At 71.5% G+C, this 43,409-nt stretch carries 43 protein-coding genes; 18 read left to right on the forward strand and 25 right to left on the reverse strand.

Annotated features, from left to right (window positions below; genetic code table 11):
• Both VGO20_RS28045 and VGO20_RS28050 read right to left on the reverse strand, forming a co-directional pair.
• A partial coding sequence (locus VGO20_RS28045) for a transporter substrate-binding protein (RefSeq protein WP_327505721.1) occupies positions 1-639 on the reverse strand: 639 nt, incomplete at its 3' end.
• 136 nt (positions 640-775) lie between these two features.
• Positions 776-2,482 (reverse strand): methyl-accepting chemotaxis protein, encoded by a 1,707-nt coding sequence (locus VGO20_RS28050; protein ID WP_327505722.1) that lies wholly within the window; start codon positions 2,480-2,482, stop codon positions 776-778.
• Between the two features lie 466 nt (positions 2,483-2,948).
• Here VGO20_RS28050 and VGO20_RS28055 point away from each other — a divergent pair, with 466 nt between their 5' ends.
• Entirely contained in the window at positions 2,949-3,566 is a 618-nt protein-coding gene (locus tag VGO20_RS28055) for a DUF4142 domain-containing protein (protein WP_327505723.1), read from the forward strand.
• A 22-nt stretch (positions 3,567-3,588) separates the two neighbouring features.
• Here the strand turns inward: VGO20_RS28055 and VGO20_RS28060 are convergent, their stop codons facing one another.
• The 4 genes from VGO20_RS28060 to VGO20_RS28075 are packed head-to-tail and all read right to left on the reverse strand — an operon-like array spanning position 3,589 to position 7,359.
• Positions 3,589-4,389, reverse strand: a complete 801-nt coding sequence (locus VGO20_RS28060; RefSeq protein WP_327505724.1) for an IclR family transcriptional regulator — start codon at positions 4,387-4,389, stop codon at positions 3,589-3,591.
• 32 nt (positions 4,390-4,421) lie between these two features.
• Positions 4,422-5,744, reverse strand: coding sequence for a TRAP transporter large permease (locus VGO20_RS28065; RefSeq protein WP_327505725.1), 1,323 nt, complete (start codon positions 5,742-5,744; stop codon positions 4,422-4,424).
• A gap of 24 nt (positions 5,745-5,768) precedes the next feature.
• On the reverse strand, positions 5,769-6,305 hold the full coding sequence (locus VGO20_RS28070) for a TRAP transporter small permease (protein ID WP_327505726.1): 537 nt from the start codon (positions 6,303-6,305) through the stop codon (positions 5,769-5,771).
• 10 nt (positions 6,306-6,315) lie between these two features.
• Positions 6,316-7,359: a TRAP transporter substrate-binding protein gene (locus VGO20_RS28075; RefSeq protein WP_327505727.1), complete on the reverse strand. Its 1,044-nt coding sequence runs from the start codon at positions 7,357-7,359 to the stop codon at positions 6,316-6,318.
• A 174-nt stretch (positions 7,360-7,533) separates the two neighbouring features.
• Between VGO20_RS28075 and VGO20_RS28080 the strand changes: the two genes are divergently transcribed.
• The 4 genes from VGO20_RS28080 (at position 7,534) to VGO20_RS28095 (ending at position 11,074) form a co-directional block, all read left to right on the forward strand.
• Positions 7,534-9,330: a thiamine pyrophosphate-requiring protein gene (locus tag VGO20_RS28080; protein WP_327505728.1), complete on the forward strand. Its 1,797-nt coding sequence runs from the start codon at positions 7,534-7,536 to the stop codon at positions 9,328-9,330.
• 266 nt (positions 9,331-9,596) lie between these two features.
• Entirely contained in the window at positions 9,597-10,001 is a 405-nt protein-coding gene (locus VGO20_RS28085; protein ID WP_327505729.1) for a type II toxin-antitoxin system RelE/ParE family toxin, read from the forward strand.
• Positions 9,961-10,296 (forward strand): helix-turn-helix domain-containing protein, encoded by a 336-nt coding sequence (locus tag VGO20_RS28090; protein WP_327505730.1) that lies wholly within the window; start codon positions 9,961-9,963, stop codon positions 10,294-10,296. The genes VGO20_RS28085 and VGO20_RS28090 overlap by 41 nt, the downstream gene beginning before the upstream one ends.
• A gap of 145 nt (positions 10,297-10,441) precedes the next feature.
• On the forward strand, positions 10,442-11,074 hold the full coding sequence (locus tag VGO20_RS28095) for a LysE family translocator (protein WP_327505731.1): 633 nt from the start codon (positions 10,442-10,444) through the stop codon (positions 11,072-11,074).
• Between the two features lie 30 nt (positions 11,075-11,104).
• Here VGO20_RS28095 and gshB read toward each other — a convergent pair whose 3' ends face one another.
• The 4 genes from gshB to rsmI all read right to left on the reverse strand — a co-directional run bounded on the left by gshB (position 11,105) and on the right by rsmI (position 14,511).
• Positions 11,105-12,073 carry a glutathione synthase gene (gshB, locus tag VGO20_RS28100; protein WP_327505732.1) on the reverse strand — a complete coding sequence of 323 codons (969 nt, stop codon included), beginning with the start codon at positions 12,071-12,073 and terminating at the stop codon, positions 11,105-11,107.
• Positions 12,074-12,118: 45 nt separating this feature from the next.
• The gene (locus VGO20_RS28105; protein WP_327505733.1) at positions 12,119-12,928 is read right to left on the reverse strand and encodes a SirB1 family protein; all 810 of its coding nucleotides are present in this window, start codon (positions 12,926-12,928) and stop codon (positions 12,119-12,121) included.
• Between the two features lie 159 nt (positions 12,929-13,087).
• On the reverse strand, positions 13,088-13,498 hold the full coding sequence (locus tag VGO20_RS28110) for a YraN family protein (protein WP_327505734.1): 411 nt from the start codon (positions 13,496-13,498) through the stop codon (positions 13,088-13,090).
• Positions 13,495-14,511, reverse strand: a complete 1,017-nt coding sequence (rsmI, locus tag VGO20_RS28115) for a 16S rRNA (cytidine(1402)-2'-O)-methyltransferase (protein WP_414639922.1) — start codon at positions 14,509-14,511, stop codon at positions 13,495-13,497. The genes VGO20_RS28110 and rsmI overlap by 4 nt, the downstream gene beginning before the upstream one ends.
• Here rsmI and VGO20_RS28120 point away from each other — a divergent pair.
• Together VGO20_RS28120 and VGO20_RS28125 are read left to right on the forward strand one after the other, a co-directional pair.
• On the forward strand, positions 14,436-15,602 hold the full coding sequence (locus VGO20_RS28120; RefSeq protein WP_327505765.1) for a penicillin-binding protein activator: 1,167 nt from the start codon (positions 14,436-14,438) through the stop codon (positions 15,600-15,602). The genes rsmI and VGO20_RS28120 overlap by 76 nt on opposite strands.
• Positions 15,603-16,273: 671 nt before the next feature.
• Complete coding sequence (locus tag VGO20_RS28125) at positions 16,274-17,524, forward strand: IS110 family RNA-guided transposase (RefSeq protein ID WP_327505736.1); 1,251 nt, start codon at positions 16,274-16,276, stop codon at positions 17,522-17,524.
• A 201-nt stretch (positions 17,525-17,725) separates the two neighbouring features.
• On the opposite strand, the gene VGO20_RS28130 is transcribed toward VGO20_RS28125, so the two are convergent.
• The 8 genes from VGO20_RS28130 to VGO20_RS28165 all read right to left on the reverse strand — a co-directional run bounded on the left by VGO20_RS28130 (position 17,726) and on the right by VGO20_RS28165 (position 26,044).
• Positions 17,726-19,033 carry an IS4 family transposase gene (locus VGO20_RS28130; protein WP_327505737.1) on the reverse strand — a complete coding sequence of 436 codons (1,308 nt, stop codon included), beginning with the start codon at positions 19,031-19,033 and terminating at the stop codon, positions 17,726-17,728.
• Positions 19,034-19,239: 206 nt separating this feature from the next.
• Positions 19,240-19,818, reverse strand: coding sequence for a dihydrofolate reductase family protein (locus tag VGO20_RS28135; RefSeq protein WP_327505738.1), 579 nt, complete (start codon positions 19,816-19,818; stop codon positions 19,240-19,242).
• A gap of 115 nt (positions 19,819-19,933) precedes the next feature.
• Entirely contained in the window at positions 19,934-20,479 is a 546-nt protein-coding gene (locus VGO20_RS28140; protein ID WP_327505739.1) for a MarR family winged helix-turn-helix transcriptional regulator, read from the reverse strand.
• 113 nt (positions 20,480-20,592) lie between these two features.
• Entirely contained in the window at positions 20,593-21,750 is a 1,158-nt protein-coding gene (locus VGO20_RS28145; RefSeq protein ID WP_327505740.1) for a homogentisate 1,2-dioxygenase, read from the reverse strand.
• Between the two features lie 36 nt (positions 21,751-21,786).
• Positions 21,787-22,989 carry an alpha-hydroxy acid oxidase gene (locus VGO20_RS28150; RefSeq protein WP_327505741.1) on the reverse strand — a complete coding sequence of 401 codons (1,203 nt, stop codon included), beginning with the start codon at positions 22,987-22,989 and terminating at the stop codon, positions 21,787-21,789.
• Entirely contained in the window at positions 22,986-23,975 is a 990-nt protein-coding gene (locus tag VGO20_RS28155) for a fumarylacetoacetate hydrolase family protein (RefSeq protein ID WP_327505743.1), read from the reverse strand. The genes VGO20_RS28150 and VGO20_RS28155 overlap by 4 nt, the downstream gene beginning before the upstream one ends.
• Positions 23,972-25,069 (reverse strand): 4-hydroxyphenylpyruvate dioxygenase, encoded by a 1,098-nt coding sequence (hppD, locus tag VGO20_RS28160; protein WP_327505744.1) that lies wholly within the window; start codon positions 25,067-25,069, stop codon positions 23,972-23,974. Before hppD ends, VGO20_RS28155 begins: the two co-directional genes overlap by 4 nt.
• Before the next feature lie 102 nt (positions 25,070-25,171).
• Positions 25,172-26,044, reverse strand: coding sequence for a M14 family metallopeptidase (locus VGO20_RS28165; protein WP_327505746.1), 873 nt, complete (start codon positions 26,042-26,044; stop codon positions 25,172-25,174).
• Between the two features lie 128 nt (positions 26,045-26,172).
• Between VGO20_RS28165 and VGO20_RS28170 the strand changes: the two genes are divergently transcribed.
• The 3 genes from VGO20_RS28170 (at position 26,173) to VGO20_RS28180 (ending at position 29,149) form a co-directional block, all read left to right on the forward strand.
• Positions 26,173-27,201, forward strand: a complete 1,029-nt coding sequence (locus VGO20_RS28170; RefSeq protein WP_327505747.1) for a TRAP transporter substrate-binding protein — start codon at positions 26,173-26,175, stop codon at positions 27,199-27,201.
• A 95-nt stretch (positions 27,202-27,296) separates the two neighbouring features.
• Positions 27,297-27,860, forward strand: a complete 564-nt coding sequence (locus VGO20_RS28175; protein WP_327505748.1) for a TRAP transporter small permease — start codon at positions 27,297-27,299, stop codon at positions 27,858-27,860.
• The gene (locus VGO20_RS28180) at positions 27,857-29,149 is read left to right on the forward strand and encodes a TRAP transporter large permease (protein ID WP_327505749.1); all 1,293 of its coding nucleotides are present in this window, start codon (positions 27,857-27,859) and stop codon (positions 29,147-29,149) included. Before VGO20_RS28175 ends, VGO20_RS28180 begins: the two co-directional genes overlap by 4 nt.
• A 168-nt stretch (positions 29,150-29,317) precedes the next feature.
• Here the strand turns inward: VGO20_RS28180 and VGO20_RS28185 are convergent, their stop codons facing one another.
• From VGO20_RS28185 to mutY, 3 genes are read right to left on the reverse strand one after another with little or no spacing between them, the layout of a single operon-like run.
• A complete protein-coding gene (locus VGO20_RS28185; protein ID WP_327505750.1) occupies positions 29,318-29,866 on the reverse strand; it encodes a hypothetical protein in 549 nt (182 codons plus the stop codon).
• A complete protein-coding gene (locus VGO20_RS28190) occupies positions 29,863-30,654 on the reverse strand; it encodes a DUF1194 domain-containing protein (protein ID WP_327505751.1) in 792 nt (263 codons plus the stop codon). Before VGO20_RS28190 ends, VGO20_RS28185 begins: the two co-directional genes overlap by 4 nt.
• 13 nt (positions 30,655-30,667) lie before the next feature.
• Positions 30,668-31,744, reverse strand: a complete 1,077-nt coding sequence (mutY, locus tag VGO20_RS28195; protein WP_327505752.1) for an A/G-specific adenine glycosylase — start codon at positions 31,742-31,744, stop codon at positions 30,668-30,670.
• 77 nt (positions 31,745-31,821) lie between these two features.
• Between mutY and VGO20_RS28200 the strand changes: the two genes are divergently transcribed.
• The 3 genes from VGO20_RS28200 (at position 31,822) to VGO20_RS28210 (ending at position 36,651) form a co-directional block, all read left to right on the forward strand.
• A complete protein-coding gene (locus tag VGO20_RS28200; protein WP_327505753.1) occupies positions 31,822-32,286 on the forward strand; it encodes a DUF721 domain-containing protein in 465 nt (154 codons plus the stop codon).
• A 67-nt stretch (positions 32,287-32,353) separates the two neighbouring features.
• Positions 32,354-33,172, forward strand: a complete 819-nt coding sequence (locus VGO20_RS28205) for a DsbA family protein (RefSeq protein ID WP_327505754.1) — start codon at positions 32,354-32,356, stop codon at positions 33,170-33,172.
• A gap of 17 nt (positions 33,173-33,189) precedes the next feature.
• Positions 33,190-36,651 carry a chromosome segregation SMC family protein gene (locus VGO20_RS28210; RefSeq protein WP_327505756.1) on the forward strand — a complete coding sequence of 1,154 codons (3,462 nt, stop codon included), beginning with the start codon at positions 33,190-33,192 and terminating at the stop codon, positions 36,649-36,651.
• 17 nt (positions 36,652-36,668) lie between these two features.
• Here VGO20_RS28210 and VGO20_RS28215 read toward each other — a convergent pair whose 3' ends face one another.
• The 3 genes from VGO20_RS28215 to VGO20_RS28225 form a co-directional block, all read right to left on the reverse strand.
• Positions 36,669-36,848, reverse strand: a complete 180-nt coding sequence (locus VGO20_RS28215; protein ID WP_327505757.1) for a hypothetical protein — start codon at positions 36,846-36,848, stop codon at positions 36,669-36,671.
• Positions 36,849-37,119: 271 nt separating this feature from the next.
• Positions 37,120-38,634 (reverse strand): sensor histidine kinase, encoded by a 1,515-nt coding sequence (locus VGO20_RS28220; RefSeq protein WP_327505758.1) that lies wholly within the window; start codon positions 38,632-38,634, stop codon positions 37,120-37,122.
• Positions 38,635-38,637: 3 nt separating this feature from the next.
• On the reverse strand, positions 38,638-39,315 hold the full coding sequence (locus VGO20_RS28225) for a response regulator transcription factor (protein ID WP_327505759.1): 678 nt from the start codon (positions 39,313-39,315) through the stop codon (positions 38,638-38,640).
• Positions 39,316-39,557: 242 nt separating this feature from the next.
• Between VGO20_RS28225 and VGO20_RS28230 the strand changes: the two genes are divergently transcribed.
• From VGO20_RS28230 to VGO20_RS28250, 5 genes are all read left to right on the forward strand, one after another.
• Positions 39,558-39,998, forward strand: a complete 441-nt coding sequence (locus tag VGO20_RS28230; RefSeq protein ID WP_327505760.1) for a hypothetical protein — start codon at positions 39,558-39,560, stop codon at positions 39,996-39,998.
• Positions 39,999-40,088: 90 nt separating this feature from the next.
• The gene (locus VGO20_RS28235) at positions 40,089-40,520 is read left to right on the forward strand and encodes a CBS domain-containing protein (RefSeq protein WP_327505761.1); all 432 of its coding nucleotides are present in this window, start codon (positions 40,089-40,091) and stop codon (positions 40,518-40,520) included.
• A 5-nt stretch (positions 40,521-40,525) separates the two neighbouring features.
• The gene (locus VGO20_RS28240; RefSeq protein WP_327505762.1) at positions 40,526-40,999 is read left to right on the forward strand and encodes a universal stress protein; all 474 of its coding nucleotides are present in this window, start codon (positions 40,526-40,528) and stop codon (positions 40,997-40,999) included.
• A 153-nt stretch (positions 41,000-41,152) separates the two neighbouring features.
• On the forward strand, positions 41,153-42,433 hold the full coding sequence (locus VGO20_RS28245; RefSeq protein WP_327505763.1) for an OmpP1/FadL family transporter: 1,281 nt from the start codon (positions 41,153-41,155) through the stop codon (positions 42,431-42,433).
• A 94-nt stretch (positions 42,434-42,527) separates the two neighbouring features.
• Positions 42,528-43,223 carry a glutathione S-transferase N-terminal domain-containing protein gene (locus VGO20_RS28250; protein WP_327505764.1) on the forward strand — a complete coding sequence of 232 codons (696 nt, stop codon included), beginning with the start codon at positions 42,528-42,530 and terminating at the stop codon, positions 43,221-43,223.
• 41 nt (positions 43,224-43,264) lie between these two features.
• Here the strand turns inward: VGO20_RS28250 and VGO20_RS28255 are convergent.
• Positions 43,265-43,409: response regulator transcription factor (locus VGO20_RS28255; protein WP_327505766.1), on the reverse strand; the 145-nt coding region annotated here is incomplete at its 5' end.

Consider the following 43,409-nt stretch of genomic DNA (forward strand, 5'->3'; position numbering starts at 1 on the left):
GCCGAGCGGCACGTATTCCTCGCCGACCACCTCGCCGCCGAGCTGGTCGAGCAGGATCTTGCAGACGTTGTTCTCCTCCTTCGGGTAGATGTAGTTCGAGCCGATCAGGTAGAACTTCTTGCCGAAGTTCTTGACCAGCCAGGGGATGAAGTCCTTCTGCTGCTGGTTCGGCACGGCGCCCGTGTACATCACGTTCTTCGAGCACTCGCGCCCCTCGTAGAGGGTCGGGTACCAGTAGAGGTTCTGGCGCTTCTCGAAGATCGGCAGGACGGCCTTGCGCGAGGCCGAGGTGTAGGAGCCGAATACGCTGACGCACTTGTCGGCGAGGACGAGCTTGTTGGCCTTCTCCGAGAAGGTGGCGGGGTCGGAGGCCGGGTCCTCGACGACGGCCGTGATCTTCATGCCGTTGACGCCGCCGGCCGCGTTGATCTCGTCGATCGCCATCAAGGTGGCGTCGTGCATCGACTTCTCGACGACCGCGGTGGTGCCGGTCAGCGAGAACAGCACGCCGACCTTGATCTCGCCGCCCGCCGCCCAGGCGAGGCCGGCGTCCTTGATCCAGATGTGGGGGAAACCGGCCGAACCGGCCGCCCCCGCGATGGCGGTCGATTTCAGGAAGCTGCGCCGCGTTATCTTCATGCTCGTTCTCCTGGAGTGTCGACTGTCGTTCTTCGGGCGCGCGCGCTCGTCGACGAGAGGCGCGCCTCGCCGGGGCCGCGGAGGTCCGGGGACCCCCGCGGTGTCGGGAAGAAGGCCGGCGTAGCCGGGGTCGGGGTCAGGCCGCCCGGACCTCGCTGAGGAAGTCCTCGACCGCCTGGTGCAGAGCGCCGGCCTGCCGGGCGAGGTCGTTGGAGGCAAGCTCCACGCTGCTTGACGCGGCGCCGGTGGCGTTGCCGGCCTCCCGGATGTCGGCGATGCTCGCCGACACGGCCGAAGTCCCGGCGGCGGCCTGCTGGGCGCTGCGGCTGATCTCGGTCGTCGCGGCGCTCTGCTGCTCGACCGAGACGGCCATGTCGGCGGAGGACTGGTCGATGTCGCCGATCTGCTGGACGATCGAGCTCATCGACTGGACCGTCCGGTTGGACGCTGCCTTGACCGAGCCGATCTGGCCGCCGATCTGCTCGGTCATGCCGCGGGTCTGGCTGGCCAGGTTCTTCACCTCGCTGGCTACGACGGCAAAGCCCTTCCCGGCCTCGCCGGCGCGCGCCGCCTCGATGGTGGCGTTCAGCGCCAGCAGGTTGGTCTGCTCCGCCACCGTGTTGATGGCCGCGACGATCTGGTCCACCTGCTCGATCGTCTGCAGCAGCACCGAGAACTCGCGCTGGGCCTCGTCCATGCCCTCGGACGCCTTGCGCGACCGGCTCGCCGACTGCGTCAGCCGGTGCGACAATTCGTGGATGGCCGAGGACATCTCCTCCGAGGCGGCGGCGACCGTGCCGACGCTGGCGTTCGCCTGCTCCGAGGCCGCGACCACGGCGGCGGACAGGGCGTTGACCCGCTCCACCGTGGACGACAGGTTGGCAGCCGTCACCTTGAGGTTGTCGGCAGACCGGCTCACCTCCTTGACGACCGAGCCGACGCGATGCTCGAAGCGCTCGGCCAAGTCCAGGATCGCCCGGCGCCGGTCCGCCTGGGCGCGCGCCTCCATCTCCTTCGCTTCCTGCTCGATTCCGCGGGCCTTGATCAGGTTGTCCTTGAACGTCTGCGCGGCCTGGGCGATCTCGCCGATCTCGTCCTTGCGCGCAGTGCCGACGACCTCCGTCTCCAGGTCGCCGTCCGCGAGGCGGCGCAGGCAGGCGGTGATCGACCGGATCGGCTTCACCACCCCGAAGCGGGTGATCAGCCAGCCGAGCAACCCGCCGAGCAGGATCGACGCCGCGGCGGCGACGACGATGAGCGTCTCGCGCCCGGCGGCGAGCGACGAGGCGTCGTCGACGATCGCGAAGCCCTCCTGCGAGACGTGCTCCTCGAAGGCGAGGATGGCCTTCACCACCGCTTCGGCCGTGGACCGGCTGCTGGCGATGGCGGCCAGCATCGCGTACTGGGCCTGGCGGAGCTGCCCCTCCTCGCGGTAGGTCTGGGCGTCCTGCAGCGACTGCTTCAGATCGGCCTCGTAGGTTCCGAACGCGGCCGCGATCGCGGAGACCATCTCCGCCTCCTCGGCATGCGCGTGGCCGGCTTCCGCGACCACGGCTTCGATCCGCTCCCGGGCCACGGCGTTCCGGGCCTCGATCTGCTTCTTGATCTCGTCGAACTCGTCGGGATCGAGGCCGATGCGGGAGTATTCGAGGGTCAGGTCCAGGAAGCTGCGGCTCAACTCGCCGCCGGTCCGCACCGAGCGGACAACCGTACCGACCTCGGACGTCGCCGTGCTGAGGGCCTGGATGCTCGACGCCGCGATCACGGCAATGACGATGCAGCTAACGGAGAGCAGGCAGATGACCGCCTGCATCTTGGCCGACAGCGAGAAGTTCTTCATCATGACCAGTCCTCTTGTTCCGATGTCGTCCACCGGACTACTGCCGGTATGCCCATGACTTGCCGGAGCCGCTCGCCCCCGCAAATCCTTGCAAGACTCCGCCGTCGCGCCCAGCCGATTGCCAGGTCGCCAGTATCCGTCTCGACATCGAGACCATTCTGTATGCATGGGCGCCTGAGTATTGGCGCCATATCGGAGTATGTACGCGAGTCCTTATCGGCTAGTTAACGTCGAAAATAAACTTAGTTTAAGCCTGAAGGTTTTCGTAATTGCCTTACTGGGCAGGGCGGAATTCTTTCGGCTGCCGGCACTGTCCATGTCTCTGCTTCGGGTCACCGAATGTCGCCGCTCCGGTCATTGTCTTTCACCGGCCCTTTCATCCGGTGCTTCACCGGAGGATCGGCCGCGTACCAAACCCCCGCAGGCGCTGTTTGAACGTCACCTCACGCAGTGGTCAGGGAGATCCAAGATGCGCTTCATACGTTCGGGCACGGTCGCCGCCGCCCTCATCTCGCTCGCGGCCTGCTCCACGGGCCCGGAACCGGAACTCGCGCCCGTGGCGGGCACCACCGGCGCCACCGGCGCCCAGGCCGCGGCAGGCACGGGGGCGTCGGGCGTAGGGACAGCCCCCACCTCGGCCCTCACCGTGGCCGACCAGGCGTTCCTGACCCAGGCGGCCTATGGCGGCCTGGCGGAGGTCGCGCTCGGCCAGCTCGCCATGCAGCGCGCCGCCAGCCCCGACGTCCGCGCCTTCGGCCAGCGCATGGTCGAGGAGCATTCGAGGGCCAATGCCGAGCTGGTGGTGCTTGCCGAGGCCAAGGGGATGACGCCGCCGACGGCGCCCGACGAGGGCCGGCAGGCGGTGGTGGCGGCGCTGGCGGCGCTGGAGGGGGCCGAGTTCGACCGGCAGTACCTGCAGCAGCAGCTCGCCGAGCACCAGCTCGCCGTCGCCCTCTACGACGCGGAGGCGAGCGGCGGCACCGACCCCGACGTCCGCACCTTCGCGTCCCGGTGGACGCCGGCGCTGCGGGACCATGCCGGGCACATCGTCACCTTGATGGCGCCCGCAGTCGGCATGGTCCGCTGACCGGAGGCGGGGAGCCGGATCATCAGTCCGGCTCTCCGCCGTGCAGGTCCCCGGGCGGGCCCCCCGGCGGACCATACAGCGCCCGCTCCGTCTCCGCGGCGGCCCGGCGCAGGCGCTCCACCGCGTCGAGGAGGAACGCGTCGGTCATGCGCATGGCCGGCCCGAAGGTCGACAGGCCGGCGATCATGCGGTCGCCGCGCGTCGTCACCGGGACGGCCACCGCCCGGATGTCCTCCTCGCGCTCGCCGCGGTTGACGGCGTAGCCGCGCTCCCGGATCTCCTGCAGCTCGCGGGCCAGCTCCTCGCGCGAGACGAGGGTGTGGGAGGTGATCCTCCGGCGCTCGACGACGTCGAGGTAGCGCGCGAGCCGGTCCGGGGACAGCCGCGACAGCCACAGCTTGCCGTGCGCGGTGCAATAGGCCTCGAACCGGCTGCCGATCCGGATGTCCACGAAGACCGGCCGGCTGGAGACGGCCCTGGCGATGCACACGACCTGGTCGGTCTCGAACACCGTCGCCATGGTGCCTTCGTCGAGGTCGCGCGTCAGCGCGTCCAGGATCGGCTGCACGGCCTTGGCGAGGCTGGCCTCCTGCGAGGCGCGGTCGCCGAGGTCGACGAGGGCGAAGCCGAGGCGGTAGCTCCCCTTCGTGACCGCCACCAGGGCGCCGACGCTCTCGAGCGTGCGCAGGAACCGGTGCGCGGTGACCGCGTTCAGCCCCAGCTCGGCCGAGACCAGCGCGGCGTTTATCTCCGTCCGCCCGGGGGAGAACAGGTTGAGGATGCCGAAGGCCTTAACGATCGAGCCGTTGAGCTGTGTCGCCACGCCCGCTCCCAGGACTGGTGGAGGCTTCCGTTCTAGCCGAGAAGCCGAGGCAGGAACAACACGATGCCCGGGAAGACCACCAGCAGCGCGACGCGGATAATCTCCACCAGGAAGAAGGGCAGCACGCCCTTGAACGTCTCGCTCATGGGGACGTCGCGGGCGAGCGCGTTGATGACGAAGACGTTCATCCCGACCGGCGGCGTGATCAGGCCCAGCTCGACCACGATCAGGGCCAGGATGCCGAACCAGATCTTCGTCTCCTCCGGGCCGAGGCCGAAATCGAGCGCCGCGATCACCGGCCAGAAGAACGGCACGACCAGGAGGATCATCGACAGGCTGTCCATCAGGCAGCCCAGCAGGATCAGCGCCGCCAGCAGGATGACCAGGATCATCATCGGCGACAGGCCGCTGGTCGCCATCATCTCCGCCGCGGCCTGCGGGACGCCGCCGCGCGACATGAAGATCTTCAGCAGCTCCGCGCCCAGGAGGATCAGGTAGATCATCCCGGTGGTCCGGGCCGTCTCCAGCAGCGCCACGCGCAGGTCGCCGAAGCCGAGCGCCCGGCGCGCCAGCCCGTAGACGAGGACGAGGAAGACGCCGATCGCGGCGGCCGGGGTCGGGTTGAAGAAGCCGAAATAGATGCCGCCGATCACCAGCCCGAAGATGGCCAGCACGGGCAGGAGGCCCAGGGTCGCGCCGACCAGCTCGCGGCGAGGGACGCGCTCGCCCGCGGGGCCGGCGCCCGGGACCAGCCGCACGTAGACCGCGATCGTCAGCAGGAAGAACAGCACCGCCAGCAGGCCGGGGATGAAGGCGGCGGTGAACATCGTGACGATGTTCGCCTCCACGATCACCGCATAGACCACGAGCACGACCGAGGGCGGGATCAGGATGCCCAGCACGCCGCCGGCGGCGAGCGTGCCGGTCGCGAGCTGCGGCGAGTAGCGGTAGCGCCGGAGCTGGGGAAGGGCCACCTGCCCCATCGTCGAGGCCGTCGCGAGCGAGGAGCCGCACACCGAGCCGAAGCCGGCGCAGGCCGCGATCGCTGCCATCGCGACGCCGCCGCGCATCCGGCCGAGCCAGGCGTTCGCCCCGCGGAACAGGTCGTGGGACAGCCCGACGCGGGTCGCGATGTTGCCCATCAGGACGAACATCGGGACGACGCTGAGGTCGTAGTTGGAGAACTGGCCGTAGGCCAGGGTCTTGAGCTGCGACATCAGGATCGCGCTGCCGGAGAGGACGACGATCCCGACCGCGCCGACGATGATCATCGCGTAGGCGACCGGCACCCGGAGGGCGATCAGGCCGATCAGGGCCGCGAGGCCGGCAAGCCCGACGGATAGCTCGTTTTCCATGATGGACGGACCGCCGAAGGAGGATCAGTCGACGCCGGGCGCATCGGGCGGAGGGGCCGCGCGCAGGCTCTCGCCGAGGGTTATCAGGGAGGCGACGACGAGGAGGAAGAGCGAGACCAGGATCGGGACGAAGGCCTGCCAGATCGGGAACTGGTAGATCGTCGTGACCTCCTCGTACCGGCGGTAGTCCTGCATCCCCAGATACATCCGCCACGTCAGGAAGGCGGAGAAGCCGAGGGCGATCGCCGCGGCGGCGAGGCCGAGGACGCGCTTGAGCCGCGGCCCGGCGCCGGCCGTGAAGATGTCGGCCGTCACGTTCGCCCCGGTGACCTGGCAGTAGGGCAGGAACGAGAAGACCGCGACCGCCACGCCGACCTCGACGATCTCGAAGTCGCCCGGCAGCGGGCCGCCGCCCAGCACGTCGCCGGCCAGGCTCCAGGCCGTCAGCAGGACGATCGCGAGCAGGAGCAGGCCGCCGGCCAGCGCCCATCCCTCGATGACCCGCCGCGCGACCGCGGCCACGGCCGCGAGGCGGGAGGACGGGCGGCCGGCGGCCTCCATGCGGAGCCCCTCAGTTCGTGTGCCGGGCGACCGCGGCGCGCGCCGCCTCGACCAGCGCCTTGCCGTCGATGCCCTTGGCCGAGACCTCCTCGATCCAGCGCTGCACGACCGGCTCCAGCGCCTCGCGGAAGGCCGCCGTCTCCTCCTCGCTCAGCACGACATGCGTGTTGCCGGCCTTCTGGGCGATCTCGATGCCGGCGTCGTCGCTCTTGCGCCAGATCCGGCCGACCTCGGCGAGCCACTCCTCACCGGAATTGTCGAGGAAGATCCGCTGGATGTCCTCCGGCAGGCCGTTCCAGCGGTCGAGGTTCATCGAGACCTGGAACGTGGTCGTGCCGAAGCGCGCCTTGTCGTGCCCCTCGATCTGGTACTGGGTCAGGTCCTGCAGCTTGAGCGCCGGGATGATCTCCCACGGGATCAGGGCGCCGTCGACGACCTTCTTCGAGAGCGCTTGCGGCAGGTCGGGGACCGGCATGCCGGCCGGGCTCGCCCCCAGCGCCTCGATCACCCAGGCGCCGGTCCGGGTCGGGATGCGCATCTTCAGGCCGCGCATGTCGTCGGGCGAGCGCACCTCCGCGTCGACGGTGTGGATCGCCTGCCCGGCATGCACGTGGTTGAACAGCACCTTGATGCCGTCGAACTCCTCCGCCAGGTGCTCCTCGAAGAGGTCGTTGATGGCGAGGTTGGTCGCCGCGGGGTCGTTGGTGTGGATGAACGGCAGCTCGAACACCTCCGTGCGCGGGAAGAGGCCGGCCGTGTAGCCGTTGACCGTCCAGACGATGTCCACCACGCCGTCGCGGACCTGGCGGATCAGCTCCGGCGGCTTGCCGCCCAGCGACATGGCCGGGAAGATCTCGATGTCGATCCGGCCGCCGGACGCCTGCTCGATCCGCTGCGCCCACGGCTCCAGCATCTCGGTGTGGGCCGGCGCCTGCGGCCCCAGGAAGTGGTGCAGCTTGAACTTGTATTCCTGGGCCTGCGCCGTTCCGGCGGCGCCCAGCGCCAGGATCGCGCCGGCGACCGTCCCGGCGAGCAGCTTCGTCCCGTTCCGCATCGTTTCCCCTCCCCTTGCCTGGAATTCTTGGCCGGCCCGACGGATCGGACCCGTGCGGTTGTCGTCGCCCGCATGACCGATACCGTCGCGGACATCTCCGGGCAGGTCAAGATTGACAACTCCACCCGCGGCCGTCAAGATTTCTGACATCATAATTTCAAATATAGCAATGATATGACCCCACGCACCGACGATGCCGATCCCGCCGCTTCCGCCGGGGCCGAGAACCGGGCCGGGAACGGGGCCGGGGAAACCTCGGCGGCCTCCACGATCACGGCGGGCGGGGCGCTGCTCGCGCGTCTCAAGGCGGTCGGGGTCGACTACATCTTCGCCAACTCCGGCACCGACTTCCCGCCGATCATCGAGGGGCTGGCGGAGGCGGCGGCCAGGAACGTCGAGCTGCCCCAGGCGCTGGTGATGCCGCACGAATCGGCCGCCATGGGCATGGCGCACGGCTATTATCTCGCCACCGGGCGCGCCCAGGCGGTGATGGCCCACACCAATGTCGGGCTCGCCAACTGCGCGATCGGCGCGATCAACGCCGCGACCGAGCAGATCCCGGTCCTGCTGTTCTCGGGCCGGACGCCCGTGCTGGAGCAGGGACGCAAGGGTGCCCGCACGGTGCCGATCGGCTGGGGCCAGGAGATGCGCGACCAGAGCGCGCTGGTGCGCGAGGCGTGCAAATGGGACTACGAGCTGCGCTTCCCCGAGCAGGTGCCCGACGTCGTCGACCGCGCGCATGCGATCGCCAACTCGACGCCGCGCGGGCCGGTCTATGTCAGCCTGCCGCGCGAGACGCTGTGCGAGCCGTGCCCGTCGGAGGGCCTGTCGCGGCCGGCGAGCATGGCGCCGGCGCGGGCCAGGGCCGATGCCGGCGCGGTCGAGGCCGCGGCCGACCTGCTCGCCGCGGCCGAGCGGCCGGTCATCGTCGCGCAGCGGGGCTGCGGCAGCGAGGCGGCGTTCGCCGCCCTGTCGGCACTGGCGCGGGACTGGGCGATCCCCGTGCTCCAGTACTGGGCGGTGCAGCTCGCGATCCCGACCGACCACCCGATGGCGGCCGGCGCCGACCCGTCGCCGTGGATCGAGGAGGCGGACGTCATCCTGGCGATCGACTGCATCGCCCCGTGGTCGCCGGACGTCCACCGGCCGGCCGAGGGGTGCAGGATCGTCCATCTCGGCGAGGACCCGCTCTCCGGCCGCTTTCCCGTGCGCAACTTCCGTTCCGACCTGTCGCTGATGGGAGAGGTGGCGGACGGCATCCTGGCGATCGCGGCGGCGATGGGCCGGCGCCGGGAACAGGCGGGGCACCAAGCGGGCGGGCGGATCGAGCGGCGGCGGCGGACGGCCGGGCCCGCCATCGCGAAGGCGCGCGCCGCCGTTCTGGCCCGGGCCGAGGCCGGCGGCGGCCTGCCGATGACCAAGGACCATGCCAGCCTGTGCCTGTCGCGGGCGATCGGCGACCGGCGGGCGACGGTGCTGTCGGAGCTGGGTTGCCCGCTGTCGCCGCTGAGCCTGCGCGAGCCAGGGAGCTGGTACCAGGAGCCGCATTCCGGCGGCCTCGGCTGGTCGTTCCCGGCGGCGCTCGGCATGTCGCTCGCCGACCGCGGGCGGCTGGTCGTCGCGACCATGGGCGACGGGTCCTACATCTTTTCCAACCCCGCCGCGTGCCACCAGATCGCCGAGGCGCTGGCGCTGCCGGTCCTGGTCCTGGTGCTGAACAACGGCGAATGGGGGGCGGTCCGGCAGTCGGTCCTGGGCATCTATCCCGACGGCTACGCGTCGCGGACCAACACGATGCCGCTGACCTCGCTGGCGCCGACCCCGGACTTCACCAAGATCGCACAGGCCAGCCGCGCCTGGACGGCGCTGGTGTCCGACGGCGCGGAGCTTCCCGGCGTCCTCGCCGCCGCGATCGGGCACGTCGAGACCCGGCGCACGCAGGCGCTGGTCGAGATCCGGGTGCGGCCGTGACGGCTGAGCCCACGGTAAGGACAACTCCGTCCCGTGGACACGCCGACCGGGGACAGTTGCTGCAGCCGGCCCCCGCGGCCGGGCCCGTGACCTGAACATCCCGAGCGACCTTCCTCGACGGCCGAGTTCTATTGCATTACATTCCGCCTGCCCTGACGGCTCTTGCCAGGCGCGGTGATGCTTCGAATGCCGGGATCGGGGAGAATCGCCATACCCGGTGGTGGCTTGAAGCATCACACCAGGCGTTATATAAACAGGAATATCGGTTGCGAGTATTCAAGAACGCTTGGTTCCAGCGGTTCGCCCGCAAGGAAAGAATCGCCGATGGGGTGCTGTGCGAAGCCGTAGCCCGGGCTAACAAGGGCTTGATCGACGCCGACCTCGGTGGCGGTCTTATCAAGCAACGGGTCGCCCGGCCGGGCTCCGGCAAGTCGGGCGGCTACAGGACATTGGTCTTTTTCCGGGTCGAGAGGCGGGCGATCTTCGCGTTCGGGTTCGCGAAGAGCGACACGGACAATATCGGCGACGATGACGAAGCCATCCTGAAGAAGGCCGCGAAGGTGGCGCTGGGAGTACCGGAGGCCGATCTCGACCGTCTCGTTGCCGCCGGAACATTCGTCGAGGTGAGATGTGAGGACCAGGAAGGAGCCGGCCAAGACCTACCGCAGTGAAGTCGCGGCGGCCGTCCACGAGATGGTCGAGGGATTTCACAGCGCCGGACTGGCCGACAAGCAGACGATGCGGGAGTTCGACGCGGCATGCCTGTCGCCGGCACCCGCCATGACCCCCGAAGAGATCAGGGCGATCCGCGAGCGCGAGCGCGTCTCCCAGCCGGTCTTCGCGCGTTACCTGAACGTGTCCAAGAACCTCGTCTCGGACTGGGAACGCGGCGTCAAGCGACCGGGCGGACCGGCGTTGCGCCTGCTCGCGATCGTCCGCAGGAACGGCCTGCGGGCCATCGCGTGAAGATTGCGGGCGTAGAGCCGGCGGCCGGGGCGATCAGGCCTGTCCCGCGGGTGTTTCGGCAGACACCCTCTCGACGCGCGGTTGCAATCGCGCTACAGTCCGTCCGCCCCGCCGTCCCGGCACGGGCGCTACGGAGGGCCCCGGGATGCCGGAGTTGTCGACGATCCTCGTTTTCGCCGCGGCGTGCCTCGCGCTGACCGCGACGCCGGGCCCGGACATGATGCTCGTGGCGTCCCGCGGCGTCAGCCAGGGCCGGTCGGCGGGCTTCATGACCCTGGCCGGCATCCAGGCCGGAACCTATTGCCACGCCGCCGCCGCGGCCTTCGGCCTGTCGCAGCTCTTCTTGGCCGTTCCGATGGCTTACGACCTCGTCCGGTGGGCGGGGGCGGCGTACCTGCTGTTCCTCGCCTGGAAGGCGTTGCGGCCGGGCGGAACGGGTCTCGCGGTCACCGGGGACCTCGCGCGCCGCTCCCTGCGGCGGGCCTTCGGAGAAGGGCTCGCGACGAACCTGCTGAACCCGAAGATGGCCCTCTTCGTCCTGGCGCTGTTTCCGCAGTTCGTCGATCCGTCCGGCGGGCCGGTCGCGATGCAGGTCCTGGTGCTGGCGACGATCCTGAACGCCATCGGCCTGGTCGTGAACGGCGCCGTCATCGTCCTGGCGAGCCACATGCGGGCCAGGATCCTGCAGGCGGCGTGGTTCGAGCGGGCGTCGCGCCTCCTGCTCGGCACCGTGTTCGCCGGCCTCGCGCTGCGCCTCGCGCTCGACGACCGGCGATAGACGGGCCTCAGGCCGGAACCGCCTTGCCGGTCAAGCCCGGGGGTGCAGGCCGCGCAACGCGTCGTGGCGCTGCTCGATCGCGTCCCACAGGGTCTCCTCCAGGCGGACGCCGTCGAGGCGGTTGATCTCCTGGATGCCGGTCGGGCTGGTGACGTTGATCTCGGTCAGATAGTCGCCGATGACGTCGATGCCGACGAAGACCAGCCCCTTCTCGCGCAGGATCGGGCCGATCGCGGCGCAGATGTCGCGCTCGCGCGTCGTCAGGCCCGTGCGCCGGGCGCTGCCGCCGGCATGGAAGTTGGCGCGCGCCTCGCCTTCCTGGGGCAGGCGGCTGACCGCGCCCACCGGCTCGCCCTCGATCAGGATGATGCGCTTGTCGCCCTGGCGGATCTCCGGCAGGTATTTCTGCACGATCACCGGCTCGCGGTAGATCTGGGTGAACATCTCCAGCAGCGAGCCCAGGTTCTCGTCGTCGGGCTTCAGGTGGAACACGCCGGCGCCGCCGTTGCCGAACAGCGGCTTCACGATGATGTCCTTGTGCTCGGCCCGGAAGGCCAGGATCTCCTGGCGGTCGGTCGTGATCAGGGTCGGGGGCATCAGCTCCGGGAAATGGGCGACGAACAGCTTCTCCGGGGCGTTGCGGACCTCGGCGGGGTCGTTGACGATCAGCACGCGGGGCTGCAGGTGCTCCAGCAGGTGGGTCGCGGTGATGTAGGACATGTCGAAGGGCGGGTCCTGGCGCATCAGCACCACGTCCATCGTCGCGAGGTCCACGGTCTGGGTGCCGCCGAAGGCGTGGTGGTTGCCGTATTCGCGCCGGACGGTGAGCGGCCGGACCCGCGCCAGCAGCCGGTTGTGGCGGAAGATCAGGTCGCGCGGCTGGTAGTGGAAGAGCGCATGGCCGCGGCGCTGGGCCTCCAGCGCCATCACGAAGCTGCTGTCGGCGTCGATGTTGACGGATTCCATCGGGTCCATCTGGATGGCGACGGCGAGGCTCATCGCGATTCTCCTGGGTGCGGGCCTGGTGCGGGCAGTTGACGGTGGTCAGTTGAGGCGGTTGCGGAGCTGCTGGAGCAGCAGTGCGGTCTGGTGGCGGAGCTGGTCGTTCCGGCTCAGGTCCATGAAGGTCTCCAGCGCCTCGACGGCGCCGCCGAGATTGCCGAGATGGGCCTGGAGCAGCCCCGCCTCGCGCCACAGCGCCGGCTCCTGGGGGGCGAACATCAGCATGCCCTCGACCACCTCGACCGCCTTGTCGATCCGGTCGCCGCGCAGGAAGCGGAGCTTCAGGTTGTTCTGGAGGCGCAGCAATATGTCCCGGTTGGTCACGGGGCGGTAGTATTCCGGCGACAGCTCGGCCTCGGCCCCGGCCGCGACCTTCAGCAGGTCGCGCAGCTCGACGACCGAGCGGGACCGGCCCTCGTTGAAGGGGTCGAGGATCGCGCGCTCGCCGAACGCCTCCAGCCGGATCAGGAAATGGCCCGGGAAGTTGAGGCCGACCACGCTCCAGTCCTGGGCGCGCGCGCACTCGATGAACAGGATGCCGAGCGCCACCGGCAGCCCGCGCTTGCGCTCGATGACGCGCGACAGGTCGGCGTTCTGGATGTCGTCGTAGGTCAGCTGGTCGCCGTGATAGCCGTGCCGCTCCACGATCACCTCGTGCAGCGCGCCGACGCGGTCGTCCAGCCGCGGGATCGGGCCGGCGGCCTCGCCGACCTCGCGCGCCAGCTCGGCCAGGTGGCCGCGGTAGCGGTCGAACTCCATCCGGGGCCGGCTCATCGCCGCCAGCGCCAGCGCGGTGTCGGCGAGGCGGATCTCCTCGTCGGGCAGGGTGCCCGCCTCACGCAGAATGTCCATGGCTTCCTGTCGGGTGCTCACGACGTTTCCGGTCACTTCTTGCCCGTCCTCGCCCCGAGGGCCGTCCTCCGGGCAGGTCCCGGAGGAACGTCCCTGGGGGCGTTCCGGCCGGACATAGCCGATCTTCGCCGCCCGGTCGATCCGGAATCGACCATACTCCTAAAGCGCCTCCGGCCTCCAGGCGTCGCGGAGGTGGCGCGGCAGCCGCCAGGGCGCCACCAGCATCGCGTCGAAGCGCAGGTCGAGCCCGGCCAGGTCCGGGCGCGAGGCCGCGAACTGCGCGGCCGAGCGGACGATGCGCCGGCGCTGCGCGGCCCCGATCGCGGCATGCGCGAGCGCCAGGTCGGCGCGGGCCTTGACCTCGACCACCGCGAGCACGCGGCCCCGGCGCGCCACGATGTCGATCTCGCCCAGGCCCGACCGCCGGCCCGCGGCCAGTATCCTGTAGCCCTTGAGCGTCAGCACCAGCCGGCACAGCGCCTCGGCCCAGCGTCCCCGCCGCCACGCCGCGGCGCCGCGCGCGCGGCGATCTCCCTTCCCGCCGGCCCCCTTCCCGCCGGCCCTCTTCATCCCGGCTCCCCGCCGCGGGCGAGCGCCAGGGCGCGGGCATAGACCTCGCGCCGGGGCCGGCCGGTCGCGGCCGCGACCTCGGCCGCCGCGTCCTTCACGCTGGCATGGGCGAGTGCGCGCAGCAGGGCCGCGTCGACCGCGGCGTCGCCGGCCTCGGCCGCGCCCTCGGCCGGCGGCCCGAACACGACGACGACCTCGCCCCTCGGCGGCCCCGCCTCGGCGTAGTGGGCCGCGAGGCCGGCGAGCGGGCCGCGCCGGACCTCCTCGAACAGCTTGGTCAGCTCGCGCGCGACCGCGGCGTCGCGCGGGCCCAGGACCTCGGCCGCGTCGGCCAGCATGGCCGGCAGGCGCTGCGCCGATTCGAACACGACGATCGAGGCGTCGAGCGTGCGCAGCGCCGACAGCGCCGAGCGGCGCGCGCCCGCCTTGGAGGGCAGGAAGCCCGCGAACATGAACCGGTCCGTCGGCAGGCCGGACAGGACGAGGGCCGCCAGCGGCGCGCTCGGCCCGGGCAGGGCGGTGACGGGGAGCCCCTCGGCGACGGCGTCGCGCACGAGCTTGTAGCCGGGATCGGAGACGAGCGGCGTGCCGGCGTCGGAGACCAGTGCTACGCTGCCGCCCGCGCGCACGCGCTCCAGGATCACCGGCCGCATCCGCGCCGCATTGTGCTCGTGATATGACAGCAGCGGCGTGTCGACGCCGTGGACGGCCAGCAGCCGCCGGGTCACCCTCGTGTCCTCGCAGGCGATCGCGTCGACGCGGCGCAACGTGTCGAGCGCACGCAACGTTATGTCGGCGGCGTTGCCGATGGGGGTTGCGACGAGGTAAAGGCCCGGGTCAGGTTTACTTGCCCCTTCCGCGCGGCTAACGTCGTCGCTCGGCAGGCCGGATTCAGGAACGGAGAGCTTCTGTGGCACGATCGGCGACTTTCTTGCGCATGCAGGGCCCGCGGGCGCTGCTGGCCGCCGCGGCAGTCTCGGTGCTGGCGGCCTGCGCGACCAACCTACCGGCACCCCAGCCGCCGGCGCAAGCACCGGCGGCCGAGCCCCTGGCCGCGGACCCGGTGCCGCTGCCCGAGCCGGGACCGGTCAAGGTGGCCCTGCTCCTTCCCCTGACCGGCCAGGCGGCCCCGGTCGGCCAGTCGATGCTCAACGCGGCCCAGCTCGCGCTGTTCGACGCCGCCGGCGACGGGTTCGAGCTGCTGCCGCGCGACACCGCGGGCACGCCCGAGGGCGCCCAGGCCGCCGCCCGGGACGCGCTGGCCGAGGGGGCGGACCTGATCCTGGGGCCGCTGCTTTCCCAGTCCGTCGGGGCGGTCAAGCCGGTGGCGCGCGCCTCCGGGGTCCCGGTGCTCGCCTTCTCCAACGACTGGACCCATGCCGACGCCGGCACCTGGGTCATGGGCCTCGTGCCCCAGGAACAGGTGCGGCGCGTGGTCGGCTACGCCCGCGCCCAGGGCCTCTCGCGGGTCGGCGCGCTGGTGCCGGCGACGCCCTACGGCAACGCGGTCGCGGACGCGCTGCGGACCTCGGCCGACCGGTTCGGCGCCGACATCGTCAGGGTCGAGCGCTACGACGCGGCGGCGCCCGACGCTTCGCCCGCGGTGCGCAGCCTCGCGTCGGCCGGGCCGGCGGCCTTCGACGCGGTCATGATCGCCGAGGGCGGGGAGAAGCTGCGCACGATGGCGCCGATGCTGTCCTATTTCGAGATCGATCCCCGCCGGGTGCGGCTGCTCGGCACCGGGCAGTGGGACGATCCCGCGACCGGGCGCGAGGCGACGCTGGTCGGCGGCTGGTACGCCGCCCCCGACCCGGGTGCCCGCGCCGGCTTCGAGGAGCGCTACGCCGAGTTCTACGGCGCAGCACCACACCGCCTCGCGACGCTGGCCTACGATGCGACCGCGCTGGCGGCGCGGCTCGCCCAGTTCGGCGACCTCGGCCCGGCGGCGCTGACCGAGCCGAGCGGGTTCATCGGCACCGACGGCGTGTTCCGCCTGCTGCCCGGCGGCGTGGTCGAGCGCGGCCTCGCCGTGCTGGAGGTGACCCGCGCCGGCCCCCGGGTCGTCGACCCGGCGCCGTCCAGCTTCGAGCCGCTGCTGCAGTGAGGACAGTCGTGGTCGTGGACGGCGAGAGTCTCCGTTCTCGCCGTCGCGACGGCCGAGAGGTCGTGTCAGTGTCGAAAGAGCCTCACGCGAAGACGAAACCCAACCTGAAGAGCTATCTGCTCCACGCCGGGTATGCGGAAGAGAAGGATGTCTTCGACCTGATCATGAAGGATGTCAGGTCTGGCCCTCCCCTGTTCGCACCGCGGGACGCGGTGCCCGGGGACCGGAAGGAGTGACCGTCCGCGATACCAGCATCGTCAGCAACCCGCGGCACAAGAGACACCATCCCGCCCTCAGGGCATTTGACGGACGCGAGCCCTATCGGTTGAACACATCCTCTCCCGTACCCGCGGGAGAGGATGGGCTCGCCGCGTAGCGGTGGGAAGGTGAGGGTCCGCGGGCGGCCTGCCCTCACCCTCCCAACCTTCGGTTGGGCCCCTCCCTGTACCTTTGGCGGTGTCGGCAGCTTGCTTGAAGGTCGGGTAAGCTGTCCGGCATTCGGGCGACGCCGCCGGGAGCAACCTTCCCCTTCCCGTGCCCCGAGCACCAGGAGAGGACACGTGCCCCGGCGGCTAGCCGTGACGCATGCCCAGTGGGGAGTTGCGCCGCGAGCGCCAGTACAGGGATGGCTCGGCGTCATGGCCGCCCGGCTCAAGCCGAGGAGATTGCTCATGACCGATCCTCCGGAGTCCTACGCCGGCATCGATTGGGCCGGCACCGAGCATCAGGCCTTCCTGCTCGACACACGGGGCGAGCCCCTGGGCGAGCGCCGCATCGCGCACAGCGGCCCCGGCCTGACCGAGCTGTGCGACTGGCTGGTCGCCCGGACCGGCTTGGCGCCCGAGCGCATCGCGGTCGCCATCGAGACCTGCCACGGCCCGGTGGTCGAGGCCCTGCTCGAACGCGGCTTCCGGGTCTTTGCCGTCAACCCCAAGCAGCTCGACCGCTTCCGGGACCGCTTCTCCGTCGCCGGCGCCAAGGACGACCGCCGCGATGCCCGGGTGCTGGCCGCCTCGTTGCGCACCGACCCGGCCTGCTTCCGCGCGCTGGCGCCGGAAGAGCCGCTGGTGCTCGAGCTGCGCGAATGGTCGCGCATCGCCGAGGAGCTCCGCCGGGAGCGCACCCGCCTGGGCAACCGGCTGTACCAGCAGCTGTGGCGCTATTACCCGCAGATGCTGGCCCTGGGCGACGACGTCGGCGCCCCCTGGCGCCTCGCCTTGTGGGAGCTCGCCCCGACGCCCGAGCGGGTCCGGCGGCTGCGCCACGGCACCGTCGAAGCGCTGCTCAAGCGTCATCGGATCCGCCGCCTCGACGCCGAGGGCGTGCTCGGCCGTCTGCGCCAGCCCGCGCTGCGGGTGGCGCCGGGCACGGCCGAGGCGGCGCAGGCCCACATCCGCCAGCTCATCGCCCGCCTGCGCCTGGTCCAGCGCCAGCTGGCCGAGGCCGAAGCCCGCCTCGACACCCTCTGCTCGGCCCTGGCCGACGGCGAGGCCGAGCCGGGGCAGCCGGGGGAGCAGCATGACGTGACGATCCTGCGCTCTGTGCCCGGAGTGGGAAGGATCGTCCTCGCCATGCTGCTCGCAGAGGCCGGCGAGGCTCTGCGCCGACGAGATTATCATGCTTTGCGCACCCGGTGCGGGGTGGCGCCGGTGACCCGGCGCAGCGGCAAGCAGTGCGTCGTCCATATCCGATGGGCGTGCAGCCGGCGCTTGCGCGAAGCCGTCTATCACTGGGCCCGGGTCGCCTGCCAGCACGACCCGGCCTGCCGGTGCCGCTACCAGGCCCTGCGCGCGCGCGGCCACTCCCATGCCCGCGCGTTGCGCACCGTCGGCGACCGCCTGATCGCCCTTGCCTGCACGCTGCTCCGGCGGCGCGAGCTCTTCGATCCTCAGCGCGCCGCCGCCCAGCCCGCGCCGGCCTGAGCAACGCGATCCGGCCTTGAAGCCGATGGCGGAGCAGGGGCCCCGGCGGGCCGGGGGCGTCAAGCCCGAAGCCGCCGAAGGCGGGGGCGCGCAGCGCCCGGCTTTACGCCCCTGGACCGACGAGGCCATCATCACCCTCGGCTCAAGCCGTTGCTCTCGCCCTTGACTCAACGGTGGGGAGTCCTCTCCCACAGGGCTACGCTATGCACAGAACTTTGCGAGGATGAAGCCTCTGTAGATTGCTGAGAATTCTCTCAGGCCATGAGCAAAGGTTACGGGTCCCGGAGGAGCTTCGCTGGCGTAACCCTTCCAGCCGCCGAGGCGGGCAATGATCCAGGCGGCCCAGGCGAGGCTGTCTGGAGGATGGGGGTTCTTCTGCTTGAGGGTCTTGCCCTCCCGACCGGGCAGCAGCGCGCGCAAGACCTCGATCTCGTCGGTGCGGAACAGCTCGGCGGCGGTGCGGCGGTCGCGACCATCGCGAGCCCGCACCAGTTGCAGGATGCGCACGGCCGCAATCAGCGCCAGCACCGCCAACTTCTCCAGCGCGTCGGCCTGCTCGACCTGGCTGGACTCGACGTCCAGGCCCTGACGCTTGAGCAGGCGGAAGACCTCCTCCACCGTCCAGCGGCTGGCGTACCAGCGGGCAACACGGCAAGCCTGGGCGCCGTCGGCGACTTCGTGGCTGGTCAGCAGCCGCCAGTGGATCGGCGGGCCCGAGCGGGGGGCCGTCTCATCGATGTTCACCTCGCGGATGTCCACCGCCCACAACTCCAGCTCGCCCGGCGCTTCGGCCCCGGCCCGTGCCGGCCGGCGCACCCGGACCGGGGCAAAGCGCACATCCAGCCTGGCCTGGCGTGCGGGCCGGCGCTGGCCGCGCGTGCTGCCGGCCGAAAGCTCGAGGGTGAAGCGCTCCGCCACCGGCTGGGCGGCCACGTGCTCGAACAGGCTGGCGCCGTCGGCCAGCTTACGGTCGCTGCGCTGGCGCACTAGCACCTCGCAGCCGAGTTCACGGCAGTGCACGAACAGGGCGTAGTCGTCGGATTCGGCATCGCTGACCACGGTGACCCGGTCCGCCGTCGCCAGCGTGTCATGGGCCGCCTCGGCTCCCGCCAGCCAGCGCCGCGACTCCTTGTCCTGCGTCTGACGCTCGTGACGCGGGCCGACCCGGCCGGGCCCCCGGGTCCACAGCTCCGCTCCGCACAGGCCCAGACAGGTCGTCTCCTGCGCATCCACGGCGACGACCGCATGCAAGAACAGCCCGACGTCGCTGCCGTTGCCGACCGGCCCCAGCCCTCGGACACGTCCGGCATGCCCCTGGTAGTTCAGTTCGGTGGTATCCTGGATCGCAAGCACATGGCGCCCGCGCGCGGCCAGGGCCAGCGGTTCGGCGGCGTGGACCAGCATCTCGCTCACACCGACCCGCGGGTTGCGCAAGGCGCGCCCGAAGCGCACCTCGTCGCACCGTCCGCCACCAAGACGGCGCAAGCACACCGTCCGCCTGTCCACCATCCGGTGTAAAAGTTCCTCCACTGTCCCCGCCAGGCGCCGATCCCCAAACTCACCAACATCGTAACCAACCCCAACCATGTCCGTGTGTTCTGGATGTCTTTCCATTCAACACACTTGGGCGATGATCGGGCGTATTACCCTTTCACTTACGGAGAGCCGCAAAACTTCTGTGCATAGCGTAGCCCACAGGGAGAGGGAATATTTGATTATGCTCGCGCGGAGGGCACATAGCGCAGCAGCACGATGCCGTCGCCGAACCGCCGGTTCTCGACGAGGTCGAGGCGGACCGCCACCCCGTCCGGGAACAGGCGGATGCCCCGGCCCAGGACCGTCGGGTAGACCATCAGCCTGAACTCGTCGATCAGGCCGTGCGGCAGCAGCTGATGCACGATCGAGGCGCTGCCGAAGATCAGGACGTCGCCGCCGGACCCGGCCTTGACGTCCCGGACCGCCTCGGCCAAGTCGCCCGTGATCAGCGTCGAGTTGTTCCACGAAGCGCTTTCCAGCGTCCTCGACGCCACGTATTTCGGCAGGGCGTTCATGCGCGCGGCATAGCCCTCCGGGTCGTCGACCATCGGCCAGACCGCGGCGAAGCCGTCATAGGTCACGCGGCCGAAGATCATGGCCCCGGCGGCCATGAGCTCCTCGTGCTTGAACCTGTCGCCCTCGGGCCCGCGGGTGAACGGGCCGGTCCAGTCGCCCAGTCCCGACCCCTCCATGCCCACGGGGTCCTGGATGACGCCGTCGAGGGAGGCGTACTGGGTGACGATGATCCTGCGCGGCATGGCGAGCCCCTTTCCTTTCGTGTCGCATGAAGCGTCTGCAGGAAAGACGATCCCGGGCCCGGCATGCCGACAGGCCGGCGAGACGATTTCTCCATTGGCGGGGACCGGGGCGGGCTCAGGCGTGGCTCGGCGCCTCTTCCCGGTCCCGGTCGGCGGCCGGGCTCTCGAAGATCCGGCGGGCGCGGGCGACGACCTTCCTCACCGAGGCGAGCATGCAGGCGCGCTCCTCCTCGGTGAGCACCGACAGCAGCTCGCGCTCGATGCTCCTCGCATGGGGCACGATCTGGTCGTAGACCTCCTTGCCGTGGCGGCTCAGGCGCAGCGACACCTTCCTGCGGTCCGCGGGGTCCACCCGGCGGCTGACCATGCCGATCCTCGATAGCTGGTTGATCGCCCGCGTCACCTGGACCTGGTCCATGGCCGTGTGCTCCGCCAGCTCCTTGGCCGACAGCGGGGCGTGCATCCCCAGGATCGCCATCACCCGCCAGCCCGTCACGCTCAGGCCGAAGCGCGTGCTGTAGAAGCTTTCCAGGTACAGGCTGACCTGGTTGGAGACATAGGAGAACTGGTACGGCACCCAGTCGTCGATCAGCAGGATGTCCGCCCCCTGCCCTTCGGCGTCCGGGCCGGCATCCCCGGAAGAAATCCTCGTCCTACTCACAGCTTCTCCAGCCCGTCAGGGTCGATCGGAAAGCGAAGCCCATGCGCATCGCTTCGGCGCCGGGCCTCGCAGTATCACCAACTCTTTGCGCGCGCAAACATTCGCGGCCCGCGTCATTCGACCGCCGGCGCGGCCACCTTGCCCGCGGTCTTCCAGCTTTCGGCGTAGCCGTCGAACTCGACTGCCTTCGCCGCCTCGCCGACGTCGAGGGCGTCGCGCGCATCCAGCATCACCGCGTACTCGTTCGTCATGGCGTTCCTGGGCTTGTACATGCCCTTGAGCGCCTGGGGATGGGGGCCGTGGGTGAAGCCGCAGGGATGCAGCGTCACCATGCCGGGATGGATGTTGTCGCGGGAGAAGAAGTCGCCGGAATGATAGAAGACCGCCTCGTCGTAGTCGTCGTTGTTGTGGAAGAACGGCACCTTGATCGCGGCCGGGTCGGTCTCGAACGGGCGCGGCACGAAGGTGCAGATGACGAAGCGGCTGCCGACCCAGGTCGTGTGCGCCGAGGGCGGCAGGTGGTAGCGGTGCGACGACAGCGGGCGGATGTCCCGGACGTTCAGCCTGACCGGCACGAGGTCGCCGTGCCAGCCGACCGCGTCGAGGGGGTTGAAGGGATAGACGACGCAGGACAGCTCGCCCCGGCGGCGGATGACGACGCGCCACTCCCGCTCGCCCTGCTGGGCCTTGAACGCCTCGTCGATCGCCGGCGTGTCGAGCACGGCCTCGTCGTACAGCGCGTGGCGCCCGACCAGGCCGCGGTCCGGGGTCCTCAGCGCCCCGCCGGTCGCCTCGAACAGGAGCAGCTCCACCGGCCGCGCGGCCTCGATGCGCCACATCGTCGAGCGCGGCAGCAGGATGTAGTCGCCCGTGCCGAACTCCAGGTGCCCGTAGTCGCAGTAGAGGTGCCCGGCGCCGGAATGGACGAACAGCAGCTCGTCGCCGTCGGCGTTGCGCGCGAGGTGGTCCATGTCGCCGGCCAGCCGCCAGAAGCGCATCCTGACATGGGCGTTGTGCAGGATGGCCGGCGCGTCCCACACGCCCGGCCCCAGGTCGCCGATCGCGGCGAGGTCGAAGGCGCGCGGGCGCAGCGGCCCCGACCAGCTCGTCCAGCCGGTCGGGGGATGCGTGTGGTACATCATCGTCGCCGGGCCGAAGAAGCCCTCGCGCCCGAGCTCCCTCTCGAAGGTCCCCTCGGGCAGGTCCGCATGGGCCTGGCGGGAGGAGCGCCCCTCGATGCGCGGGAGCGAAACGTCGTGCGATCTGGCCATGTCTTCCTCCGCCGGCGCCTTGTCGTTGTCGTCGTTTCAGTAGCCGGGCCCGGCGACCGGCTGCGCTTCCCGCCCGCGCTCGGCGGGGGCGTGCGCGACGATCCGGTCGCCTGCGAGATCGGCGAGCGTCGGGCACCCCAGGAGCGCCATGCCGCGGTCGACCTCCCGCCTCAGCAGGTCGAGGACGTGCCGGGCCCCGGCCTCGCCCGCGGCCGCGACGCCGTAGAGGGTCGGGCGGCCCATCAGCACGCCGTCGGCCCCCAGCGCCAGGGCCTTGAGGATGTCGGTGCCCCTGCGAAAGCCGCTGTCGCACAGGACGGTCAGGCGGCCGCCGGCCGCCGCGAGGATGCGCGGGAGTGCTACCATCGGCGGCACGGCCGCGCCGAGCTGCCGGCCGCCATGGTTGGAGACGACGATGCCGTCGGCGCCGGCGTCGAGCGCCTGCCGGACGTCGGCCGGCGACAGGATGCCCTTCACGACAAGGGGGCCGTTCCAGCGCCTGCGGACCTCGCGCACGTCCTCCCAGGTGACGCCCGGGTCGAGCTGGCCTTCCATGAAGGCGAGCAGGGTCTGCGCGCCGGACCGGCGCGCGGCCTCCATCATGTTGCGCGGTTGCGGGGCGCCGTGGCGCAGCATCTGCATCAGCCACGAGAACCGGCGCGCCGCGTCGAGGATGCCCGCCGGCGACGGCCGGTAGGGAAGAGTGAAGCGATTGCGCAGGTCGCGTTCGCGGTTGCCGCCGACCGGGCAGTCGAGCGTGACGACGAGCGTCTCGAACCCCGCGGCGGCGGCGCGCTCGACCAGGCGATGGGAGATCGCGCGGTCGCGGAAGATGTAGAGCTGGAACCAGTGCGGCCGCCCGGCCGCGGCGCCGATCTCCTCGATGCCGACGCTCGAGACGGTGCTGAGCGTGAACGGCACGTCGAACGCCTCGGCCGCCCGCATCAGGTGGAGCTCGGCCCCCGGCCAGACGAGCCCCGCGAGGCCGGTGGGGCCGATGCCGAAGGGCGAGGCGAAGGTCCGGCCGAACAGCCGCCGGGACTGGTCGCGCGCCGCGGCCCCGACCGCGACGCGGGTCGACAGCGCATAGGCCTCGAACTGCCGGCGGTTGGCCCGCAGGGCCTCCTCGTCGTCCGCGCCGCCGTCGACGAAGTCGAACACCGCGCGCGGCAGCCGGGACCTGGCCGCCGCGCGCACGTCGTCGACGTTGCGCGCCCGCCCCAACCTGGCCGCGTTCATACACACCTCGAGGGCGGTGCCACCTGCTGGTCGATCGCGCCGAAGATCGTCCGCCCGTCGGCGTCGCGCATCTCGATCGTCACGCGGTCGCCGTGCCGCAGATAGGGCGTCCTCGCCTCGCCGTGCTCGAGCTGCTCGACCGTCCGCCGCTCGACCAGGCAGCAGACGCCGGTGCTCCGGTCCCGGTTGGAGACGGTGCCCGACCCGACGACGGTGCCGGCGGACAGCCGGCGCGTCGCGGTCGCATGGACGATCAGCGCCGGGAAGTCGAAGGTGAGGTCGGCGCCCGCGTTCGGCCGGCCGACGACCTCGCCGTTGAGGCGCACGACCAGGGGAAGCGACAGCTTCGCCCCGTCCCACGCCTCGCCCAGCTCGTCCGGCGTGACGAAGACCGGCGAGAACGCGCTGGCGGGCTTGCCGTGGACGAAGCCGAAGCCCTTGCGCAGCTCGTGCGGGATCAGCCCGCGCAGGGACACGTCGTTGACCAGGCCGACCAGGAGGATCGAGCGCGCGGCCTCCTCCCGGGTCGCACCCTGCGGGCAGTCGGCGGTGACGACGACCACCTCGGCCTCGAAGTCGGCGCCCCACAGCTCCGGGTCGTCCACCTCGATCGGGTCGGTGGGGCCGAGCGGCGTGTCGCCCGCCCCCTGGTACATGATCGGCTCCTCGTAGAGGCTGGGCGGCAGGTCGGCGCCGCGCGCCCGGCGCACGAGCTCGACATGGTTGAGATAGCCGCTGGCGTCGAGCCACTGGTAGGCGCGCGGCAGCGGCGCCATCAGCCGGCCGGGGTCGAGGTCGAAGGCCTGCGGCGCCCGGCCCGCGTTGAGGGCGTCGGACGCCTCCCGCAGGGCCGGGACGTGCCACTCCCAGTCGTCGAGGGCGTCCTGCAGGCGCCGGCACCCGGCCGGCACCGCCCGGCGCAGGTCGCGGCTGACGACGACCAGCCTTCCGTCGCGGGTCCCGTCCCTGAGCGTCGCGAGCTTCATCGGGCGTCCACGACGCCGCGCTTGATCTGGTCGCGCTCGATCGCCTCGAACAGGGCGATCGCGTTGTTGTTGCCGAACCCCTCGTTGCCCTTGCGCTCGATGAACTCGAAGAAGATCGGCCCCACCAGGTTCCTGGAGAAGAGCTGGAGCAGGATGCTCCAGCTCCCGTCCTCCCGGCGGTCGCCGTCGACGAGGATCGCGTTGGCGCGCAGCCGGGCGACGTCCTGGCCGTGCCCGGGCATCCGCGCGTCGATCGCCTCGTAATAGGAGTCCGGGATGTCCATCACGGGGATGCCGTTCCCCGCGATCCGCTCCACGCTGCGCACGAGGTCGCCGCTCAGCAGCGCGAGATGCTGCACGCCCTCGCCCTTGTACTCGTCTATGTATTCCTGGACCTGCGACTTCGGGTCCGTCGGCTCGTTGACGGGGATGCAGATCCCGTTGCAGGGGCTCTTCATCGCCCGGGTGCGGAAGCCGGTCTTCTGCCCCTTGGCGTCCAGGTAGAACACCTCGCGGAAGTTGAACGCGTCGCGGTAGAAGCCCGCCCAGCGCTCCAGGTTGCCGGCCATCACGTTGTGGGTCAGGTGATCGATGACCGTGAAGCCGGCGCCGGCGACCTCCGGCAGGACGTCGCCGCGCAGCGGGACGAACTCCCCTTCCTTCACCGCCCGCTCGACCTCCGGGCTGACGAGATAGAGCAGGCTGTGCCCGATCCCGTCCAGGGCGGGCGCGTCGACCGAAAGCGCGCCGCGGTCGCCGGCATAGTCGACCACGCCGTTGTCGAGCGCGCGCCTGCGCGCCAGGCCGGCGTCCGCGACGCGGAACGCGATCGCCGAGATGCAGGGGCCGTGCAGCTTCGCGAACCCGACGCCGTAGGTCGACGGGTCGTCGTTCAGCAGGACGTCGATCCCGCCCTGGCGCCACAGCGCGATCGAGCGGCTCTTGTGCCTCGCCACCTCCTCGAAGCCGAGGCGGCCGAGGAGGCTCGCGATGGGCGCCGTGTCCGCCGCGCTGAACTCCACGAACGACAGGCCGTCGGTTCCGACGGGATTGTCCAGGGTCCGGCCGTCGTCCTTATCGATGGGAACGCCCATGGCATGCTCCTTCGCGTCCATTTCCGCACTGCTCGCTTTTTGATTTCATATTGAAAATATTTCTTTATGTCAACATCCGGTCGCACTCAAAAAGCCCCGGCTTCACGCCCTGCGCCGCGCGAGGGTCAGCGCCTCGTCGCCGGGCCGGAGCGCGTTGCGGGTCAGCACGACCACGCAGTCCTCCTCCGCCACGAGCGCCACGTCGCCGTCGAAGGCGAACACCTCCCCCCTGGCGACGGGGTCGAAGCCGGAGAAGGGTTTGGCGAGGCGGAGCGGCCCGTGCCGCAGCACGACCTCCCGCGTGATCTCGTAGGTGACGGCGTCCTCGCGCACGCGCGGCCGTTGTGGCGCGCGCGGCTCGACGAGCATCAGCGCCTCCAGGAACGACAGGAAGACCGCCCGGGCGACCTCGCCCGCCTCGGGCCGGGCATGGCGCCCGCATTCGGCGACGACGATCGGGACCGACGGTGCCAGCAGGTCGGTCTCGAACATGGCGCAGCCCCGCTGTGCTGCTCGCGGCGCCACCAGCGTGCGGGGAATCACCTCGCCCAGCAGGCGCGCCAGGCCGAGGGAGGCCGGCCGGTCCGCGGAGACGAGCAGGAACGTCCGCTCCTGCTCCGGCATCGAGTGCAGATCGAGGATCGCGTGGGCCTCGCGCATCAGGGGCAGCAGCAGCCGGACCCGCCGCGCCTCGGCGCCGTCCGCCTCCAGCGCGGCTTCGGACCAGATGCGGTTCATGTCGACCCCGAGATGGCGCCGCGGCCCCTCCGGCGCCGCGTGCGCGCGGGGGTTCATGGCGATCACCACCAGGCGGCCGCGCGCGATGGCGAAGCCCGGGTCGCGCGCGGCCTCCAGGACGTCGAGCCCGCAGGTCTCGTCGCCATGCATCAGGACCGTGACCAGCGCCATGGGCCCCGGCGCCGCCGCGCGAACGTCCACCATGTCCTTCACCGCGCCCCTCACCGCGTCCCCCACCGCGCCCCTCCCCTCGCCGCCAGATCCTTGCACATGCATTCAAATCGAAATATTTTCATATTGCAAGTTATTTTGGCCGCTGCTAGCGTTGACCCTTACCGAAAGCAAGAACCTTGGGGAGGACGGCCGTGAAAGGACTGCTGAAACACGCGATCGCGGGCGCGGCGCTGGCATTGGGGGCACAGGCGCTGGGCGCGCAGGCCGCGAACGCCGAGACGGTCCTGCGCTTCAACAACTTCCTGCCGCCGATGCACGGGCAGGTCGTCGACGTGTTCAAGCCCTGGGCCGAGAGCGTGGCGAAGGCCACCGAGGGGCGGGTCAAGGTGGAGATCCTGCCGACGACCGTCGCCGCGCCGCCGCGGATGTTCGACCTGGTCGAGAGCGGCGGGGTCGACGTCGCCTGGGGCGTCCCGGCCTACACGACGGGGCGGTTCACCCTGACCAAGGCGCTCGACCTGCCGTTCCTCGGCGACAACGCGGAAGCGCTTTCCGTCGCCTACTGGAAGGTCCACGAGGAGATGTTCGCCGCCGCCGACGAGTTCGCGGGGGTGAAGGTCCTCGCCGTCTACACGACCGGCCCCGGCACGATCTACACGACGGACGCGCCGCCGCGCTCGATCGAGGAGTTCGAGGGCCGGAAGTTCCGGGTTGGCGGCAAGACCCCGCAGGAGGTCGCGCAGGCACTGGGGGCGGTCGCCGTCCAGTCGTCGTCGAGCGAGGTGCACGAGATGATCTCGCGCAACGTCGTCGACGGCGCCTTCTTCACGCACGAGGCCTATGAATCCTACAAGCTGCACGACGTGGTGAAGGGCCAGTTCGCGGTGCCCGGCGGCCTCTACAACTCCGCCGTCTACATCATCATGAACCAGGACGCCTGGGACGGCCTGTCGAAGGAGGACCAGGACGCGGTCTGGTCGGTCTCCGGCGAGGCGCTGGCGCGGCTCGGCGGCAGGGCGTGGGACAAGGCGGACGCCTCGGCCATCGCGCTGATGGAGGAGAAGGGGGCCGAGAGGGTCGTCGCCGACGGGGCGCTGCTCGCCGAGATCAAGGCGCGCGTCGCGCCGCTGGAGGAGGCCTGGATCGCCGAGGCCGCCGAGAAGAACGTCGACGGCCGCAAGGCGCTGGACCGGATCCGCGAGCTCGCCGGCGCCCGCTAGCCCGGTTCGCGGATAGGATACAGCGCATCCGTCCGGTGCGCCCCCGCGCACCGGACGGACGCATCCAAGACCCTCCGCCGAACCGGGAGCGAGGAATGCCGGAACCATCCCCGGCGGCCAACGGCCGCCTTGCGCCAGGCCCGGCCGAGGGCCGCCATTTGGCAGTCCCGGCGGCCGAAGGCCGCCCTGCGCCAGTCCGCCTCGTCGAGCGCCTCTTCCAGGCGGTCTGCGTGCTCGCCATCGCGGCGATGTGCCTCGTGACCTGCTGGGACGTCCTGTTCCGCTACGTCTTCGCGCAGCCGCTGCCATGGAGCCAGGAGGCGATACAGTTCCTGATGGCGCTGCTGTTCTTCGCCGGCCTGCCGGTCGCGACCCTGCACCGGCAGCACATCGTCGTGGACGTCGTCTCCGCGCGGTTCCGCGGCCGGGGCGCCAGGATCGCCGGCCTGGCCGCCAACCTGCTGAGCTGCGCGTTCGCGGCGCTGCTTTCCTTCTTCTCGGTCCAGTTCGCCCTGAAGCTGATGGCGTATGGGGACCGGACGCCCTGGCTCGGCCTGCCCTGGCACCTCGCGACCTGGGCGGCCGCGGTCGCCTTCGCCGCCGCCGCCCTGGTCTGGGCGGCGCATGCCCGGACCGCGCTGCGCGGAGCATCGACGTGAGCGTCGCCATCCTCTCCTTCGTCGCGGTCTTCGGCCTGCTGTCCTTCGGGGTGCCGCTCGCGGTGGCGCTGGGCGGCGTCGGCTTCGCCGGCCTGACCGCCGTCATCGGCCTGAAGGCCGCCGGCGCCATGCTGTCGCAGACCGCGTTCGACACGGCCAACGGCTACACCCTGTCGGTCCTGCCGCTGTTCCTGTTCATGGCCAACCTGATCGCCAGGGCCGGCATCGCCTCGACGCTCTACGACGCCTCCAACGCGTTCCTGGGCCGGGTGCGCGGCGGCCTCGCGATGGCGACGATCGCGGGCTGCGCCGGGTTCGGCGCGGTATGCGGGTCGAGCCTCGCGACCGCGGCGACCATGGGCTCGGTCGCGATGCCGGAGATGAAGCGCTTCGGCTATGACGACGGGCTCGCGACCGGCGCCGTCGCCGCCGGCGGGACGCTGGGCATCCTGATCCCGCCGAGCATCATCCTGGTGATCTACGGCACGATCACGGAGCAGAGCATCGGCGACCTGTTCCTCGCCGGCATCCTGCCCGGGCTTCTGGGAGCGCTGCTCTACATCTGCGCGATCGCCGTCGCCGTCGGGCTGCGCCCGGAGCTGGCGCCGGCGGCCGCCGTTTCGGACAAGACCGACCGCTGGGCCGCGGTGATCGGGGTCTGGCCGGTCGCGCTGCTCTTCTCGGTCGTGATCGGCGGCATCTATCTCGGCGTGTTCAGCGCGACCGAGGCGGCCGGCATCGGCGCGTTCGGCGCGCTCGCCATCGGCGTCCTGCGCCGGAGCCTGGGGGCGGGCGACATCCTCGCCGCGGCGCTGGAGGCCGGCGTCATGACGGCGGTGCTGCTGTTCGTGCTGATCGGAGCGCTGCTGTTCTCCAACGTCATGGTGTTCAGCGGGTTCTCGGCGCTGCTCTCGGAACTGGTGCAGTCGCTCGGCCTGGCGCCGATCCTCGTCGTCCTGGCCATCGTCGCGATCTACCTGGTGCTGGGATGCGTATTCGACAGCCTGGCCATGCTGCTGCTGACGGTGCCGCTGTTCGCGCCGCTGGTCGCCGATCTCGGCTACGACCTCGTCTGGTTCGGGATCGTCGTCGTCGTCGCGATCGAGCTGGGCATGATCTCGCCGCCGATCGGCATGAACCTCTTCATCATCCGGACGCTGAACCCGGAGATCCCGCTGATGAAGATCTACCGCGGGATCGTCCCCTTCCTCCTCGCCGACCTCGTCAGGCTGGCGATCCTCGTGCTCGTTCCCGCGATCGCCCTCGTGCTCCCGGCCTCCATGAGGTGAGCGTTTCCGGGTGAAGCCGGAAACGCTCAGGGGCGCGACCGCGCCCCCGCCCCGCCAGGGGCGAAAGCAAAGCCGCGGATGCGGCGCCGGCGCGTGAGGAACACGAAATCCCTGAACGTTTCCGGTTCATCCGGAAACGTTCAGGGGCGCAGCCGCGCCCCCGCCGCTCTAAAACCCCGCATGCGGCAGGAGGGGGCGGAGCCGGGCGGCTTCCGCGTCGATCGCCTCCGCCAGCTCGCGCGCGAGCGCGTCGCGCAGCGGGGCGATCCACTGGCGCCGCTCCGCGTCGACGGCGCGGATGCGCTCGCGCTCGCGCGGGCCCAGGCGCCGGCCGAGCGCACTCTCGATCCGCGGCCGCAATTCACGTTCGAACGCCGCCCCGCCGATGCCCCCGGAGGGCGCCATGGCCGTGAGCTGCTCCGGCGAAAGGCGCAGGAGGTCGGCGACCGCGTGAAGGAACATCAGGTCGCGCTCGCGCAGCGCCGCCGACGCGCGCCGGGCGGCATCCTCGCACCGCGTCCTCTCGTCCTCGGCCAGCGGCCGGCCGAGCGCGCCCTCGATCAGGCCGATCAGCGCCTCGAAGCCGGCGGGCGCGTCCATCGACCGGACCGGCGGTGGCGCTATGGCCGCGGTCGCCTCCTGGGCCAGGGCGCCGGGCGACGCCGCCGCCAGCACGACGAGTGCCGCAACCGTCATCCTGGGCAGCAGGTCTGTCATCGCGGTCCCCCCTGTCCGCCCACACCCCATCCGCCGGGCCCCTGTCCGCCGGAGCCGGCCATCGCGAGGATCGGTCCGGGAACGTCCGCGGGCCCCTCCACGATCTCGTCGATCAGCTTGTAGAGGATCGCGTCGGCGAAGCTGTCCCGGTTCTCGGCAGTACGCACGAAGGCGCCGGGCCCGCCGATCACGCTTTCGGAGAAGTATGCGTCGAGCCAGGCGTATTCGTCCAGGATCGCGAGCCCGTTGACCGTCACGCCCGCCGCCACCGCGCGGTCGCGCGCGTCCTCCACCGGCGGGCCGGCGTTCGAGAAGCCGTTCGCGACCAGGTCGACGACCTTGCGCCCGCCCTCGAACCCGTCGTCCCCGAACAGCAGGACCGCCGCGTCGATCGCGCTGCCGAGCGCCGTGTTCCCGGCCCGCACCGGACGCAGCGACGCCTCGACGCGCTCGGCGAAGGCGGCCGCGTCCTGCGCGTCGGCGATCCGCGTCCAGGGCACGAGGACGTCGAAGGCGCCGGGACCGGCGAAGCCGGCCAGCGTGACCGCGATCGCGCCGTTCGGCCCCGAGGTCGCCGCCGCCGCCACCCGCGGGTCGCGCAGCGCCGCGGCGTGGCCGCGCAGCTGGAATTCCATCGCCCCGCCGGTGACGCTCGCCGACGCGTCGACCGTCAGCACGAGTTCGAGGTCGACCGGCTCCTGCGCGGCCGCGGCCGCCGGCAGGACGCCCGCGACCAGACACATGACCAGGCCCGCGGCGAGGCCCCGCCGCATTGCATCCCACCCCACCCCGCCTTCCTCCTCAGCCTTCGCCGGCCGCCAGCGCGTGCCGGACCACCTTGCGCATCACGGTGGGCAGCGCATGCTCGCCGAGCCGGTCGACGGGCGCCCAGCACGCACCCGCCGGGGCCGACCCGTCCCGGCTGACGCCCGCGACGACCGAAAGTTCGAGGTGGAAATGGGTGAATGTATGGCGGACGACGCCCGGCAGCGGGCGCCAGTCGGCACGGGCCGGCGCCTGCGACGCCGCCGCGGCCAGGGTCGGGGCGGGCCCTTCCGCCCAGGCGGTCGAGGGCACCTCCATCATGCCCCCGAGCAGCCCCTCCTCGGCCCGGCGGCGCAGCAGGACCGATCCCCCGGCGTCCAGCAGCCAGAAGGCGACGCCGCGGCGCGTCGGCTTGGCCGCCTTGGCCCGGCGGCGCGGCAACTCCTCGGCAATGCCGGCGCGCCGCGCGGCGCAGGCGTCCGCCCAGGGGCACAGGATGCAGCGCGGCCGGCGCGGCGTGCAGACCGACGAGCCGAGGTCCATCAGCGCCTGCGCGTAGTCGCCCGGGCGCCGGGACGGGGTCAGCGTGCCGGCGAGCGCGCGCAGCTTCGGCTTGACCCCCGGCAGCGGCTCCTCGACCGCGAACATGCGCGCGATCACGCGCTCGATGTTGCCGTCGAGCACGGCGGCCGGCCGGTCGAAGGCGATCGCCGCGACCGCCGCGGCCGTGTAGTCGCCGATGCCAGGAAGTTGCCGCAATCCCTCCTCATGGTCGGGGAACCGGCCGCCATGGTCGGCGGCGACCACGCGCGCGCACCGGTGCAGGTTCCTGGCCCGCGCGTAGTAGCCGAGGCCGGCCCAGGCGCGCAGGACGTCGTCGAGTTCGGCGGCGGCGAGCGCCTCGACCGTCGGCCAGCGTCCGACGAAGGAGGTGAAATAGGGTCCCACCGTCGCGACGGTGGTCTGCTGGAGCATGATCTCCGACAGCCATACGCGGTAGGGATCGGGGCGGTCGCCGGGTCCGGCGCGCCACGGCAGGACGCGCCGGTGGCGGTCGTACCAGTCCAGCATGCGGCCGGCCAGCCCGGCCGGGTTTTGAGTCTCGATGGGCATGGCGTGTTGTTGCAGATGATGCGGTGCATTAACAATGGGGTCCGTGCCCACCGAATGCATTCCCGGGAGTCCAGGCCATGACCGGTCCTCGTCCGCTCGCCCGCCTGCTCCCGAAGCTCACCGGGAAGGCGCTCGGCCGCCACGGCCAGGCCTACGGCACGCTGCTGATGGAGTGGAGCGCCGTGGTCGGGCCGGAGCTCGGCGCGCGCAGCACGCCGGTGAAGCTGTCGTTCCCGGCGGGCCGGCGCGACGGGGCGACGCTGACGCTGCGCACCCATGGCGGCGCGGCGCTGGAGTTCCAGCACGCGGAACCCCAGGTCCTGGAGCGGATCAACGGCTTCTTCGGGTTCGCCGCCGTCGCTCGCATCCGCCTGGTGCAGGCGCCGCCCCGGCAGGCCGAACGCCGCGCCCCGCCGAAGCGGCGGCTCACCGAGGCGGACGAGGCCCGCATCCGGGCCACCGTCGAGGGGATCGAGGACGAGGAGCTGAGGGAGGCGATGCTCGCGCTGGGCCGGGCGATGGCCGCCAGGGGACGGGAGTGATCCCCGCGACCTTGCCCCGGCGGGGTAATGCCTTTATGTTACAACATCTTGTGCGCAGGAGGAACCAGTGCGCCGCTACATGATGGGTTTGGCCGTAGGTACCGTGATCGTAGGCGGGGTGGGCGCGACGCTGCTCAACGCGACCCCGTCGAAACCGGAGCCGGAAGTGATGGCCGCGCCGGCGGCCCAGGTGCCGCTCCAGACGCCGGTGCCAGCCCAGACGGCCCAGGCACCGGTCCAGGCGCCGGCCCCGGCACCGGTCTCGGCCGGCGACGCCGCCCCGGCGACCGCTGCCGCGACCACTTCCGTGGCGCAGGCGACCGCGCCGGCGGCCGAGGCTCCGCGCACGACCGCGGACATGCTGGCCGACAGGGTGCTCGGCGATCCCGCGGCGCCGGTCACGATCTTCGACTACTCGTCGCTGACCTGCCCGCACTGCGCCGCCTTCCACACCCAGACGCTGGCCGAGCTGAAGAAGCGCTACATCGACACCGGCAAGGTCAAGCTCGTCTACCGGGACTTCCCCTTCGATCCCGCCGCACTTCAGGCCGCGATGATCGCCCGCTGCTCGCCGCCGGAGCGCTACTACGGCTTCCTCGACGTGCTGTTCCGCAGCCAGGAGACCTGGAGCCGGAGCGCCGACCCGGCGAAGGCGCTGGGGCAGACCGCGCGGCTGGCCGGCGTCGGCGAGGACGAGTTCGCGGCCTGCCTCGCCAACGAGGAGCTCAGCAACGGCATCCTGCAGATGCGCCTCGACGCCCAGAACAAGTATGACATCCGCAGCACGCCGAGCTTCGTGATCGTCGCCGGCGACGAGCAGGAGATCATCGCCGGCAACCAGCCCATCGACGTCTTCGCGGACGTGCTCGACGGGCTGGCGGACTGAGCGGGACCCGGGTTTCCGTGCAGTTCGTCAAGCTGCGCCTGTCGGGGTTCAAGTCCTTCGTCGATCCGACCGAGCTCGTGATCGAGCCGGGCATGACGGGGATCGTGGGCCCCAACGGCTGCGGCAAGTCCAACCTCGTCGAAGCGCTGCGCTGGGTCATGGGCGAGACCTCGGCCAAGCGGATGCGCGGCGGCGACATGGACGACGTCATCTTCGGCGGCACCGACCGCCGGGCGGCGCGCAACGTCGCCGAGGTGGCGCTCGTCCTCGACAACACCCGGCGGACCGCCCCGGCCGGCTTCAACGAGCACGACGAGCTGGAGGTCCTGCGGCGGATCGAGCGGGGCTCGGGCTCCGACTACCGCATCAACGGCAAGTCGGTGCGCGCCCGCGACGTCCAACTCCTGTTCGCCGACAACGCGTCCGGCGCGAACTCCCCGGCGCTGGTCAGCCAGGGCCGGATCGGCACGCTGATCAACGCCAAGCCGACCGAGCGCCGCCTGCTGCTGGAGGAGGCGGCAGGCATCACCGGCCTGCATTCGCGCCGCCACGAGGCCGAGCTGCGCCTCAAGGCCGCCGAGGCCAATCTCGGCCGGCTCGACGACGTCATCGTCACCATGGAGGCCCAGCTCGCCACCTTGAAGAAGCAGGCCCGGCAGGCGAGCCGGTACCGCGCCCTGTCCGAGCATGTCCGGCGCGCCGAGGCGGTGCTGCTGCACCTGCGCTGGACCGCGGCCGAGGCGGCGCTGCGCGCGGCCCTGGCCGGCTTCGAGGCGGCCGAGGGGCGCGTGCGCGAGCTGATGGGAAGCGTCGCCCACGAGACCGGGCGCCGGGCCGAGGACGCGGCCGGCCTGCCCGGGCTGCGCCAGGCCGAGGCCGCGGCGGCCGCGGCGCTGCAGCGCCTGGTCCTGGCGCGCGAGCAGCTCGACGCCGAGGAGAAGCGGATCGCCGAGGCCCAGGCCGCGAACCAGCGCCGCATCGCCCAGGTCGCGACCGACCTCGCGCGCGAACGCGCGCTGGCCGAGGACGCGGCCGCGGCACTTGCCCGGCTGGCCGAGGAACGCGAGGCGCTGGTCGAGGCCCAGGGCGACGAGGCGATGCGGGAGGAGGCCGCCCGCGACGCCCAGGCCGAGATCCGCGAGACCGTCGACGCGCTGGACCGGGCGCTGACCCGCCTGACCGAGACGGCGGCGGCCGACGAGGCGCAGCGCGCCGCACTGCAGCGCCAGGCCGGCGAGATCGCCCGCCGGCTGGACACGGCCGAGCGGCGCCTCGCGGAGCTGCGGGACCAGCGCGTGGCGCTGGAGCGGGAGCTGGGCGCCGAGGCCAGCCTGGACGAGGCCGAGGCTGCCGTCTTCGCGGCGGAGGAGGCGCTGGAGCAGGCGCGCGAGCAGGCCGAGGCGGCGGAGGCGGCCAAGGCGGCGGCCGACGCCGCGGTCGGCCGGGCGCGCGAGGCCCAGCAGCAGGCCCGGGCCGTGGGCGCGAAGCTCCAGGCCGAGGCGGCGGCCCTGGCCGAGCTGCTGGGTGCCGGGGCCGGCGACGGCTTCCGCCCGCTGATCGACGAGGTCGACGCACGGCCGGGATACGAGGGCGCGCTCGCCGCCGCCTTCGGGGAGGACCTGGCGGCGCCGCTGGACGAGGCGGCGCCGGTGCATTGGCGCGCGCTGCCCCCCTTCCCCGCACCGCCGCCCCTGCCCGCCGGGGCCGAGCCGCTTTCGGCGCAGGTCGAGGGGCCGCCGGCGCTCGCGCGCGGGCTGGCGCTGGTCGGCGTCGTCGCCGGCGCGCAGGAGGCGCACGGCCTGATGGCCGCCCTCGCCCCGGGCCAGGTGCTGGTGACGCGCGACGGCGGCTGCTGGCGCTGGGACGGGCTGTCGGTCGCGGCCGGCACGCCGACCGCGGCGGCGATACGCCTGAAGCAGAAGAACCGCTTGGCCGAGCTGCGCCGGGAGCTGGAGGACGCCGAGGAGCGCCTGGCCGTGACGGACGGGGCGCTGGAGGAGGCCCGGCGGGCCGCCGAGGACGCCGGCGCGCGCGACCGCGAGGCGCGCGACGGCGTGCGCGCCGCCTTCGCAGCGGCCGGCCGGGCGCGCGACGCCCATGCCAGGCTCGCCCAGGCCTCCGCGGCGGCCCGCTCCAGGATCGAAGCGCTCGACGAGGCGGCCGGGCGGCTCGAGGCCGACCGCCGGGACGCGCTGGGCCAGGCGGCCCAGGCCCGCGAGGCGCTGGCCGGGCTGGCCGAGGCCGGCGAGGCGCGCGGCAGGATCGCGGAGATGCGCGCCGAGCTGGCCGAACGGCGGACCCGCCAGGCCGAGATCCAGAACGCCCTCGACCGGCTGCTGCGCGACGCCCAGGGCCGGCGCCAGCGGCTGGCCGCGATCGCCGCCGAGGAGCGCTCATGGACGTCGCGTTCGGCCGGGGCCGACGAGCGGCTGGCCGAGCTGATGGAGCGGTCGGAGACGGCGCGGACCGAGCTGGAGGAGCTGGCCGGGCGCCCGATCGAGATCGCGCACGAGCGCGCGGCGCTCCAGGAGCGGATCGCCGAGGCCGAGCGCGCGCGCAAGCGGGCCGGCGAGACGCTGGCCGCGGCCGAGCGGCAGCTCGCCGAGACGGAGCGCCGCCTGAAGCAGGCCGAGGGCGAGCTTTCGGGCGCGCGGGAGGAGCGCGTGCGCGCCGAAGGCGCCGTGGCCGCCACGCGCCAGATGCAGGGCACGCTGCGCGAGCGCATCCTGGAGAAGCTGGACTGCGAGCCCGCGCGCGTCGCGGAGGTCGCCGGCCTGGGCGAGGGCGACGACCTGCCCGAGCTCGCCTCGGTCGAGCAGCGGCTGGAGAAGCTGGTGCGCGAGCGCGAGGGCATGGGCCCGGTCAACCTGCTCGCCGAGGCGGAAGCGAACGAGCTGGAGCAGCAGATCGCGGGAATGCAGGCCGAGCGCGCCGACCTGGTCTCGGCGATCGGGCGGCTGCGCCAGGGCATATCGAGCCTCAACAAGGAGGCGCGCGAACGCCTGCTCGCCGCCTTCGTGGCCGTCGACGGGCATTTCCAGGAGATGTTCGTGCGCCTGTTCGGCGGCGGCCGGGCGCAGCTCAAGCTGACCGAGGCGGAGGACCCGCTGGACGCCGGGCTGGAGATCTACGCGAGCCCTCCGGGCAAGAAGCTCCAGGTGCTGTCGCTGCTGTCGGGAGGCGAGCAGGCGCTGACCGCGCTGTCGCTGCTGTTCGCGGTGTTCCTGAGCAACCCGGCGCCGGTCTGCGTGCTCGACGAGGTCGACGCGCCGCTCGACGAGGCGAATGTCGACCGGTTCTGCACCATGGTCGAGGAGATGGCGCGGCGCGGCGACACGCGGTTCCTGCTGATCACGCATCACCGCCTGACCATGGCGCGCATGGACCGGCTGTTCGGCGTCACCATGGGCGAGCGCGGCATCAGCCAGCTCGTCTCCGTCGACCTGACCGCCGCCGAGGAGCTGCGCGGCGCCGCGTGACCCCTGCCGCCCGGGCGCTATTCGTCCCGGCGCCGGCGCGTGACTTCGCTGCGGCGGTCGACGAAGGCACGGAACAGCGCCGGATCATCGAGGATGCGGCGCGCGCGTTCGGCCTTCTGCGGGTCGGCGTGGTTGGAAAGCTGGCGCAGCGTGTTGGCCGCGATTCGGAACTCGACTGCGAGATTGCGCGTCATCATCGCACCTCTCAACGTTCAAAACAGGGTTTCGAAACGCCGGGCGGACGATGACTGAACCATCGTCCGCCTAGCTGGACGGACTGTCGTCGCTCACGAAAAGCTCCGGTTGGAGTGCCCTCGGACGGAACGCGGGTTCCGCCGTCGGTGCACGGATCATCGAAACATAGGGCGGCCGGGCCGCGAGGGCAAGTCTAGATCGCATTTTACGGATGCGAACGCGAAAACCTCCTCTCCCGCACCCACAGGCCCTCACCTGCCCGCCGCGGGGACCTCAGCCGTACCTGAACAGGATCTCGAACAGCCGCGACTGGAGTTCGTCGGCGCGCAGGGGAAGAAAAAGATAGGGATGGCCGGAAAGCCGCAGCTCGCGCAGGCGCAGCGGCTCCGGCGTGGAGCACAGGATGCCGCCCCGGGCCTGCTCGCCCGACAGGCGCAGCAGGCGTGCGAGCCGCAGCACCCCGTCCGCCGAGCCGCCATGGACGAGCCCGCACAGCACGAGGTCCGGGCGCCACGAACCGCCCGAGATCACCGCCGCCGCCGCCTCCTCGTCGGCGCACCATTCGACCGAACCGGCAAGCGCCTCGATCGGCTCGCGCGGCATCGCCTCGTCGCCGGGCAGCACCAGGACCCTCAGCCCCTCGCCGTTGCGCACGGGGCCGACGAAGCGCGTCGGCGACGGGCACAGCGCCGTCGTCAGGGCGAAGACGCTGCCCCTTCCGACCCGGGTGTCCAGCGACAGCCGGTGGCCCAGCAGCGCCGACATGCCCTCCACCACCGTCAGGCCGAGGCCAAGGCCGCCGGGATGCTGATGCAGGCTCCGGGCGCTGCGGTAGAAGGGCTCGGTCAGGCGGGCGCGCTCCTCGTGGTCGATGCCGCGGCCGGTGTCGTGCACCTCGATGCTCAGCTCCTCCCCCCGCCGCCGGCAGCCGACCAGCACCCGGCCGTGCTCGGTGTAGCGCACGGCGTTGAAGACCAGGTTGCGCAGCATGCGCTCGAACATCTGCTGGTCGGTCCGGATCACGGACGAGCAGGGCACCACGGAGAAGCCGAGCCCCTTCGAGGCCGCGATCGGCGCGAATTCGAGCGCGAGGCGCGTCAGCACCGGGTTCACCGCGACGTCGCCGATGACCGGCGCGAAGGCGGGGTCCGGGACCCCGGAGCCGAGGCGCTCGAAGTCGACCTGGTTGTCGACGCTGACCTTCATCGCATGGACCGCGTTGCCGATCGCCTGCAGCATGCGCAGCTCGGAGGAATCCTCGACCCGCCGGGCAAGCCCCGTCACCAGGAACAGGATCGCGCTCAGCGGCTGGCGCAGGTCGTGGTCGGCCGTCGCCACGGCGCGCCGCTGGGCCTGCATGGAGCGCTCCAGCTCCTTGCGCCGGCGGTGCTGGCCGTCGATGTCGGTGCAGGTCCCGACCCAGGCCCGCTCCCCCTCCGGCTGCGGCGGCGTGCCGCGCACCAGGAACCACCGCGCGCCGCCCTCGACCGGCAGGCGAAGCTCCATGGCGAAGGGCTCGCCGAAGCGCTTTGCGGTCAGCCACGCCTCTTCCAGGAGCCGCGCGTCCTCGGGCAGGACGAGGTCGAGCAGCCGCTCGCCCGTGGGGTCGCGGCCGAAATGATCGCGCATGCGCCGGTTGGCGTAGCGCAGGACGCCGTCCTGGTCCGCCGTCCAGACATGGTCGGACAGCCGGTCGAGCAGCGGCATCTCGTCCCGGCACCACGACGCGTCGTGCCCGGCTTCCTGCCGAAAAGGCCCGGCCGCATCCGCGGCCCGTTCGCTTTCCATCGGTCAGCCCACCCGTTTCGTCGAGCGCGCGGCCTGCTGCGCCCCGTCGTCGAGGAGGTGACGGTTGCGGGCCGCCCAAAGCGCCGCCTGCGTCCGGTTGCGGACCTTCAGCTTGCGGAAGATCGCATGCACCTGGACCTTGACGCCGGCTTCATCCTGGCCGGTCAGCAGCGCGATCCGGTGATTGCTGCACCCGGCCCGCAGATGCTCCAGGACCGCCCGCTCCATCGGCCCCAGCGCCGGCCCTTCGGACGCGCGCGCGCCGCCGGCGGGGACTTCCTGCGGCGCCGTCCGGCCGGCATGCCCGGGAAACACCTTCTCGCCCATCGCCACCAGGGCGATCGCGCGGCCGAGCGCCTCCGGCCCCTCGCGGGTCGCGAGCAGGCCGTCGACCCCGGCCCGCAGGGCGGCCAGCTCGGTCTCGGGATCGTCGTCCGACGTCAGGATCAGGATGCGCATGTTGCGCGCACGGGCACGCCAGCGCCGTATCTGGTCGAAGCCGTTCTCCGCATCGTCGACGCCGATCAGCAGGAGGTCCGCGCCGAGCTGGGCCGCCCGCTCGGACGGCATGTCGCCGAGACGGGCGGCGCTGGCCACCACGTCGACATCCTCCCGGCCGAGGAGGTCCTTCAGGACGGTGCGCACCATGGTGTTGGGTTCGACGTGCAGCAGTCTTATCATTGCGGGTATTCGCTTCCTTTCGCTTGGCCGGGTTTGCGAGCATGCAGGGGACCGGCGCCGGCGGCAAAGGCGCTTCCGGAGAGGATTCGGCACTTGCGGTGCAGTCCGCCCCGACGACCTGCCACGATCGGCGCGGACGCGTAACGACGAAGGCGCCGTTTGCCGGCCGGCGGAGGAACCCCGCGCCGCCGCCGCCGTTGACTCGAATCCCGGTCACCGGACCGGACATCGGAGGAACAGCCTTGCCCACGGGCCGACCGTCGATCCCCCGCCGCCTCGCGGCGCTCCTCGTGCCGCTGGCGCTCGGCGCCTGCGCCAACCCGCGTGCGGAAACGGCGCTCGCCGCGCGCGACCTGCTGGTCGGCATGCCGACCGAGACGCTGCTGTCCTGCGCGGGCGTCCCCGAACGCACCGCCACCGTCGACAACGTCGACTTCTTCACCTACGAGAGCAGCAGCACCGTCGCCTATCCCTATTCCGGCGCCGGCTTCGTCACGGCCCGCCGCTGGTATCCCGGCTGGGGCTACGGGCTGGCCGCCCCGGTCGGCGGGTACGACGTGTACAGCCAGGCCTGCGAGGCGACGTTCACGCTGCGCGACGGCCGGGTCGAGCGGGTCGTCTATTCCGGCCAGTCCTCCCAGTGCTACGCCATCGTCGCCAACTGCCTGGCGCCGGCCTCCTGAGGCAAAAAGGAGACCGGGGCTCGTCAAGGCTTGCGCACACCCCCGAGGTGCGACTTATCATCGCAGGGTGAGCGAGCCGGAGGAGATCCCATGCACGTCGCAGCCGTTCTCAAGCGCAAAGGCAGTCACGTCGTCTCGACCGACCCCGGGCGTACGGTCGGGGATATCGTGGAGATGCTCGCCGACAACCGGATCGGCGCCGTCCTGGTGCTGGACGGCGGGCGCGTCGTCGGCATCGTCTCGGAGCGCGACGTGATCCGCGGCATCGCCGAGCACGGGCCGGCGGTGCTGGGCCACCGGGTCGACACGCTGATGACCCGGGACGTGCTGCATTGCCGGCCGACCGACACCATGGCCGAGCTGATGGCCGTCATGACGGAGCGCCGCGTGCGCCACCTGCCCGTGATCGCCGACGGCGAGGTCGCCGGCATGGTCAGCATCGGCGACGTCGTCAAGCAGCGGCTGGACGAGGCCGAGCTGGAGGTCGAGACGCTGCGCTCCTACGTCGCCGGGAACGGCTGAGGTCCGTGGCCGGGGGCGAGGGGTTCAAATTCCTGGTATGCGTCGACCGGTCGCCGCACAGCCGGCCGGCCGTCCGCTTCGCGAGCCTGCGCGCGCGCAACATCGGCGGCACGGTGGCGCTGCTGCACGTCCTGCCGCCCGCCGAGTTCCAGACCCTGCTGACCGTCGCCGAGACGATCGAGGAGGAGGAGCGGGCCGACGCCGAGCTGTTCCTCCAGACCGTCGCGGCGGAGGTCCACGCCCTTTCGGGCCGGCTGCCCGAACTGCACATCAGGGTCGGGTCGGTCGGCGATTCGATCCTCGGGCTGCTCGCCGACCAGCCCGGGATCGACGCCCTGGTCGTCGGCGCCGCCCCGCCCTCGGAGCGGCGGGGCCGCCTGATATCCTGGCTCGCCGGACAGCTCGCGGGCAGCATCGAGATCCCGCTCCTGATCGTGCCCGGCAACCTCAGCGACGAGCAGCTCGCCCGCCACACGTAGTACTGGCGAGCAACAAGCAAGACGCATTCCCATGTATTCACAAGAATAAGTAACCCGAAGCTGAGATAAAAGCTGTGGTGGGGTTATTTACGTTTACGTAAACTGGAGCCGCTATTCTGGGAGCAACGAGTTCCGGACGGGAGGATAGTCCAGTTGAAGAGCGTTCGATTTGGCGTTGCCGCCGTCGCGGCGACGTTGTCGGCCGGTGCCGCGACGACGGCGGAAGGGGCCGGCTTCTACATCAAGGAACAGAGCGTCACCGGCCTCGGCCGCGCCTTCGCCGGCGAGGCGGCGATCGGCGAGGACGCCAGCACGATCTATTTCAACCCGGCCGCCATGACGGAGCTGTCGCGCGCCCAGGCGGTGGCGGGAGCGCATCTGCTGGTGCCCAGGTCGCAGCTCACCAACACCGGCTCCACCTATCTCTTCAATGGCGCGCCGATCGGGTCGATCGCCGGGACGGAAAGCGGCAACCCCTACGACCCGACGCCGGTCCCCAACGGCTTCGCCGCCGCCCCGTTCCTGGACGGCGATCTGTGGGTCGGCGTCGGTGTCACGGCCCCGTTCGGGCTGGCGAACGCCTACGACCCGAACTGGTTCGGCCGCTATGATTCGATCGAGACCGAGCTGACCACGATCAACGTCCAGCCGGCCGTCGCCTACAGGATCAACGACATGCTGTCGGTGGGCGGCGGCGTCGACATCCAGTACGCCGACGCGAAGCTGACCAACGCGCTGTTCGCCGGCCCCGGCAACCCGGACGTCATCACCGACCTGCAGGGCGACGACTGGACGGTCGGCTTCGACGTCGGCGTGCTGTTCAAGCCGCTGCCGACGACGCGGATCGGCGTCCATTACCGCTCGGCCGTCACGCACGACCTGGAGGGCCAGTTCGTCGCGACCCAGGCCGGCACGGTCCTGGTCCGCACGCCCGGATCGGCCCAGCTCAAGCTGCCCGACATCGTGGAGGTCGGGGTGGCGCACGAGGCGACCCCGGCGCTGACCCTGCTCGGCGAGGTGACCTGGACCGGCTGGGACTCCTTCGACGAGATCCGGGTCCAGCGTCCCGGCTTTCCCGATTCGGCGATCCTCCAGGGCTACGAGAACAGCTTCGCGGTGGCGCTCGGCGCGCAGTACGAGCTCGACGGGAACTGGACCCTGCGGGCGGGGATCCAGTACGACGAGACCCCGACCGAGGGCGGCTTCCGGTCGTCCCGCACGCCCGACGGCGACCGGACCTGGCTGACCGCCGGCTTCAGCTACCAGGTCGGCCGGAACTTCGTCCTGGACGCCGCCTACGCCCACATCTTCATCTCCGAGGAGACGGTCGACCTGACCCGCACGGGGGCCGTCCCCGCGCTGTCGACCCGGATCCGCGCCGAGACGGAGGGGAGCGTCGACATCGTCTCGGTCGGGCTGCGCTACCTCTTCTGAGCAGCCATGTCCCGCCTGGGGATTGCAGGAGGGATGAACGGGTCCATATCAGCCCGATGCATTCGAATGCAATCCTCACAGCGGAAAGCAGGACATGACCGTCGAACTCCACGCCTGGCCGACCCCGAACGGCTACAAGATCTCGATCATGCTCGAGGAGCTGGGCCTGCCCTACCGGGTCGTCGCCGTCGACATCGGCGCCGGCGACCAGTTCAAGCCCGAATTCCTGAAGCTGAGCCCGAACAACCGGATGCCGGCGCTCGTCGATCCCGACGGCCCCGACGGCAAGCCGGTCACGCTGTTCGAATCGGGCGCGATCATGATCTATCTGGCCGAGAAGACCGGCCGGCTGCTCCCCGCCGACGCCCATGGCCGCTACGCCGCGATCCAGTGGCTGATGTGGCAGATGGGCGGGCTCGGCCCGATGCTCGGCCAGAATCATCACTTCCGCATCTACGCTCCCGAGAAGATCGGCTACGCCATCGACCGCTACACCAACGAGGCCAAGCGGCTCTACGGCGTGCTCGACCGCCGGCTGGCGGAGGCCGAGTACCTGGCCGGCGAGTACTCGATCGCCGACATCGCGAGCTTCCCCTGGACCCGCAGCCACGAACGCCAGGGCATCGACCTCGCCGACTACCCGAACGTGCGGCGCTGGTTCGACGCCATCAACGCCCGCCCGGCCGTCCAGAAGGGGCTGGAGCTGCTGAAGGACTACGTCCGCCCGGGCCCGATCGACGACAAGGCCCGCGAGATGATGTTCGGACAGACCCAGTACCAGCGCCGGTAGACGGATACGCCCCTCCCGCCCATGCGGGAGGGGCCCCGGCCTCAGTCCGCCGAGGCTTCCATCCGGGCGGCGCTGATCACCGCCTGGGTGCGGTTCCTGACGTTCAGCGCCTTGAAGATCGCCGTGACGTGGATCTTCACCGTGCCCTCGGACAGGCCGAGATCCTTGGCGATCTGCTTGTTCGAC

The sequence above is a fragment of the Arenibaculum sp. genome (assembly GCF_035998295.1).
In the GTDB taxonomy this organism is placed as follows: domain Bacteria; phylum Pseudomonadota; class Alphaproteobacteria; order Azospirillales; family Azospirillaceae; genus DASYHS01.

Bases quoted from the DNA above. Each gene is read 5' to 3' on its own strand.
- VGO20_RS28050 (WP_327505722.1), bottom strand. From the start codon at position 2,482: ATGATGAAGAACTTCTCGCTGTCGGCCAAGATGCAGGCGGTCATCTGC.
- VGO20_RS28055 (WP_327505723.1), top strand. From the start codon at position 2,949: ATGCGCTTCATACGTTCGGGCACGGTCGCCGCCGCCCTCATCTCGCTC.
- VGO20_RS28065 (WP_327505725.1), bottom strand. From the start codon at position 5,744: ATGGAAAACGAGCTATCCGTCGGGCTTGCCGGCCTCGCGGCCCTGATC.
- VGO20_RS28070 (WP_327505726.1), bottom strand. From the start codon at position 6,305: ATGGAGGCCGCCGGCCGCCCGTCCTCCCGCCTCGCGGCCGTGGCCGCG.
- VGO20_RS28075 (WP_327505727.1), bottom strand. From the start codon at position 7,359: ATGCGGAACGGGACGAAGCTGCTCGCCGGGACGGTCGCCGGCGCGATC.
- VGO20_RS28080 (WP_327505728.1), top strand. From the start codon at position 7,534: ATGACCCCACGCACCGACGATGCCGATCCCGCCGCTTCCGCCGGGGCC.
- VGO20_RS28095 (WP_327505731.1), top strand. From the start codon at position 10,442: ATGCCGGAGTTGTCGACGATCCTCGTTTTCGCCGCGGCGTGCCTCGCG.
- gshB (WP_327505732.1), bottom strand. From the start codon at position 12,073: ATGAGCCTCGCCGTCGCCATCCAGATGGACCCGATGGAATCCGTCAAC.
- VGO20_RS28105 (WP_327505733.1), bottom strand. From the start codon at position 12,928: ATGGACATTCTGCGTGAGGCGGGCACCCTGCCCGACGAGGAGATCCGC.
- VGO20_RS28110 (WP_327505734.1), bottom strand. From the start codon at position 13,498: ATGAAGAGGGCCGGCGGGAAGGGGGCCGGCGGGAAGGGAGATCGCCGC.
- VGO20_RS28120 (WP_327505765.1), top strand. From the start codon at position 14,436: ATGCAGGGCCCGCGGGCGCTGCTGGCCGCCGCGGCAGTCTCGGTGCTG.
- VGO20_RS28125 (WP_327505736.1), top strand. From the start codon at position 16,274: ATGACCGATCCTCCGGAGTCCTACGCCGGCATCGATTGGGCCGGCACC.
- VGO20_RS28130 (WP_327505737.1), bottom strand. From the start codon at position 19,033: ATGGTGGACAGGCGGACGGTGTGCTTGCGCCGTCTTGGTGGCGGACGG.
- VGO20_RS28135 (WP_327505738.1), bottom strand. From the start codon at position 19,818: ATGCCGCGCAGGATCATCGTCACCCAGTACGCCTCCCTCGACGGCGTC.
- VGO20_RS28145 (WP_327505740.1), bottom strand. From the start codon at position 21,750: ATGGCCAGATCGCACGACGTTTCGCTCCCGCGCATCGAGGGGCGCTCC.
- VGO20_RS28150 (WP_327505741.1), bottom strand. From the start codon at position 22,989: ATGAACGCGGCCAGGTTGGGGCGGGCGCGCAACGTCGACGACGTGCGC.
- VGO20_RS28155 (WP_327505743.1), bottom strand. From the start codon at position 23,975: ATGAAGCTCGCGACGCTCAGGGACGGGACCCGCGACGGAAGGCTGGTC.
- hppD (WP_327505744.1), bottom strand. From the start codon at position 25,069: ATGGGCGTTCCCATCGATAAGGACGACGGCCGGACCCTGGACAATCCC.
- VGO20_RS28175 (WP_327505748.1), top strand. From the start codon at position 27,297: ATGCCGGAACCATCCCCGGCGGCCAACGGCCGCCTTGCGCCAGGCCCG.
- VGO20_RS28185 (WP_327505750.1), bottom strand. From the start codon at position 29,866: ATGACAGACCTGCTGCCCAGGATGACGGTTGCGGCACTCGTCGTGCTG.
- mutY (WP_327505752.1), bottom strand. From the start codon at position 31,744: ATGCCCATCGAGACTCAAAACCCGGCCGGGCTGGCCGGCCGCATGCTG.
- VGO20_RS28200 (WP_327505753.1), top strand. From the start codon at position 31,822: ATGACCGGTCCTCGTCCGCTCGCCCGCCTGCTCCCGAAGCTCACCGGG.
- VGO20_RS28215 (WP_327505757.1), bottom strand. From the start codon at position 36,848: ATGATGACGCGCAATCTCGCAGTCGAGTTCCGAATCGCGGCCAACACG.
- VGO20_RS28220 (WP_327505758.1), bottom strand. From the start codon at position 38,634: ATGGAAAGCGAACGGGCCGCGGATGCGGCCGGGCCTTTTCGGCAGGAA.
- VGO20_RS28225 (WP_327505759.1), bottom strand. From the start codon at position 39,315: ATGATAAGACTGCTGCACGTCGAACCCAACACCATGGTGCGCACCGTC.
- VGO20_RS28235 (WP_327505761.1), top strand. From the start codon at position 40,089: ATGCACGTCGCAGCCGTTCTCAAGCGCAAAGGCAGTCACGTCGTCTCG.
- VGO20_RS28250 (WP_327505764.1), top strand. From the start codon at position 42,528: ATGACCGTCGAACTCCACGCCTGGCCGACCCCGAACGGCTACAAGATC.